This window comes from Rhodococcus sp. YH3-3, from assembly GCF_001653035.1.
In the GTDB taxonomy this organism is placed as follows: Bacteria; Actinomycetota; Actinomycetes; order Mycobacteriales; family Mycobacteriaceae; genus Rhodococcus_F; species Rhodococcus_F qingshengii.
Map to the genome: position 1 here is coordinate 1,548,449 of NZ_BCWH01000002.1, position 57,671 is coordinate 1,606,119.

At 61.2% G+C, this 57,671-nt stretch carries 49 protein-coding genes, 2 tRNA genes and 1 pseudogene (1 of these 52 cut by a window edge); 35 read left to right on the forward strand and 17 right to left on the reverse strand.

Annotation, left to right across the window (positions count from 1 at the left end):
* Positions 1-314, forward strand: a pseudogene (locus YH3_RS36760) (transcriptional regulator); the annotation flags it as partial.
* On the opposite strand, the gene YH3_RS20185 reads toward YH3_RS36760, so the two are convergent.
* Both YH3_RS20185 and YH3_RS20190 read right to left on the reverse strand, forming a co-directional pair.
* Positions 311-1,771 carry an FAD-dependent oxidoreductase gene (locus tag YH3_RS20185; RefSeq protein WP_064443919.1) on the reverse strand — a complete coding sequence of 487 codons (1,461 nt, stop codon included), beginning with the start codon at positions 1,769-1,771 and terminating at the stop codon, positions 311-313. The pseudogene YH3_RS36760 and the gene YH3_RS20185 sit on opposite strands and share 4 nt — an antisense overlap.
* 82 nt (positions 1,772-1,853) lie before the next feature.
* On the reverse strand, positions 1,854-3,035 hold the full coding sequence (locus YH3_RS20190; protein WP_064443920.1) for an aminotransferase class V-fold PLP-dependent enzyme: 1,182 nt from the start codon (positions 3,033-3,035) through the stop codon (positions 1,854-1,856).
* A 14-nt stretch (positions 3,036-3,049) separates the two neighbouring features.
* Between YH3_RS20190 and YH3_RS20195 the strand changes: the two genes are divergently transcribed.
* The 5 genes from YH3_RS20195 (at position 3,050) to egtD (ending at position 8,646) form a co-directional block, all read left to right on the forward strand.
* Positions 3,050-4,324: an APC family permease gene (locus YH3_RS20195; RefSeq protein WP_064443921.1), complete on the forward strand. Its 1,275-nt coding sequence runs from the start codon at positions 3,050-3,052 to the stop codon at positions 4,322-4,324.
* A 78-nt stretch (positions 4,325-4,402) separates the two neighbouring features.
* Positions 4,403-5,626 (forward strand): ergothioneine biosynthesis glutamate--cysteine ligase EgtA, encoded by a 1,224-nt coding sequence (egtA, locus tag YH3_RS20200; RefSeq protein WP_064443922.1) that lies wholly within the window; start codon positions 4,403-4,405, stop codon positions 5,624-5,626.
* Positions 5,623-6,930, forward strand: coding sequence for an ergothioneine biosynthesis protein EgtB (gene egtB / locus YH3_RS20205; protein WP_064443923.1), 1,308 nt, complete (start codon positions 5,623-5,625; stop codon positions 6,928-6,930). The genes egtA and egtB overlap by 4 nt, the downstream gene beginning before the upstream one ends.
* Before the next feature lies 1 nt (position 6,931).
* Entirely contained in the window at positions 6,932-7,678 is a 747-nt protein-coding gene (gene egtC / locus YH3_RS20210; RefSeq protein WP_064443924.1) for an ergothioneine biosynthesis protein EgtC, read from the forward strand.
* Positions 7,675-8,646 carry an L-histidine N(alpha)-methyltransferase gene (gene egtD, locus YH3_RS20215; RefSeq protein ID WP_064443925.1) on the forward strand — a complete coding sequence of 324 codons (972 nt, stop codon included), beginning with the start codon at positions 7,675-7,677 and terminating at the stop codon, positions 8,644-8,646. The genes egtC and egtD overlap by 4 nt, the downstream gene beginning before the upstream one ends.
* Before the next feature lie 12 nt (positions 8,647-8,658).
* Here egtD and YH3_RS36115 read toward each other — a convergent pair whose 3' ends face one another.
* Positions 8,659-9,003 (reverse strand): hypothetical protein, encoded by a 345-nt coding sequence (locus tag YH3_RS36115; RefSeq protein WP_042921056.1) that lies wholly within the window; start codon positions 9,001-9,003, stop codon positions 8,659-8,661.
* Positions 9,004-9,099: 96 nt separating this feature from the next.
* On the opposite strand from YH3_RS36115, the gene YH3_RS20225 reads away from it, so the two are divergent.
* Positions 9,100-10,641 carry an HNH endonuclease signature motif containing protein gene (locus YH3_RS20225; RefSeq protein ID WP_051649520.1) on the forward strand — a complete coding sequence of 514 codons (1,542 nt, stop codon included), beginning with the start codon at positions 9,100-9,102 and terminating at the stop codon, positions 10,639-10,641.
* Positions 10,642-10,749: 108 nt separating this feature from the next.
* Complete coding sequence (locus YH3_RS20230; RefSeq protein ID WP_058037014.1) at positions 10,750-11,955, forward strand: sorbosone dehydrogenase family protein; 1,206 nt, start codon at positions 10,750-10,752, stop codon at positions 11,953-11,955.
* Between the two features lie 3 nt (positions 11,956-11,958).
* Here the strand turns inward: YH3_RS20230 and YH3_RS20235 are convergent, their stop codons facing one another.
* From YH3_RS20235 to YH3_RS20260, 6 genes are all read right to left on the reverse strand, one after another.
* Positions 11,959-12,846 carry a cyclase family protein gene (locus YH3_RS20235; protein WP_030536286.1) on the reverse strand — a complete coding sequence of 296 codons (888 nt, stop codon included), beginning with the start codon at positions 12,844-12,846 and terminating at the stop codon, positions 11,959-11,961.
* Positions 12,846-14,426: an SLC13 family permease gene (locus tag YH3_RS20240; RefSeq protein WP_007728891.1), complete on the reverse strand. Its 1,581-nt coding sequence runs from the start codon at positions 14,424-14,426 to the stop codon at positions 12,846-12,848. Before YH3_RS20240 ends, YH3_RS20235 begins: the two co-directional genes overlap by 1 nt.
* Positions 14,427-14,505: 79 nt before the next feature.
* Positions 14,506-15,162 (reverse strand): hypothetical protein, encoded by a 657-nt coding sequence (locus tag YH3_RS20245; RefSeq protein ID WP_030536285.1) that lies wholly within the window; start codon positions 15,160-15,162, stop codon positions 14,506-14,508.
* Between the two features lie 239 nt (positions 15,163-15,401).
* A complete protein-coding gene (locus YH3_RS20250) occupies positions 15,402-16,382 on the reverse strand; it encodes a ribose-phosphate diphosphokinase (RefSeq protein ID WP_003946284.1) in 981 nt (326 codons plus the stop codon).
* 71 nt (positions 16,383-16,453) lie between these two features.
* On the reverse strand, positions 16,454-17,905 hold the full coding sequence (gene glmU, locus YH3_RS20255) for a bifunctional UDP-N-acetylglucosamine diphosphorylase/glucosamine-1-phosphate N-acetyltransferase GlmU (RefSeq protein WP_003946310.1): 1,452 nt from the start codon (positions 17,903-17,905) through the stop codon (positions 16,454-16,456).
* A gap of 76 nt (positions 17,906-17,981) precedes the next feature.
* A tRNA-Gln gene (locus tag YH3_RS20260) sits at positions 17,982-18,052 on the reverse strand.
* 154 nt (positions 18,053-18,206) lie between these two features.
* On the opposite strand from YH3_RS20260, the gene YH3_RS20265 reads away from it, so the two are divergent.
* The 11 genes from YH3_RS20265 (at position 18,207) to YH3_RS20315 (ending at position 32,134) form a co-directional block, all read left to right on the forward strand.
* Positions 18,207-18,860 carry a TetR/AcrR family transcriptional regulator gene (locus YH3_RS20265; RefSeq protein ID WP_003946303.1) on the forward strand — a complete coding sequence of 218 codons (654 nt, stop codon included), beginning with the start codon at positions 18,207-18,209 and terminating at the stop codon, positions 18,858-18,860.
* 189 nt (positions 18,861-19,049) lie between these two features.
* Positions 19,050-19,691, forward strand: coding sequence for a ScbR family autoregulator-binding transcription factor (locus tag YH3_RS20270; protein WP_003946317.1), 642 nt, complete (start codon positions 19,050-19,052; stop codon positions 19,689-19,691).
* 286 nt (positions 19,692-19,977) lie between these two features.
* On the forward strand, positions 19,978-20,424 hold the full coding sequence (locus YH3_RS20275) for a holo-ACP synthase (RefSeq protein ID WP_064443926.1): 447 nt from the start codon (positions 19,978-19,980) through the stop codon (positions 20,422-20,424).
* Complete coding sequence (locus YH3_RS20280) at positions 20,417-20,659, forward strand: acyl carrier protein (RefSeq protein WP_003946296.1); 243 nt, start codon at positions 20,417-20,419, stop codon at positions 20,657-20,659. The genes YH3_RS20275 and YH3_RS20280 overlap by 8 nt, the downstream gene beginning before the upstream one ends.
* Positions 20,656-21,846, forward strand: a complete 1,191-nt coding sequence (locus YH3_RS20285; protein ID WP_042448906.1) for an acyl-CoA dehydrogenase family protein — start codon at positions 20,656-20,658, stop codon at positions 21,844-21,846. Before YH3_RS20280 ends, YH3_RS20285 begins: the two co-directional genes overlap by 4 nt.
* Entirely contained in the window at positions 21,843-22,799 is a 957-nt protein-coding gene (locus tag YH3_RS20290) for an amino acid--[acyl-carrier-protein] ligase (RefSeq protein ID WP_007728880.1), read from the forward strand. The genes YH3_RS20285 and YH3_RS20290 overlap by 4 nt, the downstream gene beginning before the upstream one ends.
* Positions 22,799-23,785, forward strand: a complete 987-nt coding sequence (locus YH3_RS20295) for a DUF1839 family protein (protein ID WP_003946304.1) — start codon at positions 22,799-22,801, stop codon at positions 23,783-23,785. Before YH3_RS20290 ends, YH3_RS20295 begins: the two co-directional genes overlap by 1 nt.
* 2 nt (positions 23,786-23,787) lie before the next feature.
* Positions 23,788-26,358, forward strand: coding sequence for a hypothetical protein (locus YH3_RS20300; RefSeq protein ID WP_064443927.1), 2,571 nt, complete (start codon positions 23,788-23,790; stop codon positions 26,356-26,358).
* A 128-nt stretch (positions 26,359-26,486) separates the two neighbouring features.
* Positions 26,487-30,113 (forward strand): transcription-repair coupling factor, encoded by a 3,627-nt coding sequence (gene mfd / locus YH3_RS20305; RefSeq protein WP_064444237.1) that lies wholly within the window; start codon positions 26,487-26,489, stop codon positions 30,111-30,113.
* 70 nt (positions 30,114-30,183) lie between these two features.
* Positions 30,184-31,071 carry a MazG family protein gene (locus YH3_RS20310; RefSeq protein ID WP_082920644.1) on the forward strand — a complete coding sequence of 296 codons (888 nt, stop codon included), beginning with the start codon at positions 30,184-30,186 and terminating at the stop codon, positions 31,069-31,071.
* 277 nt (positions 31,072-31,348) lie between these two features.
* On the forward strand, positions 31,349-32,134 hold the full coding sequence (locus YH3_RS20315; RefSeq protein WP_064443929.1) for a glycosyltransferase family 2 protein: 786 nt from the start codon (positions 31,349-31,351) through the stop codon (positions 32,132-32,134).
* 2,215 nt (positions 32,135-34,349) lie between these two features.
* Here YH3_RS20315 and YH3_RS20325 read toward each other — a convergent pair.
* The gene (locus YH3_RS20325) at positions 34,350-35,276 is read right to left on the reverse strand and encodes an endonuclease/exonuclease/phosphatase family protein (RefSeq protein WP_052416977.1); all 927 of its coding nucleotides are present in this window, start codon (positions 35,274-35,276) and stop codon (positions 34,350-34,352) included.
* A gap of 228 nt (positions 35,277-35,504) precedes the next feature.
* Here YH3_RS20325 and YH3_RS20330 point away from each other — a divergent pair, with 228 nt between their 5' ends.
* The 7 genes from YH3_RS20330 (at position 35,505) to YH3_RS35610 (ending at position 44,536) form a co-directional block, all read left to right on the forward strand.
* Positions 35,505-36,458 carry a glycosyltransferase family 2 protein gene (locus YH3_RS20330; RefSeq protein WP_042449210.1) on the forward strand — a complete coding sequence of 318 codons (954 nt, stop codon included), beginning with the start codon at positions 35,505-35,507 and terminating at the stop codon, positions 36,456-36,458.
* Positions 36,458-37,732 carry a hypothetical protein gene (locus YH3_RS20335; RefSeq protein ID WP_064443930.1) on the forward strand — a complete coding sequence of 425 codons (1,275 nt, stop codon included), beginning with the start codon at positions 36,458-36,460 and terminating at the stop codon, positions 37,730-37,732. Before YH3_RS20330 ends, YH3_RS20335 begins: the two co-directional genes overlap by 1 nt.
* Positions 37,722-39,524 carry a glycosyltransferase family 2 protein gene (locus tag YH3_RS20340; RefSeq protein ID WP_064443931.1) on the forward strand — a complete coding sequence of 601 codons (1,803 nt, stop codon included), beginning with the start codon at positions 37,722-37,724 and terminating at the stop codon, positions 39,522-39,524. Before YH3_RS20335 ends, YH3_RS20340 begins: the two co-directional genes overlap by 11 nt.
* Positions 39,525-39,859: 335 nt before the next feature.
* Positions 39,860-41,296 carry a hypothetical protein gene (locus YH3_RS20345; RefSeq protein ID WP_193777173.1) on the forward strand — a complete coding sequence of 479 codons (1,437 nt, stop codon included), beginning with the start codon at positions 39,860-39,862 and terminating at the stop codon, positions 41,294-41,296.
* On the forward strand, positions 41,289-42,446 hold the full coding sequence (locus tag YH3_RS20350) for a glycosyltransferase family 4 protein (protein WP_064443933.1): 1,158 nt from the start codon (positions 41,289-41,291) through the stop codon (positions 42,444-42,446). The genes YH3_RS20345 and YH3_RS20350 overlap by 8 nt, the downstream gene beginning before the upstream one ends.
* 107 nt (positions 42,447-42,553) lie before the next feature.
* Complete coding sequence (locus YH3_RS20355; protein WP_157770437.1) at positions 42,554-43,282, forward strand: glycoside hydrolase family 16 protein; 729 nt, start codon at positions 42,554-42,556, stop codon at positions 43,280-43,282.
* 729 nt (positions 43,283-44,011) lie between these two features.
* Entirely contained in the window at positions 44,012-44,536 is a 525-nt protein-coding gene (locus tag YH3_RS35610) for a hypothetical protein (RefSeq protein WP_144245859.1), read from the forward strand.
* 9 nt (positions 44,537-44,545) lie between these two features.
* Here YH3_RS35610 and YH3_RS20365 read toward each other — a convergent pair whose 3' ends face one another.
* The 4 genes from YH3_RS20365 to efeU all read right to left on the reverse strand — a co-directional run bounded on the left by YH3_RS20365 (position 44,546) and on the right by efeU (position 48,828).
* Positions 44,546-45,373, reverse strand: coding sequence for a glycoside hydrolase family 16 protein (locus YH3_RS20365; protein ID WP_052416980.1), 828 nt, complete (start codon positions 45,371-45,373; stop codon positions 44,546-44,548).
* A 120-nt stretch (positions 45,374-45,493) separates the two neighbouring features.
* A complete protein-coding gene (efeB, locus tag YH3_RS20370; protein WP_064443934.1) occupies positions 45,494-46,780 on the reverse strand; it encodes an iron uptake transporter deferrochelatase/peroxidase subunit in 1,287 nt (428 codons plus the stop codon).
* Positions 46,781-47,911 (reverse strand): iron uptake system protein EfeO, encoded by a 1,131-nt coding sequence (efeO, locus tag YH3_RS20375; RefSeq protein WP_064443935.1) that lies wholly within the window; start codon positions 47,909-47,911, stop codon positions 46,781-46,783. It abuts the gene before it with no gap.
* Positions 47,912-47,925: 14 nt separating this feature from the next.
* The gene (gene efeU, locus YH3_RS20380; protein WP_064444238.1) at positions 47,926-48,828 is read right to left on the reverse strand and encodes an iron uptake transporter permease EfeU; all 903 of its coding nucleotides are present in this window, start codon (positions 48,826-48,828) and stop codon (positions 47,926-47,928) included.
* A 140-nt stretch (positions 48,829-48,968) separates the two neighbouring features.
* Here efeU and YH3_RS20385 point away from each other — a divergent pair, with 140 nt between their 5' ends.
* The 6 genes from YH3_RS20385 to YH3_RS20410 all read left to right on the forward strand — a co-directional run bounded on the left by YH3_RS20385 (position 48,969) and on the right by YH3_RS20410 (position 53,640).
* Positions 48,969-49,781: a lytic transglycosylase domain-containing protein gene (locus tag YH3_RS20385; RefSeq protein ID WP_154100307.1), complete on the forward strand. Its 813-nt coding sequence runs from the start codon at positions 48,969-48,971 to the stop codon at positions 49,779-49,781.
* Positions 49,782-49,995: 214 nt separating this feature from the next.
* Positions 49,996-51,282 carry a phosphopyruvate hydratase gene (gene eno / locus YH3_RS20390; RefSeq protein WP_003946309.1) on the forward strand — a complete coding sequence of 429 codons (1,287 nt, stop codon included), beginning with the start codon at positions 49,996-49,998 and terminating at the stop codon, positions 51,280-51,282.
* Between the two features lie 176 nt (positions 51,283-51,458).
* Positions 51,459-52,028 carry a septum formation initiator family protein gene (locus tag YH3_RS20395; RefSeq protein WP_230691678.1) on the forward strand — a complete coding sequence of 190 codons (570 nt, stop codon included), beginning with the start codon at positions 51,459-51,461 and terminating at the stop codon, positions 52,026-52,028.
* Entirely contained in the window at positions 52,025-52,570 is a 546-nt protein-coding gene (locus YH3_RS20400; RefSeq protein ID WP_003946286.1) for a DUF501 domain-containing protein, read from the forward strand. The genes YH3_RS20395 and YH3_RS20400 overlap by 4 nt, the downstream gene beginning before the upstream one ends.
* The gene (locus YH3_RS20405) at positions 52,567-53,532 is read left to right on the forward strand and encodes a Ppx/GppA phosphatase family protein (RefSeq protein WP_047270310.1); all 966 of its coding nucleotides are present in this window, start codon (positions 52,567-52,569) and stop codon (positions 53,530-53,532) included. Before YH3_RS20400 ends, YH3_RS20405 begins: the two co-directional genes overlap by 4 nt.
* A gap of 34 nt (positions 53,533-53,566) precedes the next feature.
* Positions 53,567-53,640: transfer RNA gene (locus YH3_RS20410), tRNA-Leu, on the forward strand.
* 15 nt (positions 53,641-53,655) lie between these two features.
* Here YH3_RS20410 and YH3_RS20415 read toward each other — a convergent pair.
* The 3 genes from YH3_RS20415 to YH3_RS20425 are packed head-to-tail and all read right to left on the reverse strand — an operon-like array spanning position 53,656 to position 55,839.
* Positions 53,656-54,897 carry a site-specific integrase gene (locus YH3_RS20415; protein WP_082920616.1) on the reverse strand — a complete coding sequence of 414 codons (1,242 nt, stop codon included), beginning with the start codon at positions 54,895-54,897 and terminating at the stop codon, positions 53,656-53,658.
* Between the two features lie 33 nt (positions 54,898-54,930).
* Entirely contained in the window at positions 54,931-55,332 is a 402-nt protein-coding gene (locus tag YH3_RS37350; RefSeq protein ID WP_064443937.1) for an ImmA/IrrE family metallo-endopeptidase, read from the reverse strand.
* Positions 55,333-55,338: 6 nt separating this feature from the next.
* The gene (locus tag YH3_RS20425) at positions 55,339-55,839 is read right to left on the reverse strand and encodes a helix-turn-helix domain-containing protein (RefSeq protein ID WP_064443938.1); all 501 of its coding nucleotides are present in this window, start codon (positions 55,837-55,839) and stop codon (positions 55,339-55,341) included.
* Between the two features lie 126 nt (positions 55,840-55,965).
* Between YH3_RS20425 and YH3_RS20430 the strand changes: the two genes are divergently transcribed.
* From YH3_RS20430 to YH3_RS20445, 3 genes are all read left to right on the forward strand, one after another.
* On the forward strand, positions 55,966-56,208 hold the full coding sequence (locus YH3_RS20430; RefSeq protein ID WP_064443939.1) for a helix-turn-helix transcriptional regulator: 243 nt from the start codon (positions 55,966-55,968) through the stop codon (positions 56,206-56,208).
* A gap of 315 nt (positions 56,209-56,523) precedes the next feature.
* The gene (locus YH3_RS35615) at positions 56,524-57,324 is read left to right on the forward strand and encodes a hypothetical protein (protein ID WP_154100309.1); all 801 of its coding nucleotides are present in this window, start codon (positions 56,524-56,526) and stop codon (positions 57,322-57,324) included.
* Positions 57,321-57,671 carry the beginning of a phage antirepressor KilAC domain-containing protein gene (locus YH3_RS20445; protein WP_064443941.1) on the forward strand. It continues 459 nt past the right edge of the window, so 351 of the gene's 810 nt are visible here — the first part of the coding sequence; it begins with the start codon at positions 57,321-57,323; its stop codon lies off the right edge, out of view. Before YH3_RS35615 ends, YH3_RS20445 begins: the two co-directional genes overlap by 4 nt.

A 57,671-nucleotide genomic window follows, 5' to 3' on the forward strand; every position in this document is an offset into this window, starting at 1 on the left:
TGTTGCGCACCGGCGTCGGCGGGCCGTTGATCGAGCTGGAGCTGGCCCTCGGCGCATCGCCGCAGGTGACGGTGCGTGGTGACGCCAACTGGACGCGCGCGCTTTCGCCGCGTCACGCCCAGATCTTGCGGGCACTGGCAGCCGTCGGTTCGGCAGGTGTGGATGCCGCAGGCCTGAGCGAAGTGCTCTTCGGTGATCGCGAGCATGTCGTGGCAGTGCGCGCCGAGGTGTCCAGACTGAGGAAACACCTCGGCGCGGTCCTGCAGACTCAGCCGTACCGCTTTGCCGAGGGCGTGCGAGTTGTGGTGATCTAGCGCGCCGCGCTGATTCCGGCACGACGTCCGAAGAAGCTGCCGTCGCCGAGACTTGTCCCGCTGGCGTAACCGCCCGCACAGACACCGGACGTGCAGCGACCCGCTGCGAAGAGTCCGGGGATCGGCGCACCCGAGACGTGCAGAACCTCGGAATCGACGGTGGTCTTCAATCCTCCCAGCGTGAATCCGCCTGTGCGGCCACGGAGATCGATTGCCGCGAACGGGCCGACGATCGGCTTCACCCACTCGGACTTTTTGCCGAGCACCGGATCCGAACCTTCAGCCGCGTCCCGGTTGTAGAGGTCGACGGTGGATTGCAGCGATCCGGAGGGCAATCCCATCTCGCCTTCGAGTTCCTCGACGGTCTCCGCCACCCAGCTCGGCTGCGCCCGCAACTGTGCACTGGACGATTCGGCATTCATGCCTTCCTCGTACGCAGCTTCGTCGATCACGAGGAATGCCTGGTTATCCTGCTGGAACAGCGTTGCCTGGCCGATGCGGCCGGGGTAGGTGTCCTCGGGGATGTATCGCTGACCGCGGCCGTTGACAAGAATGCCGCGCACCATCAACTGTGGGTCGCAGAAGAACGCGACCTCGGTGGCGTCCATGTGTGCGGTGTCGGCGCCGAGTGCCTGACCGATCTGGATTGCGCGGCCGTCGTGCGCCTCGATGGAGGCCGCCGGGTGGCCGAAGATACGCGGTGCGTTCGAGCGCACCATCTCGTTGTTGTACGCGAAGCTGCCCATCGCCAGCACGACGCCCTTGCGTGCGCGAATCGCGACGTCTTTGCCGTAACGCTTGGCGACGACGCCGACAACCCGATCGCCGTCTACCACCACAGTTTGGACGCGCAGATCGTATTCTGCTCGGACACCGAGCTTTTCGGCCGTCTCGACGAGTGGCTTCATCAGCATGTAGCCGCCGCCCTTCTCGCCGGTGTTCTTCTCGGACATCTGCGGAACGTGTCCGCGGGGCGCGGGATCGACGAGGGTGTTGAACGGCGCGGCGTTCTCGCCTCCCGAGTACATCAGGCCGTCGTCGTACGGCGGTTCCCAGCCGGGCTGACCCCAGAACGATTCCTTGAACGGGACCCCGGCGTCGACGAGCCAGTTGTAGTGATCGACGCTGCCCTCGCAGTACGCGTCGATCTTCGTATCGTCGGTTCCGGGGCCGAGCGCTGCCTTCATGAACGTCTTCATGTTCTCGACCGAGTCCTCGAACCCGCACGCCTTCTGCAACGGCGTTCCACCGCCCAGGTAGATGAATCCACCAGCCAGTGACGCGGCTCCGCCCCAACCGCCCGTCCGCTCCAGGACGAGCACCTCGGCGCCGGCACGAGCTGCTTCGATCGCAGCGGTGACGCCGGCGATGCCGTATCCCGCGACGACGACGTCGGCCTCGTAGTCCCAGGTGGTGATGTCGGCAGCGGAGATCGGTCTGACGGTGGGGTCGGCCATGCGAATAGTCCTCTCGGAAGGCGAAACTGCTGATCACCCCACAGTTGCAGTTTCGACTTCCGCAGATCAGGCATGGTCCCGGTCAACGGGAGGTTTGTAATCCCCTGACCGCGCCCAGAAATGTGTCCAGGTCGGCTTCGTCGACGAAGTAGTGCGGCGATGCGCGAACCACGGCATCGAGCCCGCGGGCATCCATGTCGAGGAGGGTGGACCCGCGACCACTGACGGTGACGGTGATGTTCTGTGCTGCAAGCTGATCCCGCACCAAGTGCTCGGGGATACCGTCGACGGTGAAGGAAACGATGCCGCTCAGATGGGTTCCTCGATCGCGGACTTCGACTCCGGGAATCGATGCCAGACCTTGCCTCAGCGTGACTGCTCTGGATTCGATCTGCTCCCACACCGTGTCGGTGCCGATCGAGAGCAGATAGTCGGCGGCGACGCCGAGACCCAGGCGCGCAGCGACACTCGTTTCCCAGAGCTCGAATCGTGTTGCGTCCGGTGCGGGTACGAAGCTGTTCTCGCCGGTCCATTCCGCTCCGTGCAGGTCCATCGCAGCGGGTTCGAGTGCGTCGACGAGTCCGGGGCGGACGTACAGGAATCCGGTTCCGCGTGGCCCGCGGAGCCACTTGCGGCCGGTTGCGCTGAGGGCGTCGACGCCGAGTTCGGTGACGTCGATGGGCAATTGGCCGACGGACTGGCATGCGTCGAGCAGAACGAGCGAGCCGTGGGCCCTCGCGAGTTCGACGACCTCGCGGACGGGGTTGATCAGGCCGCCGTTGGTGGGGACGTGGACGACGGAGACGACGCGAACACGATCGTCGAGCATGTTCTCGAGTGCGTCGAGGTCGATGCGTCCGTACTGATCGCTCGGGATGATCTCGACGTGGGCACCGGTCGAACGCGCCCGCCCCAGTGCAGCGATGGCGTTGCTCGCGTATTCGACTCCGCTGATGAGAATTCGATCACCGGGTCCGAGCGGAACGGCAGCGAGGAAGTCGTTCCACGCGCGGGTCGCGCTGTCCGTCAAAGCGATATCGGTTGCCTGAGCACCGATGACCCGGGCCAGCGAATGGGGAACAGCAGCGAGGGCGCCGCTCTGACGAGCAGCTGCGACGTATCCGCCGACGTCGGCTTCACGTCGCAGGTGCTCGATCATCGTGGCCGGCACCGGCTCGGGCGGGAGCGAGGATCCCGCGCTGTCGAGGAACACCTTGTCAAGGCATCCGGGAGTGTCGCGGCGGATCGTGTCGAGATCGAACATGGCACCTTCCGTTCATGTCGGTGTGGTTCAAACTACCTGTGAACGAAGCTGTCCCGATGGAGCGAAGACTGGGCACGGCCGATGCCGTGGTGATAGGCCTCGGCGCGATGATCGGCGCCGGAGTCTTCGTGGTGTTCGCGCCCGCTGCCGCAGTAGCCGGTACCGGGTTGCTTGTGGGCCTGGCGATTGCAGCGTTCATCGCATTCTGCAACGCGACGTCGTCGGCGCAGCTTGCGGCCAGATACCCCACTTCAGGTGGGACCTACGTCTACGGACGTGAGCAGCTCGGACCCTGGTGGGGGTTTGCCGCCGGCTGGTCGTTCGTGATCGGGAAGACCGCGAGCTGCGCGGCAATGGCTCTGACTTTCGCGACGTATGTTGCGCCTACGGCCTGGCGTGTCCCCGTCGCGGTATTGGTGGTGGCAGCGCTGGTTGCAGTCAACTACCGCGGAGTCACGCGGACGGCGCACATGGCCAGGGTGATCGTCGCCGTGTCGACGACGGCGCTGTGTGTAGCGCTGGTGGTTGCCGTCGTCGGTCCTGGTGCGGTGCGCGAGTTCCCGGATCTCGCATTCGGGTCGTGGTACGGAATTCTGCAATCGGCGGGACTGCTGTTCTTTGCCTTCGCCGGGTACGCCAGGATCGCGACGCTGGGGGAGGAAGTGCGTGATCCGCGTCGAACGATTCCGCGGGCGATCCTGATCGCACTCACCGTCGCCGTCATCCTCTATGCGCTGGTAGCGGTGGTGCTGTTGGTGACGCTGGGACCTGATCGGCTGGCGAATTCGGCGCGACCACTGGCAGATGCGGTGGGCGCAGTCGGTTGGAGTTGGGCCGTTCCCGTAGTGGTGATCGGTGCCACGGCGGCGTCGGCGGGGGCGCTGCTGGCTCTGATCGCCGGCGTGAGTCGTACGGCGATGGCGATGGCCCGCGAGCGCGATCTGCCAGTGGCCCTCGCTGCAGTCCATCCACGGTTCGGGGTCCCTCACCATGCGGAACTTGTGGTCGGTGCCGTTGTGATCGCCTTGGTCTCGACAACCGATCTTCGTGGGGTGATCGGCTTTTCGTCGTTCGGAGTGCTGCTCTACTACTTCGTCGCGAACGTGAGTGCGTACAGCCAACGCGGTGTGGACCGGACGTATCCGAAGTGGCTGCAAGCGGTCGGCGCGGCTGGTTGTGTCGTTCTGGTGGTCACACTTCCGTGGATCGCGGTTGTTTCCGGCGCAGGTGTGGTTCTGGCCGGTTGTGGGTACCGGTGGATACGACTGAAGAAATTCAACGACACGTAACACCACAAAGGGTGCATCTCGGACGTTGGCGTTCTATCGTCGGTAGCGACCGCGAAGACCGCCCGAAGGGGAAGTCGAATGGTGACAGCAGCGTTGACAGCAGCACAGACCACGCAGGTGGATTCACGTCCTGCGGCCGAGGCCTACGTCGGTGGTGTGTGCTTCAAACAGGGGCCACCCCGTTTGGTCGGAGCTGAGCTCGAGTGGCTGACCAGCCAGGTTCCCGGTGGGGAGCGGCCGTCAGCAGCGACTCTGGCAAAGGCACTCGGGCGATACGCGCCCACCAGTATCGCCCCGGATTCACCAGCGGTTCCGCTTCCTCGTGGCAGCCTCGTCACCGTAGAACCTGGCGGACAGATCGAACTCTCGTCAGCGCCGCGGACGTCCGCCCGAGAACTGTGTGACTGTCTCGACGAAGACCGTCGTACTCTCGAAACACTCCTCGCGTCGTACTCCATCGAAATCAGTTCTGCCGCGGCCGACGTCGCCCGCCCACCTTCCCGGATTCTCCGGTTGCCACGTTATTGCGCAATGGAATCCCGCTTCGCCGGGATAGGACCGTACGGCACCTTGATGATGTGCAATACAGCAGCAGTGCAGGTCAGTGTCGATGCCGGCGGCAGCCCGGAGTCCATTGCCCAGCGTTGGCGGCTCCTCGGGGACATGGGGCCGGCGCTCATCGCTGCGTTTGCGTGTTCTCCACGCTTGCAAGGGGTTCCGAGAGGGGATTGGGCGTCCCAACGCATGCGGACGTGGCTCGAACTCGATTCCTGGCGAACGGTCGCAGTCCCGGAAGTGCAGGACTACGCCGGCTGGGCGCTCGATGTTCCGCTGATGTGTGTGCGAAACGAGGGCGACGATTGGACGGCTCCGCGGGGTGCCACTTTCGGGGACTGGATAGACGGCGCTGTGGATGCCGAGATCGGACGCCGACCCGTCTGGGCGGACTTGGACTATCACCTGTCCACGCTGTTCCCGCCGGTTCGCGCTGTCGGCCATCTGGAGGTTCGCTACATCGATGCGCAGCCGGGAGATCTGTGGCGAGTACCGGTAGCAGCGATCGACGCGTTGCTGTCCGGGCCTGCCGTGATGCGTGAGGCGAGTGATGCCGCAGCGTCGACGGCCGGGAGATGGCGGGATGCGGCAGAGTACGGTTTGGACGACGTCGAACTGCGTTCGGCGGCAACCTCTCTGATGTCGCTTGCCGCGTCGTACGCGCCGGAGCCGCAGTTTGTCCGTCTTCTCGATGCCGCAGCCGAACGGTGTTGTCGCGCAATTGTGCCCGGTGAGAGCGACACATGAGGGGGGAGATCACCAAGGAAGCGGTCGAGGCCGTACTTCTGCGAGCGCGTGAACGGTCGACGCTGCTCACCGACTGCGTCGACGATACCGAATTGGTCGCTCAGCATTCTCCGTTGATGAGTCCACTCGTGTGGGACCTGGCGCATATCGGCAATCAAGAGGAACTCTGGCTGGTGCGAGATGTCGGTGGCCGCGATCCGGTGCGTAGCGACATAGACGAGCTGTACGACGCGTTCAAGCATTCGAGATCGTCGAGACCCACACTTCCCCTGCTCAACCCGGCCGAGGCGCGCGAATACGTACGTACGGTTCGCGGGAAGGTCTGGGATGTGCTCGAAGCCAGCACCTTCGGACGCACAGAACTCGACATGGACGGTTTTGCCTTCGGGATGATCGCGCAGCACGAGCAGCAACACGCCGAAACCATGCTCGCAACACACCAATTGCGTTCGGGACCCACGGCACTCGTTGCCACACCCGCTCCGCAAGCGGCCCGCATGCCGGAACTCGACGAGGTCACGATCCCCGCCGGCCCCTTCGTCATGGGGACCGACGACGAACCGTGGGCACTCGACAACGAGCGCACTGCGCATCAGGTCTATCTCACCGACTTCGCGATCGACAGATTCCCGGTCACCAATGGGCAGTTCGTCGAATTCATCGAGGACGGCGGCTATTCCCGACCGGAACTGTGGTCTCGAGACGGTTGGCGGCATCGCGTCGACGCGAAGCTCCGTGCACCACTGTTCTGGGAACGCGACAGTTCGGGTTGGTGGCACGAGACTTTCGGCGTCGAGGCTCCGGTCCCACCGGACAAGCCCGTCGTGCATGTGAGCTTCTACGAAGCCGAGGCCTACGCGTGCTGGGCAGGCAAACGGCTTCCCACCGAGGCGGAATGGGAAAAGGCCGCGCGGTGGGATCCGGAATCCGGAAGATCGCGACGATTCCCGTGGGGGGACGTGTCCGCAGACGAGAAACTTGCCAATCTCGGTCAGCGCCATCTCGGTCCCGCCGGCGTCGGCTCGTATCCGGCGGGTGCATCGGCAGCAGGTGTCGAGCAGTTGATCGGTGACGTGTGGGAGTGGACGTCTTCGGGTTTCCATCCGTATCCGGGTTTCCGGGCCTTCCCCTACCGGGAGTACTCGGAGGTGTTCTTCGGCGGCGACTACAAAGTGTTGCGAGGGGGATCGTTCGGGACCGACAGCGTTGCCTGCCGGGGGACGTTCCGCAACTGGGACCACCCGATCAGGCGCCAGATCTTCTCGGGTTTTCGCTGCGCCAGAACGATTTCGGGTAGATCCTGACATGTGTCGGCACCTCGGGTATCTCGGGCCGCCGCGTTCGGTTCGTGAACTCCTCCACGACGGCGAGAACTCACTGATGCGACAGTCGTGGGCACCTCGCGAGATGCGTGGCGGCGGGACCATCAATGCCGACGGATTCGGCGCGGTGTGGTGGAACGGTGGAAGGCAGGGACGGTACCGCAGTATCTCGCCGATCTGGTCGGACCCGACAGTCGACGAGACGTTGTCCCACATCGTTTCCGGATCCGTTCTCGCCGCCGTACGTTCCGCGACGGAGGGGATGGCCGTCGAGATCGGTGCCTGCGCACCGTTCGTCGACGGAACCTACGCTTTCAGCCACAACGGAGCGGTATCCGGTTGGCCTGGCTCACTCGCCGACTTGGCAGCAGAAGTTCCGGCCGTCGAATTGCTGAAGATGCCCGCGCCGACGGATGCTGCCTTGTTGTGGACAGTGCTTCGGCATCGGTTGAAGTCGAAGCCCGCGGAAGCCGCCGTGACGAGCCTGGTTCACGATGTGGCTGCGGCGGCACCGGATTCACGATTGAACCTCCTGTTCGGCGACGGGCAGGAACTGTGGGCCACGGCGTGGTGCCACACGTTGTACACGCGGGTCGACGAGTCGCGGGCACTGATCGTTTCCGAACCGTCCGATCGTTCGCCGGACTGGGAGCAGGTGCCGGACCGGCACATCGTCTGCGCGCGTCCCGGCCATTTGATCATCACGCCGATACCGATGGGAGAACAATGAAAACCCCTACGCTCGAGGTTTATCTGACACCGGCCGAATCGGTCGACGCATTGCGAGCCGAGGCCAGGGAGGGCTTGACCGCTACGCCGAAGTGGCTCTCGCCCAAATGGTTCTACGACGCGCGTGGAAGTGAACTCTTCGAGGAGATCACGGCCTTACCCGAGTATTACCCCACCCGTACCGAACGCGGCCTGCTCGCTCGGTACGCCGACGAGATCGCGGCGTTGACCGAACCCGAGATCCTGATCGAACTGGGTTCAGGTTCCTCTGAGAAGACGCGGTTACTCCTCGACGCGATGACGGCTCGCGGAACTCTGCGAACGTATGTACCACAGGATGTTTCGGTGACGGCCCTCGAAGGTGCGGCGCAGCAAGTCGGTGCCGAGTTTCCCGGAATCGACGTGGTAGGGGTGGTCAGTGACTTCACCGGTTCGCTGCATCATCTACCCGGGGGTGGACGGCGCGCGGTCGCTTTTCTCGGTGGAACTCTCGGCAATCTCGTTCCGGCAGAACGCGCCGAGTTCCTCTCGGGCATTGCAGCGGTGCTCGATCCCGGTGAGAACCTGATCCTGGGCGTGGGGTTGGTGATCGATCCCGCAGTCCTCGTTCCCGCCTACGACGACGCTGCCGGTGTGACTGCTCAGTTCAATCTCAATGTTCTCTCGGTCCTGAACAAGCAACTGGGAGCGAACTTTCCCTTGGAGGACTTCCGTCACGTCGCGCTCTGGGATGCCGAGAACGAGTGGATCGAGATGCGCCTGGAAGCACTTCGTGAAGTCTCGGTGCACATCGACGACCTGGATCTGGAGATCACCTTCGCAGCGGGCGAGCAGCTGCGCACCGAGATCTCGGCGAAGTTCACCGAGGACGGGATTGCCGCGGAACTCGCGTCCGCGGGCTTCGGGGTGCGGAAGGTGTGGACGGATCGGGATCAGCGCTTTGCGCTGTTGTGTGCGCAGCGGGCGTGAAGTGGGCGCTTGTCAGAGGATGCTGTCTCCCCCTAGAAGTGTCTCAAAAGTTCTGTAGGCGGCAATATTTGAGAAGTGTCGAGAGTAGAGATCTGCGGTGCCAGTATGGACAGCGTCCGACACCGGCGCAAGATCCACGAGATGCGCGAGTTTTACATAGGACTGGTCATCGCTCGCGCCGAGCGGATACTCCTGCTCGCCGGCCTTGCGCTCGAATTTTGACTGCGCCTCAGCGGGGTCGCCAGCCCAGATGAGATAACAGTCCTCTCGGTGGAAGCACCCGACCCCGTCATTCTTCCCCAACTCGAATATCGCTATGCCGAAGTACGGTTGATCTCGTGTCGGATGCTGAGTCATGCGATTGAACGTAGTGACATCGGAGCGCAAAAGGTATCGGTGAATACCCCGGGATTTCGCAAAAACTTGTCGGTGGGCGCCCGTAGAATCGCTCATATGTTCGAATCGAAGACTTCCGCGGACGCGCTGTTTCGGCAGCATGCGGAAATCGCGCGCGCCCACTTCCTCGAGATCGACGCGGTCACTGCGCTGTACTTGGACCGTTGTGAGGAGGATGCCGCGGTTGGAGTCAATGAGGCTTTTCGGGGTCAATTCGCGCACGTGGAGATCGCGTCGATACTGAGCATTACGGAGTACGCCGCGCAGAAAATGATTGCACTGGGATGTGACCTGCGCTGGCGACTTCCGCGGGTGGCGGCCGCTTTTGCTTGCGGTGACATCGATCTGGCCAAAGCGATGGCACTGTCCGAAGCTCTCGCCAACGTCTCCGAGCACGCGCTCGATGACATCGAGCGACTCCTCGTGGACGGTGCCTGCCGTGTAACCGGTAACAAGTTGAAGGCGCGCGCACGAGGTCTCATTGCTCGGCACGACCCTGATGGGGTGCGTGCCAGGCGAGTTCGTGCGGAGGCGGATCGGGACGTTCGGACGTGCGCGTCGCACGACGGTATGTCGACTCTGGACGGAATGCTTCCAGCGGTCGGCGCTCAGACTTTGGCCACGAGGCTCCGTGCGATGTCGATGCAGGTCTGTGGTTCCGATCCGAGAACTTTCGGGCAACGGCGTGCCGATGCACTGATCGCATTGGCGGAAGGAAAGACGTCGTTGGATTGTCAGTGCGACGGCGATTGCACCCGTAGGGATGATACGAAGACCTCCGCGCTCCCGATTGCGACAATTCTTGTGGGTGTCAACGCTTCCACCCTGCTCGGATTCGACGACCTGCCAGGCTATTTGCAGGGGTACGGCCACATCGATGCCGACCTTGCGCGCGCGATCGCCGCGGACGCCACGTGGCAGAGAGTCCTCACCCTTGCACCGTCCGAGGTGCAACATTGTTCGACTGCGGGGGCAGCCGGACCGGTGCTCGGCGTGGGTCGGTCGATGCGCTCACCGGAGATATTGCCCGCTGCGGCAAGGGATAATCGCTCGCGAAGGAACAGTGGTTCGCGGCGCGGTGAATCCACGTACCAGCCGTCCGCGGCGTTGGTGACGATTGTAAGGACGCGAGACGGTACGTGCCGCTTTCCGAATTGTGTTGTGCGTTCTGATAGTTGCGATATCGATCACACGGTGCCGTTCGATCACGGCAACCCCGCTCAGGGAGGGCCTACTGCAGAACGGAACTTGGCCTGTCTGTGTCGAAAACATCACCGACTGAAGACGTTTGGCAGGTGGACAGTGAAGCAAATCGGAGGTGGTCTTCTGGAGTGGAAAGATCCGTCAGGACGACGAACGGTTACCGCGCCCGTAGGCCCATTCTGTGACCCCGAACTGAGAGTGCCCGACGCGGCGAGACTGCATTTGACGGACGGCGATGCGCTGGAACGACGTTTCGGACTTCGGGACAGGGGAGTGGAAGCGGATCTCGAATACCTCCTGGACTGGAGTGTGCCCGGCTGGCGGAAGGCACGATCTGCATCAAGACGTAACGCATCCCCACTGGCGAACGCTTTGCCGGAGTTTGCCGACTTCTGAAGGGGTTTCGTTTCTCCTGTGGCCTGCGGGTATAGCGAGAGGGCCCGAAAAATGGTGTTTGTCTGTTTATAGTGAGGCGCAGAACGGTTTCCGACCCGAGGAGAACGCGTGCGTCATCCGAAGCTCGCCGCATTGACCGTGGCCCTGACTGCAGTACTGGTGATGCCGGTAACGCAGAGCGTGGCTCAACCATTCCCCTTCGACCCCGGCAGTTTCGGCAACGGAAGCACCGGATCGTTGGGGAGCGACGACCCGGACATACCCATCGAGGACACCCTCCCGCAGTTGTCGGTCACCACACTGGTCGACGGACTCGACCACCCTTGGGACGTGGTGGCGGCCCCGGACGGTGCAATCCTGACCGGACAACGATCCGGCGGATTCTTCGTTCGCCGAGGCGACAACACGACAGGTCCAGTCGCTGCTGACCTTTCGGATCTCTACGCGCAGTCCGAAACCGGTCTCATGGGTATCGCGCTTGCCCGCGACTTCGCTCAGTCGCGCACCCTCTACACCTGCCAGGGATTCAGCGCTGGGGGAGTCACGGACGTTCGAGTGATCTCGTGGACCGTCGACGCCGGATGGACCGCACTCACGCGAACCGGAACTGTACTGCCAGGAATCCCGGTCTCGTCCGGGCGTCACGGGGGTTGCCGAATTCTTGCGGCGCAGGACGGAACGCTGTTCGTCGGGACGGGTGACACCGCGACGCCGAGCGTCCCCCAGGATCCGAATTCGCTGGGCGGCAAGGTCTTGCACATCAACGCCGACGGAACTCCGGCGGCGGGGAATCCGAATGCTTCCAGCCCGGTCTACACGCTCGGGCACCGCAACGTCCAAGGCTTGGCCGTGCAACCCGGAACCGGCCGGGTGTACTCGGTTGAACAGGGCACAAGCGTCGACGACGAAGTCAACCTGCTTACCCCCGGCGGAAATTACGGCTACCGCCCGGATCGGCTTCCCGGAACGTACGACGAATCCGTGCCGATGACCGATCCCGTGCGAGTGCCGGGAGCGATTGCGGCGGTGTGGCGTTCGGGTAGCTCGACGTTGGCTACCGCCAGCGCTGCCTTCACCGGTGGAGCTGCATGGGGTGCCTGGGACGGTGCGCTCGTAATGGGTGGCCTCAAGAGCAAGGAACTGATCTTCCTCCGCCTGAGTGCCGACGGACGCTCGGTCGACGCGCAGACCTTCGGGTTGGAGAACCAGTTCGGTCGCTTGCGGTCGGTGACCCCGACGCCCGACGGCTCGCTCCTGGTGACCACCGACAACGGCGCCGGCGACAAGGTGCTGCGGGTGACGCCTACGCCCTGATCTTCAGTACCAGGCGATGACCCGGCACGGACCACCCGAACCACCCGCATGCGTCGGCGCTCCCACCATCACCGTGGCGCCGACGGCCGGAAGTGCGGACAGATTTGCGAGGGCTTCGACTGCGTACTTTCCTGAGCCCAAAGCGCTTCGGTGAGCCCCGTGGGTGGTGCTTCGGCCCGCGTCGATGCTGAGGGTGTCCGAGCCCACGGCGACGATGTTGCGCTCGCGGACGAGAAAGTCGATCGCCTCGGGGTTGAATCCCGGTGTGTGTTGCACGCCGAGTGCATCTCGATTCGTGAAGGCGCCACCGGCACCGGCCCGGGTATCCCAACCCGAGTTCATCGCAACCAGGCTGCGGGGAGCGATGGTCCCGTGGAGGGACTCCCAATCGAGGATGTCCTGGCGGGTGAGCAGTGTGTCGGGGTCGACGGAGGCTCGGGCACTGATGTCGACGACCGCAATCGGCACGACGAGGTCGGCGACGGGAATCTTCTCGACGGTGATTCCGTCCGCACTGGCGTGTGCGGGAGCGTCGATGTGAGTACCAGTGTGTTCTTCGAGGCGGAGTTCGTTGAGGTAGAAGTTTCCACCTGACCCGGCGGAGCCGAGCGAGCCCAGAGATCCGGCGGCGTCGGCGATCTTCGCCAGGTTCCTCATCTCGAACGAGCGCGCGCCCGGCCACACCGGGAACTCCGGCGTCAGTACGTGGGTCAGATCGACGATGGTCTGACCTGTTGGTGCTGCCGACGCAGTGGGCTGTACAGCGCCGGCCATGACGGTCGCGCCGAGGGCACCGGTGCCCAGCGCCGCGAACATCGATCGACGGCTGATCTTCCTGCCTTCGCGTCCTATCGATTCGTAGACCTCCGACAAGACCTTCGGTGAGCACATCAGAAACTCCAGATCACTGGGATCAACACCGTTGCAACTATCAGGAACCACAACAACATCGGGAGTCCGAGCTTCCAGTAGTCGCCGAACTTGTAACCACCAGGGCCCATCACCATCATGTTCGCGGGAGTGGCTACGGGCGTCAGGAAGGAGGCCGCGGCAGCGACGGTGACCGTCATCAGAAGGGGCAGCACCGAGATGTCGAGTTCGATGGCGACCGAGATCGCGATCGGCGTGATGATCAACGCGGTTGCAGTGTTGCTGATCAGCTGGCCCAGAGTCGCCGTCACGACGAAGAGTCCAGCGACGACGACATACGGGCTTGCCCCACCGACGACGTCGACAAACGCATGCGCGAGCTTTTCGGCCGCGCCGGTCTGCTGGATTGCGGTCGACAGCGGGATCATTCCGCCGACGAGAATCAACGTGGTCCACGAGATGGACCGATGCGCCTGCTCGACGCTGATGACTCGTAGCAGCACCATCGCACATGCCGCGAGGAGTCCGGCTATCGCGGACGGCACCAATCCGAACGTCAGCATCACTACCATCGCCGCAACGACGACGAGAGCGATGACCGCGCGGGTTCCCAACGGGGCTGCCTGCTTACGGATCTGGGCAGGTGCGTCGACCACGAGGACGTTCGGATCGACGGCGGTGTGGGTGTCGAGATCGTCCCAGCTTCCTTGCAGGAGAAGCGTGTCACCGGCCGCCAACTTGACGCCCTTGGGGCCGCAGTCCTCACCGGCGCGCTGGACTGCGAGTATCACCAGATCTCCACTGTCGGTCACCATGCCCGGAAAAGCCCTGTCGCCGATCATTTCCGAGCGCGGCGGGATGATCACTTCGACCACGCCGTCGTGCTTGGTGATCAAGGGCTCTGCGGACGGCGCATCCTTTCCCATGAGCTGATACTGCTTCGCGAGGGTCTTGGCATGCCGGCTCAGGTCAGGCGACATCGACGTCCCCGCACGATGGGGGAGGACGTGAGGACCGAGAAGTACGGCGATCGCAATCGTTCCCAATACGAGCGGCGCACCGACCAAGGTGAAACTGAAGAACCCGAAAGCACCGGCCCCGGATTCCTCGGCGGCTTCGGAAACGATGATGTTGACCGGTGTTCCGGTCAAGGTGAGCATCGATCCGGCATGGGCGGCAAATGCCAACGGCAGAAGCAGTTGTGACGTCGATTTACCGAGACGTACCGCCAAGACGACCACCATCGGTACCAACGCGGCTACGGCCCCGTTGACGCTGATCAATGCGGTCAACGCGGCAACCAGCAACATGATCGCACTCACGAGACGGACTCGGGATTCGCCGACTTTCGCCAGCAGTTTCTCGCCCGCCCATGTGGTGACACCGGTGGCGTCGAGGGCTTCGCTGACGACAAAAAGCGCGGCGATGAACACCACCGTGGGATCGCCGAATCCGGCGAGCGCCTGCTCCATCGTGATCACACCGGTGGCGTACAGCGCCAGGGCAGTGCCGATCGCGATGATGCCGACCGGGATTCGGCCGATCACGAACAGCGCCACGACCAGTGCAAGCACGACGAAAGTGATGGTGATGTCATTCACGATTCGTAAAGGTACCTGCTCATACAGAACGGCCCCGTCTCGCAAGTGAGACGGGGCCGTGGGACGGACGCGAGGGGAATTAGTTGGAGGCGGCGATGCGGGCCTTCTCGAGAGCGGCCAGCGTGCGAAGAACCGTGGCCTTCTGCTTGTTCAGATCGCTCAGTCGTGCGCGAGCCGGCAACCCTTGTGCGAGTTCGGCGACCTTGATCTGCTCGTCGATCGAACCGAGCTGATCGAGAAGCCCTAGGACGCGCGTCTGGAGCGTGTCGATGTCCACGGTGTCGGTCTTGACCGGAGCGGCAACACGCGTCGCTGTGCCCGTGCTGGCGGGGCGGGAAGCGCGTGCGGGTGACGTGTCGGCGACAACCGTTGCGGCGCGGGGCCGAATTGCCTTGCGAACAGCGGCCGCATCAGGAAGGACGTCCATACGGATCTCGTTCAGGACTCGGCGTGCCTCGCGTGCGTTGACGCGGTACTCGCGCTCTTCGTCGTCGTCGGACTGCAGCGTGCCGCCGAGCGGGCGCAGACCGTACATGCCGAGGAAGCGCTTGGCGTCGTCGATGATGCCTTCGTTTTCACGGCATTTTCCGCAGCGGGGTTCGTTGCGGAACATGTCCACGGAGTTGTCGTCTCCGCACCAGACACAAGATCCTGGGCGCCACCGCCGGATCGTCGGAACTGATGAATTCAGGGAATGAGATTCGGGCCGGGATTCCAGGGTTTGCGCGTCGATCACGACGAGCCACACTAGGCGAAGATTGCGGCGCGGTGAACACCGCCCCAACATCGACCTGGGTTTCTCGACGGGAGCGTGATCAAGATCATGTCAATCGCCGCATTCGGCGGTATTCGTGTGTCCCACAGGTGGTTTCATGATGACCGGGTGGTCTGTTTCTGAGACCTTCACGAAGACGACGACGGGCGCGTACCGGTGACCGTGAAGTCACAGGTACGCGCCCGTAGTGCGGCGCGAGACTAGGCGCTGCCGTTGAACAGCGAAGTCACAGAACCGTTCTCGAAAACTTCCTTGATGGTGCGAGCGAGCAGCGGTGCGATGGACAGCACCGTCAGCGTCGGGAACTTCTTCGACTCGTCGATCGGAAGTGTGTTGGTGACAACAACTTCCTTCGCGCCACACGTCGACAGACGCTCGGCCGCAGGGTCGGAGAGGACGCCGTGGGTTGCAGCGATGACGACGTCACCTGCACCGGCCTCCTTGAGCACCTTGACCGCGCCGGCGATGGTTCCGCCGGTGTCGATCATGTCGTCGATCAGGATGCAGGTGCGACCTTCGACCTCACCGACGACGCGGTTGGACTTGACCTGGTTGGGTACCAACGGGTCGCGCGTCTTGTGAATGAATGCCAGCGGTGCTCCGCCGAGCGAGTCGGCCCACTTCTCGGCGACACGAACGCGCCCCGAGTCGGGGGACACCACCGTGATGTTCTCGAGGTTGTAGCCCGCGCGAATGTGGTTGGCCAACTGGCTGTGTGCGTGCATGTGATCGACGGGGCCGTCGAAAAAGCCCTGGATCTGATCGGTATGCAGGTCGACCGTGATGATGCGATCGGCGCCGGCGGTCTTGAGCAGGTCGGCAATCAGGCGAGCGGAGATCGGCTCGCGTCCGCGATGCTTCTTGTCCTGGCGGGCGTACGGGTAGAACGGAAGAACGGCGGTGATGCGCTTTGCCGATCCACGCTTGAGAGCGTCGATCATGATGAGCTGCTCCATCACCCACGTGTTCAGCGGTGCCGGATGACTCTGCAGGACGAACGCATCGGAGCCGCGAACCGACTCTTCGAATCGAACGAAGATCTCACCGTTCGCGAAGTCGCGCGCGGTCTGCGGGGTGACGCGGATGTCGAGTTCCTTCGCCACCTGCTCCGCCAACTCGGGATGTGCGCGACCCGAGAACAACATCAGGTTCTTCTGGTTGTCGATCCAATTCGCAGTCACTGGTTCATGCCGTCCTTTTGTACTTGCCGGTCGATCTGGTGGTGATCTGTGCTGTCTGTTGTGCAGGGCTGTCAGGTTGTTGCAGGGCCGTCAGGTTGTGCAGCTGCTGCAGCGGCATCGGCCGCGGGTGTGCCGGGACGATTCTTCTGGACCCAGCCCTCGATGTTGCGCTGCACCCCACCCGAGACGGCGAGCGCCCCAGGCGGTACGTCGTTCTTCAAGACCGTGCCCGCACCCGTGTATGCGCCGTCTCCCACGACGAGAGGGGCGACGAACATGGTGTCGGAGCCTGTTCGGACATGCGACCCCACCACAGTACGGCTCTTGTTCACCCCGTCGTAATTGACGAAGACGCTCGAAGCTCCGATATTGCTGTGATGGCCGATGGTGGCGTCGCCGACGTAGGTAAGATGCGGAATCTTCGAATGCTCGCCGATATCCGCGTTCTTGGTTTCCACGTAGGCGCCGATCTTGCCGTGTGCCCCGAGGCGGGTACCAGGCCGGAGATAGGCGAAGGGGCCGACAGTCGCGTCCGCGCCGACAACGGAGTCGGTCCCGTGCGAGCGGACGACGACTGCGCGCTCGCCGACTCTCACGTTGTCCAAGGTGGTATCCGGGCCGATCACGGCGTCTTCGCCCACCGAGGTCGTGCCGGTCAACTGAACTCCTGGCAGGAGCGTCACGTCCTGTGCGATGTGCACGTCGCAATCTATCCATGTGCTCGCAGGATCGACGACGGTGACGCCGGCACGCATCCACTTCTCAAGGATCCGACGGTTCATCTCGCGGGCGAGCGTCGAGAGCTGCACGCGATCGTTGGCGCCCGCGACGAGAACCGAATCCGCGATGTGCTGAGCACGAACACGCTTGCCCGCGCGACGGGCGATCATGATCACATCGGTGAGATAGAACTCGTGTTGTGCGTTGTTGGAGTCGAGGGACGCCAGCGCGTCGCGCAGAGTTTCGAAGTCGAAGGCGTAGACCCCTGAATTGACCTCGGTGATCGAGCGCTGCGAATCGGTGGCTTCCTTCTCCTCGACTATGGCGTTCACCTCGCCGTCCGTCGTACGAAGGATTCGCCCGTAGCCGGTGGGGTCGACGGCCGTCGACGTCAACACCGTCACCGCGGCCGCGGGAGCAGCCGTGTGCTGGGCGAGGAGGTCTGCGATGGTCTTTCCGTCGAGCAGAGGCACGTCGGCGGCTGTGACGAGTACGGTCCCGGAGAAGTCGGCCGGCAACCCCTCGAGCCCACAACTGACAGCGTGCCCGGTGCCCTTCTGCTCGTCCTGAACAGCGACGGTGACGGAACGGTCCAGTTCCCCGGCGACTGCGTTCACGGCTTCGGTGACACGCTCACGATCGTGACCGACGACGGTCACCAGGTGCGTGGGATTCAGTGAGGTTGCCGCGTGAAGCGAATGTGCCAGCATGCTGCGTCCGGCGAGAGTGTGGAGGACCTTGGGAGTCTTCGACTTCATTCGTGTACCGGCACCCGCTGCGAGAACGATCACGGCGGTCTGCACTGGTTTGAGCTCCCTCTGTCGATCAAACTGTCGATCAAGACATACATTCCGCTCGGGAAAGCATGTTGTTCACCAGCTCCGCCGCCAGGACTCGAACCTGAACTATCTGAACCAAAATCAGAGGTGCTGCCATTACACCACGGCGGATTGCCACGCATTGCCGAGCCTTGCGGCCGAACGCGCGAAAGAATAATCGCATGCCGACCCGCCGTAGGTCGAACCGCTCCTCCGATCGGGCCCCTGAAGTCCCGATAGGCTGAGCGTCCACAGCAGTAATTTGTGTGTCGGTGAGAGGAAGACAATGGCGACGGTGTCCGGTTCGGGTGGCGGGGATCCAGTTCCCGAACGAGTGACACGGATCCGGATGACCGGTACCCAACGTCGGCAACAGCTGATCGAGATCGGGCGGGCATTGTTCGCCGAACGGGGATACGAAGCGACCTCGATCGAGGAGATCGCCCAGCGCGCGAACGTGTCCAAGCCTGTCGTGTACGAGCACTTCGGCGGCAAGGAGGGGCTGTACGCCGTCGTAGTGGACCGGGAGATGTCGCGACTCCTCGAGATGATCACGTCTTCGCTCTCACAAAATCGCTCGAGAGTTCGAGTCGAGCGGGTTGCGTTGGCTTTGCTCACCTACGTGGAAGAGCACACCGACGGATTTCGGATACTCGTGCGCGATTCGTCCGTTGTCGCGCCCAGTGGGACATATTCGAGCCTCCTCAACGACGCGATCAGTCAGGTGGGCTACCTGTTGGCGGGGGACTTCTCCAGACGCGGTTTCGACCCCGGACTAGCAACGATGTACGCACAGGCGCTTGTCGGCATGGTGTCCACTACGGCTACTTGGTGGCTCGACGAACGGACTCCGTCGAAGGAAGTTGTCGCCGCTCACCTCGTGAATTTGTGTTGGAATGGGCTGACGAATCTGGAAGCCGATCCACAATTGGAGGGTTAACCAGGCGCGCCTGCCGCGCAGAGATGGATCGCGGTCTAAGCTGTGTTCGCTGTATCACGATCGTTTGATGGGCAAATGTCTCATTTGTTTGCAGGGTGGGTTGAATGCCGAACCGTGCCATCCATTTTGACGCTGTGAACGGGTAAGACCAAGAATTCGTTCGATGTGTGGTGATTGGAGGCCGGATCGATGGTGAGGCAAGAGCGGGCAGAAGCCACCCGTGATTCGGTGCTGCGCGGAGCAGCGGGTGTGTTCTTGCGCCTGGGCTATGCCAATGCCAGCTTGAGCGAGATCATCGCCGAGTCGCAGGTGACCAAAGGCGCCCTGTACTTCCATTTCGGGTCCAAGGAAGAACTCGCGCGGGCAGTGATCGACGAAGGTTCGGCACGTTTCGACGCAAAATGTGAGCTCTGGTTGGACCGTCGAACTCCCGCGCTCGAGTCACTGATCGGTATTTCGTCGGTCATCGTCGACATCGGTGCGCATGACGCCATGGTTAGAGCTACGTTCCGCTTGTTGGTCGAGATCGGGGACTATCGGGGCTCCGGGCCGGCGACTCTGGACGTGTGGCTCGACATTTACCGTGAACTTGCCAGCCGTGCGGCAGACGAAGGTGATCTGCGTTCGGACGCGGATTCTGCTGACATTGCTCGTTTCCTGTTGGAAGTTGCGTCGGGAGTTCGGCTGATGGCAGCCGCGACCGGGACCGTTCGTGAGCTTTCGGACTCCATGAAGGCATCGTGGAACCTGATACTTCCGATCGTGGTCCCGGAATCGAAAGTGGAGTACTTCAGGCAATTCGCGGCCCGTCGCCTTGCCAGTGATCACTGAAATCACTGGCTCTCCGCACTGCTCCTTTGGTCAATTTGCTGCAAATGTCCTGGTAGGGACATTGTTCTCTTTGTTCTGCATTCGAAACAAACTAAGAGTATGTTTATAGTGTTGATGGGAATCTGGAAGTCCGATCTTGCCGTCGATCTTCGGATTGCGGTATGTTCTATCAGTAGCTGAAGAATTGCTGAGAATGAAGGTTTGTCAGGGCAGGGTGACGGCGTCGGCGCACCGGGCAGCATAGGGGGCTGCCCGGCGTGTACGACCCCAGATGGGGAGTCGACAGATGGGTGACACTGCGCCGACGCCGATGCTCGACATCGGCCCGCGGATCGGCTGTGACGTAGTGAACGTCGTGGATGTCACTCGAAGTATCGAACTCTTCGGGCGGAGGTATCTCGATCGGACCTTCACCCCGCACGAATTGCAGACGTGCGCCGGGCCGGCGCGGGATCAACGATTGGCTGCACGTTTCGCCGCCAAAGAGGCTGTGGTGAAGGTACTGCGGCCTGGTGACGTTTCCGTTCCGTGGAGTTCCATCGAAATCACTCGGGCCGAGTGGGGTGGCTGTGGGGTGACGCTGTCCGGTAATGCCGCGGAACTCGCGCGGACCCAGGATCTGCACGATTTTCAAGTATCTATCTCGCACGAAGCGGACGTGGCCATCGCAATGGTGATCGCAACACGCTCGGGCGCTCGCATCGAAAAGAAGGACGACATCGCTGATGATTGATCAGGCAATTCGGAAAGTGCTCGTCGAGCACGGTCGGCTGGCAGTCGACGTGAGCACGATCGACGGAGAGGCCGATCTTTACGAGTTGGGTTTGACGTCGCACGCGAGCGTGAATGTCATGTTGGCACTGGAGGATTCGTTCGACATCGAGTTCCCTGACGAGTTGTTGCGGAAGAGTACTTTCGCAAGCGTCAAGGCGATCGAGGGTGCGTTGACGGAGTTGGGTGCTGCATGAACGCTCCGCAATCGCAGTGCTCCACCGGAACGGCCCTCGAGCGGGCCGCACGGTTGGCCGACGAAGTTGCAGCGGTGTGGGCCGACGAAGTCGATGCAGAAGCAAGGTTTCCGCGTGAAGCTGTCGACGCCATGCGAAGCGAACGGCTGCTGTCCGTAGCTGTGCCGAGGGAACTAGGCGGCGAAGGGCTCTCGCTGCAGGAAGTGTCGCAGATCGCCCGTGTGATCGGAACACGCTGTGCAGCAAGCGGAATGATTTTCGCGATGCATCAGACGCAGATATACTCGTTGGTCAAGCACGGCAACACCGAAGCACTACGCGAGTTTGTCGAAGAAACGGTCGACAAGCAATTGCTGTTGGCATCGGCAACCACTGAGCTGGGAATCGGTGGTGACGTCAGCCGGAGTTACTGCGCGGTGGAAGACTTGGGCGGTCACCTGCTGTTGATCAAGAACGCGCCTGTCATTTCGTACGGTGAACACTCCGACGCGATAGTCGTGACGGCTCGGCGAACACCGGAGAGTCAGCCGAACGATCAGGTTCTCGTGGTGTGTCGTACCCCAGACCTGACGCTCGAACGCACCACCGAGTGGAACACGCTGGGGCTGAGGGGAACTTGCAGTCTCGGTTACATCCTTCGGGCCACCTCGACGCCGGAGATGGTCGCCGACGTACCGTATTCCGATATCTCCACCCACACGATGCTTCCGGTCTCGCACGTCGTCTGGAGTTCGGTGTGGTTGGGAATTGCCGACGCTGCAGTCGAGAAGGCGCGCAAGTACGTGCGTGCCGCCGCCCGCAAGCAGCCCGGGGTCACTTCCCCCGGAGCGCTGCGGCTCGCCGAAGTTGCCGCTTCGGCACAACAATTCGCCGATCTCGTCGGCGCCTCTGCGCGCAGGTACGACCGCGCAGTCCACGCGGAGGAAGGCGTTGCCGATTTCGAGGCGACGGGAGCGGTGGGATTTTCGCTCGCGATGAACAACCTGAAAGTCACAGCGTCGACAGCGGTGGTGGAAATCGTGGGGCAGACAATGTTGATCTGTGGAATCTCGGGATATCGCGAGGACACCGAATTTTCGCTCGGTCGGCACCTTCGTGACGCGCACGGCGCAGCGGTGATGGTGAACAACGATCGAATCATGGCAGGTTCAGCGCACATGGCCATCGGATACCGGGGAACGCTATGACGAACGAGACTGTGACGACCGAGACTGTGACAGGCGAGACCGATCTGGATCGGGCCCGGGCTGCATTTCAACGTGAACTGCTCGTCGAAGGACTTCTCGTCGAGACGGAGGTGCCGGGACTCTACGGGCGTTCCGGCGTGTTCGAGGACATCGTCGACGGTATCGACCGAGTGGTGATTGCAGCGGGGCCAGGCGACGCCGCGACTCGGCTGCGGTTCCCGCCGGTGTTCCCGCGGAGCAGTTTCGAGCGCACCGACTACATCGCTTCGTTTCCCAACCTCACCGGCGCCATCAACACCTTCGCCGGTTCCAATCGCGATCACGCGCGACTGCTGGCCGATCGCGCCGAGGGACAATCGTGGGACCGCCACCTCGAGCCGACCGAGACCATGCTCGTGTCCGCAGCGTGCCATCCTGCCTATGCGCGGTACACCGGAGTTCTGCCCGAAGGCGGCGTGCTGCTGGACATCTACGGTTTTTGCTTCCGGCACGAACCGGCCATCGATCCGGCTCGCATGCAAGCGTTTCGGATGCACGAGTTCGTGACGATCGGTGACGCCGCGGCAGCGCGAGCGCATCGCGAGCACTGGATCGAGCGGGGGCTCGAGGTGCTCGGCCGGCTCGAACTCGACGCTACCCCGGTGATCGCCAATGATCCTTTCTTCGGGCGCGCCGGAAAGATGCTTGCAGCCAACCAGCGTGAAGAGAATCTCAAGACGGAACTGACAGTTCGGCTCTACGGAGATCTCGACGAGGGCACGGCGATCGTGTCCTCGAACAACCATCTCGACCATTTCGGTGTCAACTTCGACATCCGAACGGCGGAGGGGGAGGTGGCACACAGCTCGTGCGTCGGCTTCGGGATGGAGCGAATCGCGTTGTCCTTGTTGCGGACTCATGGTCTTGACGTGGCTGCATGGCCAACCTCCGTTCGTGAACGAATGGGCATCTGATGTCACGGCTGATCGACATTTCACCTGATCGCTACCGGCCCCATTCGTTGCACCAGGACGACCGCGTGTGGGCGCAGACCAACTGCTACACGGATCTGTGGATCGAAGTGTTGCATTCGCTGGGATTGGACCCCGTCCCGGCATTGGCATGTGCCTTCTCATCGCGGTTCGACGGGACTCAGTGGACGTTCCTCAAGCTCAAGGCCGAGGACATCTACGCGCTGTACGGAATCGAAGTCGCCGAGATGAACGTCTGGCGGGCACCGCTGATCCATGTCGAGGACAACCTCGCGGTTGGGATGCTGTCGACGGTTGAAGTGGACGGATACTGGCTTCCCGACACTCTTGGAACGAGCTATCACGAGGGGCACACCAAGACCACGATCGTGCCCAATCGGATCGATCGCGTTGCCGGCGAGCTCGAGTACTTTCACAACAGCGGCTACTACTTGCTGCGAGGCGACGATTTCTCCGGCGTCTTCGATCTCGATCGTTCCTCACTTCCTTCGTTCGTGCCCTATGTCGAACAGATCAGGTTGAATCCGGTTCACGCGACCAACGCCGGAAACATCGCCGAAGTGGCTCGGCGGAATGTAGCGGTTCGAGCGGTGGGTAATCCGGTGCGAGAGCTGGGACGCAAGGTGATCGACGACCTCGAATGGGTGCAGGGGGCGGGTATGGATGCGTTTCACCTCTGGTCCTTCGGGCTACTTCGTCAGTGCGGGGCCAGCGCGGAGCTGGCTGCCGACGCCAGCGAGTTCTTGGACACTGCAGGTTTCTCCGGGACAGGCGAAGCTGCGCCAGATTTCCGCAAAGTGGCATCCGGTGCCAAGAGCGTGCAGTTTCAGATGGCGCGTGCCTCCAGGGGCCGCGCGGTGGACCCGCGTGAGCAACTCGACGAGATGGCCGTGTCGTGGAAGAGGGCGATGGAAATCGTTGCCGACACAGTCGGCGTCGACTCGCATCGACACTTGAGGTTGGTCTAACAGTGCCTCGTTCGTCAGCAGACCTGCTGGCCGGCGCGATATGGCGATGCGCTGCAACCGAACCCGGATCCATATCCGACCCGGATGCCCTCGAAGCCGTGACCGAGTGGGTCGCAGCGTCCGTGCCTGGAACAGTCGTCGGTGCGTTACGTGCGGAGCAGACGGACGCCGGACGCACGAAGTCCGTTTCGTCGTCGTCTGTTTCATCATCGGACTGGTGGTTCGTGACTACCGTGGCCACGACCGGTGAGGGGTCGTGGCTGCTCCAGTTCGACGGTATGACGGCGTTTGCGGATGTCTGGATCGGCGGTGTCCGTGTCGCGTCCACTGAATCCATGTTCGCACCTGGGGAAGTGAGCATTCCGGCCGGAGTCGGCGCTGGTAAACGTGTCCAGGTGGCTGTTCATTTTCATTCTCTCTCCGCGATTTTGAGATCGAGGCGTCCTCGAGGACGTTGGCGCTCGTCGATGGTCCGTGAACAGGGCCTTCGGTGGATCCGAACCACGATGCTCGGTATGGCTCCCGTGTTCAGTGGTGTACCGGTACCGGTGGGTCCGTGGCGGGGTATCCGCTTGTTGGACAAGGGGATTGCCGCCGTAGTCTCTGCTGTCAAGCATGCGAGTGTTGACGGCACAACCGGTCGCGTTGCCGTCAGTGCTCGGCTCACCGGATTGCCGGCCTCGCTGGAGTACGTGACCGTGCGCGTCGGCGAACACTCGCGGCAATTGGCTGTATCCGCCGGACCGGATGGATTTCTCGAGGTGTCCGGCGTCGTCGAAGTGCCGGAAGCGAAGTTGTGGTGGCCGCACACTCATGGCACCCCGCGCACTTATCCGGTGACGATGGAAGCGGTCGGAGTCTCCGAGCATCTCGGTTCAGTTGGCTTCCGGACGGTGGAGGTCGACAGATCCGATGGTGGATTCCGTTTGTATGTCAACGGCATCCGGGTGTACTGCCGTGGTTCGGTGTGGGTGCCGACCGACCCGATCTCGCTTCAAGGCGACGCCGGCACCACTCGCGTCTTGGAACGCCTGGCAGAGGCCGGCCTGAACATGATTCGAATCCCGGGGACGATGGTCTACGAGAGCGACCACTTCTGGGAGGAATGCGCGCGACTGGGCATTCTCGTGTGGCAGGACATGATGTTGGCGACGCTCGATCCGCCCGACACCGACGAATTCTTCGAACTCGTTGCCTCCGAGGTCACCGAGTTCTTGCACAGAGTGCGCGGAAATCCCGCTTTGGCAGTCTTCTGCGGCGGCAGCGAGACCGAACAGCAGCCGACCATGCTGGGCTTGGTCGATCAACACATCCCGCTCATTCATTCGAGACTGCCGGAGTTGATCTCGACGGTGGCACCCGAACTCGAGTACGTGACGTCGTCCCCCTCGGCGCCTCGCGGGGGCGAGCAATTGGCAACGCATGTCGGAAGCGGGGTCGCTCACTACTTCGGGGTGGGTGCCTATCGTCGTCCACTGGCCGACGTGCTCAGCGCGCGAGTACGTTTTGCGACCGAATCATTGGCATTTTCGATTCCACCGTCGAATGCCGTGATCGAGAACGAATTCGGTTCACTCGCCGTCGCGGGGCACCACCCGGCATGGAAAGCCGCGGTGCCTAGGGACAACGGATCGTCGTGGGATTTCGAGGATGTTCGGGACCACTACGTCTACGCGCTTTTCGGCGAAGACGCTCGTGAAGTCCGGTGGTCCGACCCGGAACGCTATCTCGACCTGGGGCGAGCAGCTGTATGTGAGGCGTTCGCATCGACGCTCGGATACTGGCGTCGCCCGGACTCTCGGTGCGACGGCGCCTTGACACTCGCACTGCGAGACATGGAGCCCGGACCGGGATGGGGGGTCCTCGATTGGAGCGGCAGCCCCAAAGCTCCGTGGTTCGTGCTCCGTAGGAGCGCCAAACCGATCGCGCTCCTCGTCACGGACGACGGTATGGACGGATTGAGGCTCGACGCGATCAACGAGACCGCCGAACCTGTCGTCGGCGAGATCAGGTTTCGAGCGCACAGTCGGTCAGGCGTCGTCCCGGTCGACGTCGCGCTACCGGTCAAGGTGGAAGCGCATTCAAGTCTGACCTGGTCCGTGGACAGCCTTGTCGGCCGTTTCACCGACCTCACTCACGTGTTTCGGTTCGGGGCGCGGACATACGACGCCGTCACCGTCACACTCGAAGACGAAGACGGCGAGATGGTGGACGAAGTGGTCCACCTCCTGGGTGGCTCGGCGCGGCCTCGCGAGCGATCGGTCGGACTTGTTGCCGCAGCGCGCAACGTCGGTGACGAAGAGTGGGTAGTCGACGTCTCGACGGATGCTTCCGCCCAATACGTTGCCCTCGAACTGCAGGGCTTCGAGCCCGAAGACTCCTGGTTCCACCTCGCGCCGAACGGTCGCAGGACTGTACGCCTACGGAGAACCGGTCAGGCGACGAAGGTGATCGGTCGCGTTCGGGCGCTCAACTCGCACGTGAGTGTGGCCGTGGCGCCGCCGATCACTCCGGTCACACAATCCTCGCCGTCCAAGCGGACGTCGAAGAAGACGAGTGCTACGGGAAACTGAACGGATCGGACTGCGCTGCGAGATCGCACACCGATAGAATCGAACCGGCGCACAACTCTGCCTCGGTGGGGATATTGCGCTCGGGCTGTGCGTCCGCAACCCGTCATCACTGTTCAGGAGCGCGTTCGTTGACTTCCTTGTCCTCTGCCCAGACTGCGCTCGCTGGACTCGCCGAGGTCGCCCTCGCAGATGCCGCGTTCACTCCGGTGATCGAATCCATCGGATCGGCCGCCTTGGACATCGTGGCTCCGAAGCCGGCTCGGCCGTTCATCGCCGCTGCACTCGCCGCTCGCACGCCGGTGCTGCTGGTGACAGCCACCGGTCGTGAAGCCGACGATCTGACTTCGGAACTCACCGAGATGCTCGGTGGAGGAGTGGCGCAGTTTCCGTCGTGGGAAACATTGCCGCACGAGCGACTGTCGCCGAGCGCGGATACCGTTGGGCGACGGGTGGAGGTACTGCGCAGACTCGCCAGGCCAGACGACGCCTCGTACGGATCGCCTCTTCGGGTGATCGTCACCACGGTGCGTTCCCTCGTTCAGCCGATGGCGCCAGGCCTGGGCGAGATAGAACCGATCACGTTGCGCGTCGGCACCGAGATCGATTTCGATTCCGTTCTGGTTCGTCTGGTGGAGATGGCGTACAGCCGCGTCGACATGGTGGGAAAGCGTGGTGAGTTCGCGGTCCGTGGTGGCATTCTCGACTTGTTCTCGCCCACGGCGGATCATCCGGTCCGTATCGAATTCTGGGGTGACGAGGTATCCGAGCTTCGGTACTTCTCAGTTGCCGATCAGCGTTCGCTAGCGGACGTCGACGTCGATTCCGTGATCGCGCCGCCGTGTCGTGAACTGATTCTGACAGCTGATGTTCGTGATCGAGCTGCCGCACTCGCTGCTGAGAACCAGGCTGACGCGTCGTTGGTCGAGATGCTGGACAAGATCTCGGCAGGTATCCCCGTCGAGGGGATGGAAGCTCTGCTCCCGGTTCTCAAACCCGGTGAACTGCAGCTACTTTCCGATGTACTTCCTGAAGGGGCGCACATTCTTCTGTGTGATCCGGAAAAGGTGCGCACCCGCGCCACCGACCTGGTGCGCACCGGCCAGGAATTCTTGGAAGCATCGTGGACGGCGGCGTCGATCGGCGGCGCTGCACCGCTCGACACGTCGATCCTCAACGGCGGAGGAGTCGATCTCGGTGCCTCCGCGTACCGGTCGCTTCGTCATGTTCGCGAATCTGCCGAAGCTGCCGGCAGACCCTGGTGGACAGTCAGCCCGCTGGCGTCGGGAAACGGTGAAGAACTCGAACTCCCGGTGCATGCGGCACCGCAGGTGCGCGGTTCCGACGACCTGTTGGCCGAGCTGTTCGTCAGCCTTCGGGCGCACGTGAGCACGGGCGGTCGCGCGGCGATCGTGGTGGCAGGTGCCGGAACCGCAAGCCGCGTCGTGGAGCGACTCGGTGAAGCCGAAGTGCCCGCCAAGATGCTCGATGCCGGCGTTACCCCCGCCCGTGGACAGGTCGCGGTGCTCCGCGGATCACTGCACGACGGACTGGTACTCGCCGGCGACGACTCGACGCCTGGGATGGTGATCGTCACCGAGTCCGATCTGACCGGCAACCGCGTTGCCGCGGTCGGCGACGGAAAGCGCTTGCCGGCCAAGCGCCGCAATCAGGTTGATCCCCTCGCGCTGTCGGCAGGGGACATGGTCGTGCATGATCAGCACGGTATCGGCCGGTTCGTCGAAATGGTCGAACGCACCATCGGTGGGGCGCGTCGTGAATACCTGGTCATCGAATACGCGCCGAGCAAGCGCGGTCACCCGGGCGATCGTCTGTTCGTCCCGATGGAATCGCTCGATCAACTCTCCCGATACGTCGGTGGAGAGTTGCCGGCGCTGAGCAAGCTCGGTGGATCCGACTGGGCAAACACAAAGCGTAAGGCCCGCAAGGCAGTTCGTGAGATCGCGGGCGAGCTGGTTCAGCTCTACGCAGCGCGTCAGGCTGCTCCCGGGCATGCGTTCGGCCCGGACACACCGTGGCAGAAGGAACTCGAAGACGCATTCGCGTTCACCGAGACGATCGACCAGTTGACCGTTATCAGTGAGGTCAAGGCCGACATGGAGAAGCCGGTTCCGATGGACCGGGTGGTCATCGGTGACGTCGGGTACGGCAAGACGGAGATCGCCGTCCGCGCCGCGTTCAAGGCAGTGCAGGACGGCAAGCAGGTGGCGGTGCTGGTGCCGACGACTCTGCTTGCACAGCAACATCTTCAGACCTTCACCGAACGAATGTCGTCGTTCCCGGTGAAGGTGCGAGGGCTGTCCCGGTTCACCGACGCCAAGGACTCGAAGGAAATCATCGCCGGCATGGCGGAAGGTGAGATCGACATCGTCGTCGGTACTCACCGGTTGCTGCAGACCGGTATTCGCTGGAAGGACCTCGGGCTTGTGATCGTCGACGAGGAACAGCGATTCGGAGTCGAGCACAAGGAACACATCAAGGCGCTACGCACCCACGTCGACGTCCTGACGATGTCGGCTACCCCGATTCCTCGTACTCTCGAGATGAGCATGGCCGGGATCCGTGAAATGTCCACGATCCTCACACCGCCGGAAGAACGTCATCCTATCCTCACGTACGTCGGCGCGTATGCGGACAAGCAGGTTGCCGCGGCCATCCGGCGTGAACTTCTGCGCGACGGTCAGGTCTTCTACGTTCACAACCGTGTCAGCTCGATCGACAAGGCAGCCAAGAAGATCCGCGAACTCGTCCCGGAGGCTCGCGTCGTCGTCGCGCACGGTCAGATGAACGAGGACACTCTCGAAAAGACTGTGCAAGGATTCTGGGAACGCGACTTCGACGTGTTGGTCTGTACCACGATCATCGAAACCGGTCTGGACATCTCGAACGCGAACACACTGATCGTCGAACGCGCGGATTCGCTGGGCCTCTCGCAGTTGCATCAGCTTCGCGGACGCGTCGGGCGTAGTCGTGAACGTGGATACGCCTATTTCCTGTACCCGGCCGAAAAGCCTTTGACGGAAACGGCATACGACCGACTGGCAACGATTTCGCAGAATTCGGACCTCGGCGCGGGTATGGCCGTCGCGATGAAGGACCTCGAAATCCGTGGAGCCGGAAACGTTCTGGGCGCAGAGCAGTCCGGCCACGTCGCGGGGGTCGGGTTCGATCTGTACGTCAGGCTGGTCGGTGAGGCGGTCGAAGCCTTCCGGGCTGCAGCCGACGGCAAACCGATCACAATGGACGAGGGCACGAAGGAAGTCCGGATCGACCTACCGGTGGACGCGCACATCCCGCCCGACTACGTCACCAGTGACAGGCTCAGGTTGGAGGGGTACCGCAAGCTCGCTGCGGCAACTGATTCCGACGGCATCGCTGCCGTAGTCGAAGAACTGGTCGATCGCTACGGCCCACTGCCCGAAGAGGTTCGACGGCTGATCTCGGTGGCCAAGCTTCGACTGCTCTGCCGCGAGTATCAACTGGAGGAAGTCGCCGTCACCGGAACTCAGCTCAAGATCTCGCCTATGTCACTGCCCGATTCCAAACAGATCAGGCTCAAGAGGATCTATCCGAGCGCGCAGTACCGGGCAACGACCGGGCTCGTGCAACTCCCGCTGCCTCGCACCGGCGGAGTCGGCTCGGATCGCCTGCGGGACGTCGAACTACTTCAATACATCGCGGACTTCATCCTGGCGATTGACGGGCGCGCCGCCGGTGCCGTCCTGGTCGAGGCGTGAGCACACGGTGAACGAGATATCAGATGGCGACCACCTGCCGACTGTGGTCGTGCTCGACCCGTTTCGCCCCATGTCCGTTCCAATTGATGCCTTGACTGCCCTCGCCGGTCCTGTCGAGATTGCCGAAGATGTGCCATCGCAGGTTCGGGACCGATTTGCCGAGTCTGTACCCGGCGCCCGGGTATTGGTGACGACCGACCGCGAGTGTGAGGCGGCGCGCAGCAGGCTCAAGGATGGTGCACGTTTGATTGCCGCTGAACGCGTGAAGGGCGACGGACTTGTCGCAGCGAGTGCGTTGATGGACCGGATGTGGAGTTTTGGCGGCTGGGAGGTTGCTCAGACTCACGAGAGCTTGTCGAACTACCTCCTGGAAGAGACGTATGAGGTGCTCGATGCGATTCTGGCCGGCGACCGCGAGGCGCTGAACGAGGAACTCGGTGACCTTTTGTTGCAGGTGTTGTTTCATGCACGGATAGCGGAGTGCGAGCCAACTGCACCGCCAGTCGACATAGACACGATTGCCGGCGCATTGGTGGCGAAACTCTGCCACCGGAGCCCACACCTGGCCGGCGAACCGTCGGAGTCGGTCGACATTGCGGCGCAGGAGCGAGCATGGGATCAGCGAAAGGCGGAGGAGAAGTCGCGTGCCTCAGAACTCGACGGCATTGCACAAAGCCAACCCGCAGCGATGCTGGCTGAGCAGTATGTGAAGAGGGCTGTCCGTGGAGGGTTCCCCGAGGACCTGGTACCGGTTGAGTTGCGGGACGCGGTTGCGCGGTCCCTTGACGCCGACGAGGCTCTTCGCCTCGAGGCTCAGCGCTTTGCTGAACACTTTCGTGATGCGGAGTCGATGATTCAGTCGTCGGCGAGAAATTCGGTGAATGTGCAGGGCGAGGAGCCTTCTGCTCGTTCGACCGCACGGTGGGCTGATGCTTGGCGAATTCGGCGGCTCCCGTGATTTGATTGCCGTTCTGTAGCTGAGTGGAAGGTCACCTGAGTTCGAGGCTGCGAAATAAACAAACTCAAGGTATGTTTATCTCCAGACAAGCAAACCGTGCCGCTCTACGTGCAGGGTTGGGGGTACCAACCGTTGGTTCGGTACAGGTCAAGCGAGAGGCGAGCCAGTCTTCGTCGGACGGTGGAGCGTTCGGCGGTTGGCCAACTATTTGCTTGAAGCCAAAGGTTCACCGTTTTTGATATCTGGCGGGGGACGCAACCGGGGAGACAGAGGACCAATGAGCGTGGACACAACTGACCGCATCCAGATATCCGAGCAGGAGCATGCACCGGCTTCACAGCGTCCCTCTGTGACGGTGGTGGTGCCGGCGATGAATGAGGCGAAAAATCTGCCTTACGTTGCAGAACGGATGCCTGACGGAATCGATGAGATCGTTTTCGTCGATGGCCATTCGGTCGATGATTCGGTGGATGTTGCCAAGCGGTTGTGGCCGAAGGCGACGATCGTAACGCAGACGAGACGAGGGAAAGGCAACGCACTCGCATGTGGATTTCGGGCGGCAACGAGTGACATTGTCGTCATGATCGACGCTGACGGTTCGACGGACCCTGCGGAGATTCCTTTGTTCGTCGATGCGCTTGTGCAGGGGGCCGACTTTGCCAAGGGGACACGGTTTGCGCAAGGAGGGGGGAGCGATGACATCACTTTTTCTCGTAAACTTGGAAACAAAGCACTGAATGGAATCGTAAACATCAAGTTCCGTGCGTCTTTCAGCGACCTATGCTATGGCTACAACGCGTTCTGGCGTCGCCACATACCTGTCATGAACCTGCCGGAGACTGGTACCGCGGAGGCGCAATGGGGCGACGGTTTCGAGATCGAAACCTTGATCAATGTTCGGGTAGCCAATGCAGGACTGAAGATATCCGAAGTGCCGAGCTACGAGCGCGACCGTATCTATGGCGAGAGCAATCTCAACGCAGTACGTGACGGATTTCGAGTACTGCGAACCATCCGGAGTGAGCGTCGGGTTCCGCTACGGGAAGCGGCTCGCGCAAAGTAGTCGGTGACTGGCGAAGGCCCTCCCACCTGTCCGGCGGGAGGGCCTTCCTACGTTCAATCCCCGCACGAGACGATCTCGATGTGCCAACATTGTTGGATGTCGACATTTCGCCTCACCGGTTCGAATCTGCAGTGTCGCTGCGGACATGCAAATGACGCCCACCGGCACTTGCGGTCGGGGAGTGATTGTGGCTTATGTGAATGCACTCGATTTCGCCGCAGCAGTGGTCTCCTGAGCCGAATCACTCAAAGCCTCCGGCGGCACTGAGAGTAGTCGTGAACTCGGGATTCCAAACGTCGTCAAGATTGAATTCTTCATTTCCTTGTGAACCGAGGCGCGAATCCTTGGTCCGATCAACGCGTGATCACCCTGCGAAAGCTGTCGAATCTCGATGGTGCCGAACGCTTTCCGTAGGCGTTGGACTCCGCTGCGACCGCGATTCTCGTTAAACCATTCCTCGTCGGTTGGTGATACAAGCACTGTCGTTGCGACGCCTGCTTGGACCAACGGCGCGAGAAGCACCTCTGGGACCTGCACGAGACCAATCCGACCCAATGCGAGCCAGACGCGATACGGCAATCGGTCACGAAGCTTGTCCTTGAACCTGACGGCCCAGTTGTGTGCTCGAAGCGCGAAGGTTCCTCGCGAGCATTCTGCAGGCGCGAGAGACTGGCTTCGCGTGAACTCTAATTGTCGCGTAGTCCACCGAAGGGGGTTGACTAGTATTGCGCGATTTGCTCCGAGTTCTGCGGCAGCGATTGCGGCACTCCACGATCCGGAGCACAAGCCGGCAACTACCAGGTTTTCTGGGCACACGCCAGCGTTTCTGGCTGCCTCTACGCCATCAGCGCGTTGCTCGGGTGTGTAGATGGTGCTGATTTCTCGATCCTGCGCAGCGGTCGTTTCGCCGGTTGAAGTGCGGTCGAAGCGGATAGTCGTGATTCCGTAGCCTGCCAACTCTCTTGCCAACTCAACCCAAAGGCGACTGGGACCGATCCGGTGTTCGGACGCGGTGCCATATAGAACTAGAGTCGGGCCGCCGGGGATGCTCGAGGCCGGCGCTGTGCGGATAGTCAGCATACGGTTCGTGCCGGCGTAGGAGATGTATTCGGTGATCGGGATTTCGAACTGAGAGTTCAACAAGGTCGTGGAATGACGAAGATGTGCGGTGACACTTGTGCGTGGCGAGCGCGTCGAATCGCCAATCCATTGCGCCAGAGAAGACACTGTATGCCAGGGTATTTGGACCGCGAAGTCGGCTGGCTCGATGAAGGGGGCCTGGCCGTCGATGTTCATGTGGTCAGCTGACAGTGATTCTACGAGTTGTCTTACTCGTGCAGTGTCGGCGTGCTCTGGCCGCGACGCAACTAGGACCTTAATTGAAGGGTCGATGGGGAGCGCAGTGAGATTCATACCCGAAAGACGTTGTGCAGCAAGTGGGTGCACCGACATCCCGACGAGCGGGATGAGTGGATCGTCGGCATCGGGGGCCGCTGTGAGCCGATTCAATGCCTTCTGCTGCTGAACGAACGTGCGCCCACGGATGACGGGGTCCCAAAGTACCAGCGTCGTCATATCTCGTATCCTCGACGCCGCGGAAGTTGCGACCAACGCGCCTACTCGCAGCCCGACCAGTGTGATCTCGCGAACTCCGCAGGACTGGAGAAACTCAGCAGCCTCCACGACGCTCGACTCCCATATCTGGACAGCGTCTTCTCGGGTCTGTTCACCGGACGAGTCACCTGTGCCTAGATAGTCGAACCGAAGGACTAACATGCCCTGCGCGCAAAGTTTTTGAGCCAGGAGCATCAGGCCGCGATAAGAATCGACATGCTCCTTTCCGATCGGAGGGCACAGCACGACCCCTCCGCGTGCTGTGCCCCCAGCCGGAACGTGCAGTGTGCCGAACAGTGGCGAAGCCTCGTTGCCGAACCAAGTCGTGAACTTTCCGCCATCGGTGGCCACATGCGTTGAGGATGCGCTCTTGTTTATCTCGATGGTGTTCCCAGCAGTGCTCGGTGACGCTCCGAAATGACATGTCGAGCTTGCCGGTTCGACGTGACCGCGCGCTAACCGCATCTGAATCCTTCGACATCCGATTGGACTGAGAGGATGTCCTCAGTCGAGAACGTACTCATCGACAGCTGATCTGCCACAAAACAATCTACAGGTTTGTTTTGGAAATTGCCAGACAGTTGCGGAAAGTTGACTTTCGTCAGCGCTGAACGAGTGTGCTCACGATTGCGAGGTGGTCGGAGCCAGCGATCTCGACGGTATCGAACGTTGTCGCCGTCAGTTCGGGCGGGACGAGAATATGGTCGAGAGCGGCGAATGGCGGCCACGACCAGTTCGCGGGAAAGGTGTTCACGTAGAACCGACCAGCCTGCCTCGCGGCATCCTGTGTTCCACCATGCAGTAAACCTCGAAACTGTCTGTGATCGACGGTTGCGTTGAAGTCGCCGGCGATAACGAGTGGGTTGAGATTCGTGTCCAATAGTGCGCGGATTTGTGCGAGTTCATTGATCCAGTTCGTGGAATCCTGATCTTGTATCGGGGCTGTGATGTGTGTCGCCACCAGGTCGTATTTTCCGCCTTTGAATTCGATTGTTCCTGCGACGCAGGCAAACCCGAACCCTTCCATTTGACGGGGTTCGCTGATCGGGAATCGGCTCCACAGTCCGGTTCCTCGTGCGTCATTGTCTGGCCGGATGACGCTGAACGGGAAGATCCCGGGCATTCCTGCAACTTCCAGTGCGGCCGCAAAGGCCGGGGTCAATTCCTGTACCGCGACAGCGTCGACGTTGTGAAGTCTCGCTGCATCGACGACTGCGTCCACGTCGGCCGCACCCTTTGCGACATTGATCGACATGATTCGCATGGCCTCGCCTGTCCGAGGCGGGGTGACGGGCACCGCGACCTGTGTGCCGATTGCAAACATGATCATCGCCAGCCCGATGATCGAGCCGACCCACTCGCGAGTGGCGAGCAATGTCAGCGTTGCAGGCACCATTGCGAGCGGTAGGTATGGCACTGCGATCACCAGTGAAAGCAGTGCGGGGTTGCGTAGCGGCAAGTATCGAAGGACGAGCAGTCCTGCGCCCACGACGAGGGTGGTCCAGCATGCCCATTTCAGAAACGTCACAACCTCGGTTGTACCGCATCGGTGAAATGATCGCTGGGACGTTACTGGGGTACATTGGTCCACGACAGTCGGCGGGGGAACCGTCAAGTAAATAGCCAAAGAACAGACCGATAGTCTGTCAATCTGGGCTTTTGTGGCGACTGAGATGTTTTGGTCTGTGTGTCCAGGCGGTGGTCCGGACGCGAGCGGGACGGGAAATCGGCCGGCACGATGATTGGAGACGTGACCATGGTCACACGACATGGCCTCAATTCGAATAGCGGTGCGGTAAGCGTCGTCATGGCTTGTTATTCGATGGAGCGGTTGCGGGGGATAGTTGCTGCTGTTCATTCGATTGCAGCGCAGACCTTGCAGCCTGCCGAGATCATCGTTGCGGTCGACCACAATCGCTCGCTCGCGCACACCTTGCGCCGCGAAATGCCGGGCATCTGTGTGATCTCCTACGAGGACGGGCCTCGAGGTGCGTCTGGCGCTCGCAACGCTGGAGTTGCTGTCGTGTCGACGCCCTACACTGCCTTCATCGATGACGACGAGATTGCTGACAGCAGCTGGTTGTCGGAGCTGATCAAACCGTTCGCGGACGAGCGGGTCGTCGGGACGGGCGGACGGTACAGGGCAGTATGGCGATCACCCAAGCCTGATTGGTTTCCGGACGAATTCGGGTGGGTCGTCGGAGAATCGTTTCACGGAATGCCGATCGAGACCTCCCGTGTTCGCAACGTCTGGAGTGGCAGCATGGCCGTTCGTACAGCGGCTTTCCGCGCGGTCGGAGGATTTCGAGTCGGGTTCGGCAAGAGCGGCGAGCGATCGCAACCCGAGGATACCGACCTGTGTATCCGAATGGCGGAACTTGGCAACGACTTTCATTGGATGTACGTGCCGACATCGGTGATCGATCACGATATTCCTTTGGAACGCAGCACGTTTCGCTTCTTCCTGGCCCGCTGCTATTCCGAGGGGAAGGGAAAGATCGAACTGCGAGACGACCGGAACGGCTCGGAGGAACTCGACGATGAGCGTGACTACGTGCGCAGTGTTCTCACCAGCGGGCTTCGGCGATACGTCTTGGGGGGTCGGGTGTCCCTGTCGAGGGCAGGGGCCGTAGTTGCCGGAATCGTTTCGGCGGGTATGGGCGCCCTGTCCGCTATCGTGTGCAGGCGTCGGCACTTTGTAGGCCCGTGATGACGAACAAGGGACCGCGAATCTACGCGGATGCAGCGTCGATGGCGTCGTCCCAGGTCATCAATGCCGCACTAGGCATGGGATTTTGGGCAGTCGCGGCTGTAGTTTTACCGCCGGCACAGCTGGGCGTCATGACAGCGCTGCTTGCGCTCGTTACCGCTCCGGCAATGGTAATCGGTACCGGAGTCGGCGATGTCTTCAATTCGATGATGCCCGCAGCAGGTGCAAGCCTCGGCGCCGTGCACCGGCGAGGTCTGCGGGTGTTCTACATGTTGTCGGTTCCTGTGGGCGTCATTGCAGCAGTCGCGGCGGTTTGGTTCATTCCGGAAGTGAGGGGCTCGATTCCGGTTGCCTGCCTAGTGTTTGTGGGTGTTGTCGTCTGGGGCATGTTCATTCTGCAGAACAGCACTTTGACCAGTTTGGACGAGTCCCGGAAGCTGCCCTTGATCAACGGGATCGTCAGCGCTGGTCGCATTGGTGTTCTTCTCGCGTTGGTGTGGTTAGCGAATTGGCAACCGGTGGTCATGTCGACGGTCGTGGTAGGCGGAGCGTCGGTTGTGTTCATGCGGTTGATGATCGGCCGTATCGTCGAACGGCGATCGGCTACCTCGCCCCCTGGCCTGTGGACTGAAGGCAACGCGTCGGCTGAGGTCGTGAGAATGTGCAGGCAAGCTGTCCCGACCCAAGCCATGGGTGTCGGGGTGATCCTTCTGATGCCATTTCTCGTCACCGCCTATTCCGGTCCAGTTCAGGGCGCAGTTTTCTCTCTTTCGATGAGCATCGCACAGACTCTCGAATTCGTCGGCTCTGCCATGGGGACTTCCCTCGTGGTTCACGCCTCGAAGAACCCGAAAGATGGTTCCAAGATGGCGTTGGTTTTGTTTGTGAGGGTTTCTGTTCTGGTCGCGGTGGGCGGGGTATTGGTCTCGCTGGGTGCACCGATTATCTTCGGAATACTCGATCCCGAGTATCTGGATTTGGATGCCGAACTTGTCGTGATCATCCTTGCGATCGGGTCGTTGATGAGAACGATGTTCGTGGTGTGGTCTGCGTTGCAGCGAGCGAGGCGCGAGATCGGACCATTGGTGGTCATCAACGGTCTGTTCGCCGGACTTCTCATGGTGGTCTTGCCTTTCGCATGCTTTCTCTGGGGAGCTGTGGGTGCTGCGGTTGCTGTCGGTGTGGCCCAGACGGCGGCTAGCATCGCCGCAGTCTTCGGGATAGCTCGGCGTCGAGATGCAATAAGAAGGCGGGTGTTTCAGTATGAGGTTTGAAGAAGATGTCAGAAATCAGGACGCCGGTGAGCCAGCCGCACAGGGCCTTCGGCGTGATGGACTCACGAATCTCGATCCGGTGATGACGCCGACGGCCGGAATCGAATTGTGGGCAGGGGCCATTTGGATAGGTCAGGTGGACGAGTGGGAGCTACTTGCATCGAGTGTCATCGAATTGACCGGGGGAACAGCGTACGGACGTGCTCGCCTGCTGGTCGCCCGACTCAACGGATCATTTGCCTTTGTCGAGGTTCAAGTCGCGAACGGAATGATCAGATCGAAGGAAGTACTGGCCTACTTGCCGGATTCCGAGCCTGTAACCACTTCACCGGCTCCCGAAGTGCCTGTCACATTGATCATTTGCACGATGAATCGACCGGACATGCTCCGTGAAGTTTTGACTTCACTCGCCGATCTCGACTACCGAAACTACGACGTGCTTGTCGTGGACAACGATCCTTCGTCCGGGTTGACACCGCCGATAGTGGACGCTTTTGCCGGAGTTCGGATCGTTGATGCGCCGGAACGTGGCCTGTCCAAGGCACGAAACATAGGCCTAGTTGCGGCCACTGAAGAGTTCGTGGCATTTACGGATGACGATGTCGTGATTGACAAGAACTGGCTCCGTGAGTTGGTCGGCGGATTCGCAGTCGCGGAGGACGTCCACATCGTCACAGGTCTCGTGCCGACAGGTGAGGTATCGACTCCTGCTCAAGCCTTTTTCGATCGTCGCGTGAGTTGGTCGAAGAATCTTGTGCGAACGACGTACCGCTTGTCAGCTCCGCCTGAGAACGACGCTCTGTTCCCTTTCCGTGTGGGCGATTTCGGGACGGGTGCCAATTTCGCGGTAAGACGATCCGTGATGCTCGAACTCGGCGGATTCGACGAGGGGCTAGGGGTGGGATCGCCGTCAGGCGGCGGTGAAGATATCGACATGTTCGTCAGGGTCATTCTCGACGGGGGTGCGCTGGTCTACGCGCCTGCTGCGCGAGTCTGGCACCGCCATCGCATCGATTCAGCGGGATTGAGTAAACAGATGGCCGACTACGGCCTCGGCTTGGGAGCCTGGTTGACGAAACTCGCTATGGATCCGCGAATAGCGATGATGTTGGCGACGCGTATGGTCAAGGGACTTTCGCACTTCGGGAGCGTCTCCCAACCTGAAGAAGGTCAGATTCGACTTACACCCGATCTTGACAAATTGCCTTGGATCGAGCGGCGCGCATTGTTGCGAGGCCCGGCAGCGTTGGTGCGCTCGCGTTTGGGGGGATTGCGGGGGCGACCACTTCTCCCGAAGGGAACGCGCCCGGTGCGCAGTTCGATAGCCGTCGAATTTCCCGGCGCTAGGTCGATTCGTCGGGCGACTGCGATGGTTGACGCGCGGTGGCCGACCGACGAGCACAGACTGGCAATTCTGGGATTGGTCGGTGGAGTTTGTGGTCTGGTCGGCGCCGGCCTGGGCGCGATCGGCGCTCTCACCGGTGTAGCCGTGATCGTTTTTGTCGCGGTCGGCCCGGGTGCGGCAATTATGTCGTACATGCCTGATCAACCTGGCTACGTACGGGTCGCAGCTGTTCCGGCCCTGGGGATCTCGATCGTCGTGCTGATGACATTCCTGATGACCACAATCGAGGAGTACTATCCCTTTTCGCAGCTCGTGATTCCCAGTCTCGCTACCATCGGAGCATCTCTAGTTCGACTTCTCACCCTCGATAATCGCCCGGAAGTTTCCGGTCGCGAAAACCTCAAGCGACGTATCGGGGCTGTCCTGTCGGGGTTCCGGCGGTCATGACGAGATTGAAGGAGCGTAACGAGCTGTCGTCGACGAAGTCATATGATGCTCCGACTGACCGGCTGACGATTGCTGTCGTATCCGACAGAAAGAGGCGCGATTGGATTTCGTGGGGGATTCTCGTTGCAGCACTGGTGAGTTGGTGGATCGCTGCCCCTTCGCTGTCGACTGCACAGGCGTCGGATTTCGGCCTGCTGTTCGCGGCGTCACCGTTCTTCGCCGGTGCAATCACTTTGTCGGTGATCGGCTTCGCAGTCGCAATGTCACGAAGGAACGACCGTGCAGCGTTCGGCGCGGTGGTGACTGTTGCGCTCGTGCAGAGGACCGCGACACTCATGGCGTCCGATGTGCCGCTGTATACCTGGACGTACAAGCATCTCGGGGTCACGGATCTGATCCAGCGAAGCCATTTCCTGGCACGAGGTGTCGATGTGTACAACGGGTGGCCTGGCCTCTTCACGGCAACGGCTTGGTTCTCTCGCGTTACCGGCGTGCCGGACATAACCGTTGCGAACTGGTTCGCGATCGCTGCGCATCTCCTCATGGTGATTCTGTTCTACTGCATGGCGAGGGCGTGGAGGCTGGATGTCCCGACCGCTATTTCCGCCACGTTTCTCTTCGAGGTGCTCAATTGGGTGGCGCAGGATTACTTCGCCCCTCAATCGCTGGCTCTGATCCTAGTTCTTGCGTTCTTAACCCTGGTTGGATCCTCGCGAGACCGACCTAACCTTGTCGTCGTCATGATCGTGGTCTTCTGCGCGATAGTAGTCACTCACCAACTCACTCCGTATTGGATGGGATTGATCCTGTTGGCGCTCATGATCTTTCGAATGCTTCGGCCGTGGTGGTTGACATTCGTGTTCGCTGCAATAGCCATTGGTTTCCTCATCTACAACTGGGACAGTGCAGGTGACTTTGCGAAATTCTCTTTCGACGTGACGTCGAACGCGAAGTCCAACCTCGCCGGAGCGAATCTCACGCCGACTGCAGGACAGGCATTTGCAAGTAGGACGATGCGTTTCTTGACTGTCGGACTGTTGGTTTCCTCCGCGGTCACGGCAATTATCATGTGGCGCAAGAAGATGCCGGTACTTGCTCTCGCGATTGTCGCGTTTTCTCCCCTCGCCATTCTGGCCGGGCAAGGCTATGGTGGTGAAGCGATCTTTCGTGTCTATCTTTACTGTTTGGTGGGTTGTTCCCTGCTGCTTGCATTTCCGGTCACTGCGATGCTCCGCGCGTGCCGAGCCTCGAGGATGAAGCTAATAGCGGCGGGCATCCTGCTCATCGGTGTCACGCTGTCTTCATCAGAAGCGTATTTTGGTGCGTGGTTCGCCTACTTGACGAAACCTGCAGTAGTCAAGGGCGCTTCCGAGGTGTTGGAGTCGGCGGATCCCTATGGTGTACTGAGGGTTCCGTCCCCGGCGTGGCCTGATCGGCCAACTCAGGCTTATCTGCGGTTGGCCGGCCTCGATCCGAAGTTCGATGTGCAACCGGAGGCCGCGACTCTTTTCTACGGTGCAGACTTTGCGACTGACGAAGAGTACGCGAAGTTCAATGAATACTTCGTCGCTGACCACCGGACAACGTACTTCGCGATTTCCGATCAAATGGTTTTCTACAATTGGTACTTCGGGCTCTCCCCACGGGAAGCATTGCCGAATCTGGAGGCACGAATGCGTTTGGACCCGATGTGGAAAGTCTTCCTCGAAGGTAGTGGATTCGTAGTCTTCGAGCGAGTGGCCGTTAAGGATGAAAGTGGTAACGATGGCTGATCGCAGGCTGCGAATTCTTGCGTCGACGCTGACTCGCGATGTCACGGGTATCGAGCACAGTGTTATTCGGTTGCTCCCACGTCTCGGTGAGCAAGGTGTGAACGTTGTCATGGCCGCGCCCTCTGGTGGTGAGCTCGAACAGACGTGGAACGAGATGGGACTCGAATTCATACCGATGCCAGACGGGGCGCGTGTCGGTCTGCGTGATTCCTCTGGCGCTTCTCAGACTCCGGCGAAGTTGTTGTCGCAGATCCCGCGGTCTGCGACGTGGGTTTCAAAGCTTTTGGTACATGCTCGGCGTGCTGATGTCGTCCACTCGAATTCGCTCTTGTCACATCTGGATTGCGTTGCGGCTGGCAGGTTGGCGCGAACACCTGTTGTGCTCGAGATTCACGACATACTCGACCCGGGGCGAGGTCGGAGTCTGCTGAGTTCGGCCGTTCGTGGGGCCTCAGCCGCGATCGCAGTGAGTAATGCTGCACGGCAGCAGCTTTCGAAGGCGGCTCAGGGAAAGACGACAGTAGTTCCTCAGGGCGTCGATTCGGCGGTGTTTGCGCCAGGACCAGCTACGGTGCGAGCTGAGCTCACCGATGCCCCCGATTCTGCATTGGTCGCAGTCATTGGACGGGTCGACCCTGTCAAAGGAATCGACACCTTGATCGAGGCAGTATCCCAGATCCGTTCCTGCGGCAAGGACTTACATCTGGTCATCGTTGGCAGGTCGAGCCCGGGGAACGAGCGCTACGGCGAGAATCTTCGCCGAAAAGCTGCGGAATTGGCTCCTGGTGCTGTCAGATTTGTCGGACAACGGAACGATGTTGCGGCCATTTTGCGGTCGGTTGACATCCTGTGTGTTCCCTCCGTGCGAGAACCTTTCGGGCTCATAGCGATCGAAGCGATGTCAGTTGGTACTCCGGTGGTGGCCAGTCGGACCGACGGTTTCCTCGATTACGTCGTCGATGGTGAAAACGGACTGCTGTCCGTACCGGGTGATTCCGCAGACGTGGCCGGGAGAATTCTGTCCCTTCTGGATGACAGGCAGCTTCGCGCTCGGTTGGTGACCGGTGCACGCAGGTCGGTATTGGAGGACCACGCGGTCTCAGCGCGAGCTGATCGACTGATTGACGTCTATCGAAGGGTTGCGAAATGAGTGGGAGTACGCGTGTCGTGGTGCGGGCTGGGATGATTCTCTCGGTGGCCTCACTACTATTGGCTACTTCGTGCACCACCGGTGAACCCCCGAGTCCAATGATGCGAATGGTCTCAAGCGATTTCGGCACAGACGAATTCGATGGTGCTGCAGGGGATTCTCCTGACGCGGCGATGTGGGGATTCGATGTCGGGGGCGGAGGTTGGGGAAATCAGGAGAAGCAGATCTATACCGACAACGCCGAAAACGCGCGTTTGGATGGAAACGGTAATCTCGTGCTCGAAGCTCGTCGGGTCCTGGGGGGATTCACTTCAGCGAGGATCGTGACAAGGGACAAGTTTTCGTTCACCGAGGGCACGATTTCTGCCCGCATAAAGTTCCCGATGGCGCAGGGAATCCATCCGGCATTCTGGTTACTCGGCGAGAATTTGGCGACGGTGGGCTATCCGGAGAGCGGCGAGATCGATGTAATGGAGTTGGTGCACAATGCCACTGAGTATCACAACGCAATCCACGGTCCGTGGTCCGATCCTTCTGCACACACAGAAGGCAAGTGGAAGATGTCGTCGGATGGTTATCTCGGCGGTGATGCCTCGGACACCTTCCATGTCTACGAGGTGACGAGAAGATCTGACTCCATCTCGATCTTCATCGACGGTGTAATGGTGGGCGAGTATTTGCGCAGCGAGTCGCCGGACGGCTCCAAATGGGTATTCGACAAGCCGTTCTATGTCGTAATGAACATAGCGGTGGGCGGAGAATGGCCCGGGCCGACGGATGCAACCACCCCGGAGGTGTCGACCTTGACCGTCGACTGGATTCGATTCACGCCTTGAAAGTGAATAATGTCTAGGTACAAAATTTCTGCAGTTGATCAGATGCGGGTTCGTGATCGTGCGCTCGTCATCGGCGGACCAGTTGGTGTCATCTCGTCGAGTGATCTGCGGAGCGCGCTGATCGAGATTGCTCGGATCGGTCCGCAGACGAGGTTCGGATTGCGCGCGGATTCCTCTCGCCGTCGTTGGCTGTTCGATCCGGATGCTGTTGGCGCGGCAGTCGAAGAAGTTCCGCCCACCGACGCGGCGGACATTTCGAGATTTGCGACCGCCGTATTCAATTCGGATTTGACGCACTCGTCGATCCGAATCGTTGCGTCGGGGGAGTATGTTGCATGTTTGGGTTCGCACGGCATCTCCGACGGGATCGGTGGTTCGCGATTGTGGGCTGCCCTTGTCAGCACCGCTCAATCAGGGCAACTACCCTCATCTCTGCATACAGCGGAGTCGAGACTTCCTTTGTCGCGCACAATTATTCGGTCTTTTGCAGCTGATCCTCGGCGGCTCGGAGCGGCCGTTCGATGGCATTCGCACGTGCGTGGAACACGGATTGAGGCGGTTTCGGCGACTCGCCGAACGCCCTGGCGGCCCAACCCGGTCAGTCTTTCGCTCCCGATGGATCCGCAAGTTGCACGTCGACTAGTGTGCTGGCGCGACGAGCACGCACCGTCGGCGTCTCTGCGCGCGATAACACTGTTTGTTTTTCTTGCTGCCTTGCGAGGTCATGGAGTGGAAACCGCGTCCAATGCGCTCGTGTTGATGGACGCGCGCAGATATGCGCATCCGTCGACCGTGGTCAATGGTAATTTTGCTGTGGGGCAATATGTTCCGGTGGGTGAATCCGTGACTTTGTCGGAGGTCAGTCGGGGTATCGCGGGGGCACTCGTTTCGGGTCACCCGTTGCTGACCCTTTCAGCGATCAGTGCGAAGGCGACTGTAGCTTCGGTCCTCGGGAGGTCCCACGCCACGGTCGCCGAGGCGAGCGTGAGCATCAAGCCTCACGCCTTGGTTTCATACTCGGACATAGGTCGTCTTCCCAATTCGGATGAAATCAGATGGACAGGCGATCCGCTGTGTGTGGCGGCCACCGATCCATATGGAGCGGAAGGAATCGCGTTCCTCGGTGCAGAGATCGATGGGCGACGTCACTTTTCAGTTACCTTCCACAGCAACGTATTCGATACCGAAATGATCAGGAGGGTGCTTCGAGCGGTCGCTTGCGATCCCACCGCACTGCTGGATGAATGTCGGTAACTCCGCGTATCAGTTCTCGTGGAACCAACGTACGTAGTCGACAGTCATCGTGGATGGCCAAGGTGTGGTGGAATCGGTTAAACCTGGCCAGGTTCCACCAACGGCAATATTCAGTAAGGTGTATGCGGGAGCGTCGAACACCCATGCCTCCGCTCCGGATACCTGTGACCGATCGAGGTACAGCATTCGAACGCCGTCGATGTAGGTCTCGATTCGTCCGGGCCGCTTGAGTATCCCGTAGGTGTGGAATGCGGTGAAGTCGGTGCCGGGTCGTGCGCCGCCGACACTGCGGTCCCAAACTCCGGTCACTCGTGTTCCTGATTTGGTAGGGCCGTGCACGGCGCTCGTGTATGTCTTCGCATCGTTGATGGTTTCGATTGCGTCGATTTCGCCACAGCCGGGCCAACCGGCTGTATATAGATTCGTGCCGAGCGTCCAGAATGCCGGATGCATGCCCTTTCCTGCTGGCAGTTTTATTCGCGCCTCGACTAGTCCGTAAGTGAAGTCGACCTTGCCGAAAGTTCCAAGTCGTGCGGAAGTGATTGTGTTGCCTACTTTTTGGGCCTGAATGAGGAGATTTCCTTGCCCATCCAGTCTCGAGTTGGACCGCGAGTCGGTGTACACCTGCTTTTCGTTGTTCCCCCAACCTCCGCCGGTTTCGTAGCGCCAGATGGCTGGGTTGGGGGCTGAATTTGCAGGGCCATTGAACTCGTCGTATGCATAGACCGTAAAACGATCTGCTGCGCGTGCTGGCGACATAAGAGGAGGCAAGCTAATCGTTGCCGTCGCCAGAGTCGTTGAAAGAAGGGCAATTCGAAGAAGTGCTGAAATTCTCATGCGCAGATCGTATGGGCGAGATATCACCTTCGGGACCATTGATCCCAAGATTGTTATCAGTTCGATATATAAAATTACTCGAAGTTTGTTAGCAAGTGTGGTATCCAACCAATTGATCGACTATTTGGGGTTGAACAGTGTTTCGCCCCAGTAGCTCCCGTCGGCGAGACCGCCGGGGCAAGCGAAGACCGCAGAACCGACGTGCTGGATGTATTCGTTCAGCGCATCGTGTCGTGAAAGGTTTTGCTGCATCGGAACAAACTGCTCGACCGGATTCCGGCAGTACGCAACGAAAAACAGTCCCGCGTCCAGGTGGCCGAAGCCATCGGAGCCGTCCGTGAAGTTGTATCCGCGGCGCAAGATCTGAATCCCACCGAGTTCCTCGGCAGAGGCCAGGCGCACGTGTGAATCCTCCGGGATGACGAAGTCGTGTCCCATTTTGGAATCGAGATCGAGCTCGTCGAACTCGTCCTTGCCACCGAGCGGCGCTCCGCTGCGTTTGGAGCGGCCGATGACAGCTTCCTGTTCCTTGAGTACTGCGCGATCCCACTGCTCGATCAGCATGCGGATTCGTCTGGCGACGAGGAATGATCCGCCCGCCATCCAGGCCTGATCGTCAGTGGGATCAACCCAGACGTGCTGGGCGAGTGCGTTTGGATCTTCCGCCTTGATGTTGGCTGTTCCGTCCTTGAACCCGAACAGATTTCGTGGTGTCGCCTGCGTCGTCGAGGTCGAGGATGTTCGTCCGAACCCGAGTTGCGACCATTTGACCGACGCGGTCCCGAACGCGACTCGCGCGAGGTTGCGGATCGCATGGACGGCAACCTGGGGATCGTTGGCGCACGCTTGGATGGCGATGTCGCCCCCGCTGCGATTCGGATCGAGGTTGTCCGCACGGAAGTGGGGGAGATCGAGCAGGGCAGCAGGTTTCTTGACTGCGAGCCCGAAACGGTCGTCGAAAAGTGACGGTCCGAATCCGATGGTCAGGGTGAGTTGCGACGGCGCGAGATCGAGTGCCTCACCCGTATCGCTCGGTGGTGCATACGGACCGTCGCCGGTCGCTCCGTCTTCGGTTGCTTCCTGACCCGCCGTCATTCGTTCGGCCATCGCCGTCCACGTCTGCAGCAGCGTGATCAGTTCGTCGCGCGACTTCGTCGTCACATCGAAAGCGACGAAGTGCATACGATCCTGGGCCGGCGTCGTGATGCCTGCCTGATGCTCGCCGCGAAAGGCGACCACGTCTGCGTGATCGGCGCCGGAACTCTCGTCGGCGGTCACCCGCCCGATGACGGCACCGGCACCGGCCAGGACGGCGCCGGCCCCCACGGCGCCGAACAGTCGGCGCCGTGAGACTGCGTGCGGTGCTGCGTTTTCCGCAGCGGGTGTGCCTTCTGGTGAATCAGTCATCTACTGTCCCGCGACTACTTCCTGGACCTGGCTGACCTCGGCGGACAGTGCATCGATTTTACGCGAGAGTTCCTGACGCTGCGCCTCGGTGACGGTGTCGTAGTACACGAATCCGTCGCCGACCCGGAACTGCGCCAGCGCAGCGTCGAGGTCGGCGAATCGGTCAGCGATGCGCTGGGCGAGCTCGGGATTACGTTCCTGCAGGATCGGGTTCAGTGCCGCGATCGCCGCTTGCGAGCCGTCGACGTTGGCCTGGAAATCCCACAGGTCGGTGTGCGAGAAGATGTCTTCCTCACCGGTGATCTTGGAAGTCGAGATCTCGTCGAGCAGTCCTTGGGCGTCGCCGGCGATCTTGGTTGGATCGATCGTGTAATCCTCGGCATTCAGCTGATCGGTAAGATACTGAATGTCTTCGAGCAGTTGATCGGCGACCGCGTTGGTATCCGGCTGAAGCCCGGTCACCCACAAATCTTTCTCGAGGCGGTGGAATCCCGTCCAGACCTGACCGGGCTCCAGATCCGCTTCGCGCAGGTCCAGCTTGGGATCGAGTTCGCCGAAGCTCTCGGCTTCGGGTTCGATGCGCTCGTAGTAGGTACGTGCGATCGGGAAGAGTGCCTTCGCCTGGTCGACGTTGCCGGACTGGACGGCGGCGACGAACTGAGCTGCGGTGTCCTGCAGCGCGACGATCTGGCTGCGGATGTACCTCCGGTAGCCGTCGGCAGCTTCGGCGAGTTGGCCGCTCCCGTCGGTGGCCGCCTGCGAATCGCCCGTGACGACGAAGCCCTGACGGATGCCGGTTCCGACCATGCCCGGCTTGCACGCGAGTTGATAGGTCGCAGCCTCGGGGAGGGAGACGATCAGCTGCCGGGTAAGGCCGGGGCCGATGTTCTCGACTTCGCCCATCGCTCGATCGCCCTCGGCGAAGACGTAGAACTCGGTGACCTTCGAGCCGTTGTTCGTCACCTGGAACGTCGAACTGCCAGTGGTTCCAGTGGTGGCACTGACGTCACACGAATCGTCGGTGGCCGTGACGACGATGTCGCCGTCGCTCGCGGTCGTCTTCTCGGTGCATGCGGCGAGGGAGAAGGGAAGTACCGCGGCCGTGGCCAGTACGAGGGTGGATTTACGCATGTCGGCAATGCCTCTCAGGATTTTTCGGGAACGTGTGTGTCGTGCGCAGGCGGGGTTGTCGGTTCCGATGGGCTCGACGGAAGGGGACGTAGGAAGAGCGCGAGGACGACTACGAGGTAGACGACCCATGCGACGGTTTGCAGGACGGTCGGGTCCGGGCGGAAGTTGAAGATTCCGGCGAGGACGGTGCCGTACCAGGTCGACGGGTCGTAGCCGGGTGTCAGGTTGAACGCGAGATTCGAACCGCCCGGCAGGACGTTTCCGGTCTGCAGAGCGCGAACACCGTACGAGAGGATTCCGGCGGCTACGACGATGAGGAAGATCGCCGTGTACCGGAAGAACGTCGTCAGGTTGAGACGGAGGGCGCCGAAGTACATGGCGACGGTCAAGACGGCGGCCAGGAGAATTCCGAGGAGCAGTCCGACCAACGGCCAGGAGCTGCCTGCGGTGTTCTCGGCGTAACCGACCATGAGCAACGCAGTCTCGACGCCTTCACGACCGACCGCGAAGAACGACAGCGACAAGATGGCGACGGGTCCGGCGATCAACGCCTTCTCCATCCCCGCTTTCAGATCTCCGGAAATGTTTTTGGCGGCCGTGCGCATCCACAGGACCATGATCGTGACGATGACGACGGCGATCAGGGAGGCAACGCCCGCGATGATCTCCGCGGTCAGGCCGTCGACCGTCGACGTTCCGTAGTGGATCGCGAAGAAGATGATCGCCACCATCGCGACGGCGATCGCGACGCCGAGCCACACCCATTTCAGTGCGTCCTTGCGCTGGGCCTTCACGAGGTAGGCGGCGAGAATCATCACCACGATGCCCGCTTCGAGGCCTTCGCGCAGACCGATCAGGCCACTGCCGAATAACTGGGTGGCAACTGATGGTGTGCTCGCGGCAGCGAGTACCGACACGGGCACGGGCGACTCCTGACTGAGTGAGTGCAACAGCTTCTGACGAACGCATGAGGCTAGGCCAGCCTTAACTCAGAAGAAGATACTCCATCATCGACGGCGAACCATGCTCTCACCTGTACTTTTGCTGTTCTTTACCAATGGATTCGGGAGTAGTTCACTCGCATGTGGATGATGGAGGGGTGTACCGAACTCCCGCAGCCCGCAGAAGTCCCCGGCGTCTCTCGCGAGCCGTAGCAGCAGTAGCTGCCGGAACAGCTTTGCTGGGCGCAGGCGTCGTGGCTTGCGGATCGAACGAACCGAAAGTAGCCATTCCGGAGGGCATACCCCCAGGTACCGGCTCTCCGACGCCGCCGATCGACATCAATGCTCCCGGCCGCAGTGCTGATCAACTCGCCGACTGGGCAGCGGGATTGTCGGACGACATCGGGATCGGGACGACGGCAATCGAGGCCTACGGGTACGCCGCCGCGGTGATGGCCGAGACGCTTCCCGGCTGCGGAATCGGGTGGACAACTTTGGCCGGTATCGGCAGCGTCGAGAGCCGCCACGGGACCTACGACGGCTCGTCGGTCGACGCGTTCGGCCAGGTTGCTCCGATCATTCGGGGAATCCCTCTCGACGGTGGCCCGGGAGTTGCCGAGATCCCCGACACCGACGGCGGGGCGATGGACGGCGATCCAGTGCACGACCGTGCGATGGGGCCCATGCAGTTCATCCCCGAGACGTGGCTCAAATGGGGAGTCGACGCCAACGGCGACGGCCGGGTGGACCCCGACAACATCGACGACGCTGCCCTCGCGGCCGCCCGCTACCTGTGTGCCCGCGGGGGAGACCTCACTTCCGCTGCCGGATGGCAGCAGGCACTGATGGCGTACAACCTCTCGGGCGACTATCTCGCGCTCGTTCGTGATCGTGCGTCGGCGTATTCAGTCGGGGTACGGCCGGACTGACGGTGATCGATCCGCAGGTCGGACCCGTGACCGCGCGTCGATAAAGAAGCCTTCGGCCCGTGCGGTTAGGCTGTGTGCTGGCACTACAGAGGTGCTGGCACTGCAGAGGCCCAGCCGCGATCGTGGTCCTCTTTCGACCGGAGGGGTCGGAGCCCAAGTGTCAAGCACGCAGAGCGTGCCCCAATGCGAAGCCCATTCGAAGGAGAACCACACAGTGGCCAGTATTGAGCAGGTCGGAGCTCGCGAGATCCTTGATTCCCGTGGTAACCCCACGGTTGAGGTCGAGGTTCTGCTCGAAGACGGAAGTTTCGCCAGGGCTGCGGTGCCGTCCGGCGCTTCGACCGGTGAGCACGAAGCCGTCGAACTGCGCGACGGTGGCGCACGCTACGGCGGAAAGGGCGTCGAGAAGGCCGTGGAGGCTGTGCTCGGCGAGATCGCTCCTGCCATCATCGGCATCGACGCAACCGAGCAGCGCACGGTCGACCAGGCGCTGCTCGACGCGGACGGCACCCCGGACAAGTCGCGTCTCGGCGCAAACGCTCTGCTCGGTGCCTCGCTTGCCGTGGCTCGCGCCGCCGCCGAGTCCTCGGGCCTCGAGCTGTTCCGCTACGTCGGTGGCCCCAACGCTCACGTTCTCCCTGTCCCGATGATGAACATCCTCAACGGTGGCGCGCACGCAGACACCGGCGTCGACGTCCAGGAGTTCATGGTTGCTCCCATCGGCGCACCGAGCTTCAAGGAATCGCTGCGCTGGGGCGCCGAGGTCTACCACTCCCTGAAGTCGGTTCTCAAGGAGAAGGGCCTCTCCACCGGTCTCGGCGACGAAGGCGGATTCGCGCCCGACGTCGCAGGCACCAAGGAAGCACTCGACCTCATCACGATCGCCGTGAACAAGACCGGCCTCAAGCTGGGTACCGACGTCGCGCTCGCTCTCGACGTCGCTGCCACCGAGTTCTACACCGACGGCACCGGCTACAAGTTCGAGGGCAAGAACCGCACCGCGGCCGAGATGGCGGCGTTCTACGCCGAGCTCATCGACGCCTACCCGCTCGTTTCCATCGAGGATCCGCTCGACGAAGACGACTGGGACGGCTGGGTCGCACTCACCGATCAGATCGGCAACAAGATCCAGCTCGTCGGCGACGACCTCTTCGTCACCAACCCCGAGCGCCTCGAAGAAGGCATCGTCAAGGGTGCGGCCAACGCACTCCTGGTGAAGGTCAACCAGATCGGCACCCTGACCGAGACCCTCGATGCCGTCGATCTCGCTCACCGCAACGGCTACAAGACGATGATGAGCCACCGTTCCGGCGAGACCGAGGACACCACCATCGCCGACCTCGCGGTTGCCGTCGGCAGCGGCCAGATCAAGACCGGTGCTCCGGCACGCAGCGAGCGCGTTGCCAAGTACAACCAGCTGCTGCGCATCGAGGAGAACCTCGGCGACGCAGCACGTTACGCCGGCGAGGTTGCGTTCCCGCGCTTCGCTTTCGAGGCCTGACGGAAATCTAAGATTCAGTAGTGTCTGCACAGCGCGGTAAGCCACGATCCCCCGGCGGAAGTCCGGGGGGTCGTGGTTCCCGTCGTGGGGACACACCGTCGCGTGCGCGTCGACACAGTGCCCGACGCCCACGCGTGTCGGAACCTTCGGTAGATCCGGAAGCAGTCGATTCCGCTGTGACAGACCCCGCGCAACCGGGGGTCTCCGCCGAGAAAGCGTCGGCGCGAGGGTCGAAGTCGGCCCGGGGGAAGAGCGGAACCAACAAGTTCTGGTCTCGGCTTCCGAAGTCGGACAACACCATTTTCGGCTTGTCCACCAGTCGGGCAGTTGTGCTCGCGATGGTTGTGCTCATGCTGGCGCTGACACTGGCAGTGCCGCTCCGTACTTACATCAGCCAGCGTTCGGATGCCGCGCAGGTGGCGGCGGAACGTCAGGTACTCGAGGAAGAACTGCGAAAGCTGCAAGGGCAGAACGCGCGCTTCGGCGACCCTGCGTACATCGAAGCTCTTGCACGAGAACGCCTTCGGTACGTCAAACCGGGCGAGACCCCGTTCCAGGTTCAGCTTCCCGGTGACTACAAGGAACCCGAGAAGAAGCAGGAAAAGGAAACACCGCTCACAGGTCCGTGGTATCGCGATCTGTGGCAAACGATTTCGGAACCGCCAGTGGTTCCCGAGACGACGACACCGGCCCCGATGCCGTTGGCGCCGATAGAGCCAGAAGAACAAGGAGTACCCACCGGGTGAGCAACACGTCCGAAAATTCCCCACAGGTTTCACAAGCGGATCTCGACGCCGTTGCCGCTCAATTGGGCCGTGAGCCACGCGGAGTGATCGAGATCGCGTACCGCAGCCCGGACGGTCAGCCGGGCGTGGTCAAGACCGCCCCCAAACTTCCGGACGGAACACCGTTCCCGACGTTGTACTACCTCACGGACCCGCGACTGACTGCCGAAGCGAGCCGTCAGGAATCCGCCGGCGTCATGCGTGAAATGACCGAACGCCTGACCCAGGATCCGGAACTTGCCGCGGCCTACCGACGGGCATACGAGTCGTACCTTGCCGAGCGGGACGCGATCGAATCTCTGGGAACCGACTTTGCCGGCGGTGGGATGCCGGATCGTGTCAAGTGCCTGCACGTGCTGATGGCACATTCGCTTGCCAAGGGACCCGGCGTCAACCCGCTCGGTGACGAGTCCGTCGCGTTGGCCGGTCACGGAAAGCTGCGCGGCACTGCAATTCCCGCGGACTGGCCTGGCATCGACGATGCCGACAACACCGACCGGTGACTCGCCGTGTCGCCGCAGTCGATTGCGGTACCAACTCCGTTCGACTGCTGATCGCCGACGTCGGCGCCGACGGTCGTCTGGTGGATGTCCGGCGCGAGATGCGCGTCGTGCGACTCGGTCAAGGTGTTGATGCGACAGGGACATTCGCGCCCGAGGCCATCGAACGCACCCGGATCGCGCTGGTCGAGTACGCGTCGATGATCGCCGATGCCGGAGCAACCGCCGTTCGCATGGTCGCCACCTCGGCTACTCGCGACGCTGCGAATCGGGAAGAATTCTTCACGATGACGCGGGACGTGCTCGGCGCGGTGATTCCCGGATCCGGAGCAGAGGTCATCACCGGCGACGAAGAGGCGCGCCTCTCGTTCAGCGGTGCTGTGGGAGAACTCGATCCGTCCGAGGGCCCCTTCGTGGTGGTCGATCTCGGCGGCGGATCCACCGAAGTTGTCCTCGGCGACACGTCGGGCGTCCAGGCTGCGTACTCCACCGACATCGGCTGTGTGCGCGTCACGGAGCGTTGCTTACCGTCGGATCCGCCTACAGCAGAGCAGGTTTCCGAGGCGACGGCTTTCGCGACCGCGAAACTTGCCGAGGCGTTCGAGGCCGTACCCGTCGAGAAGGCGCACACGTGGGTGGGTGTCGCTGGAACCATGACGACGCTGGCCGCGATCGCGCAGGATCTTCCGGAGTACGATGCCGAGAAGGTGCACCTGTCGAGGATTTCGTTCAATCAACTGTTCGACGTGTGCGAGCGTCTCATTGCTATGCCTCGGGTTGATCGTGCTGCCTTCGGCCCGATGCATCCGGGGCGGGTGGACGTCATCGGCGGCGGAGCGATCATCACCACGGTGCTGGCTCAAGCGTTCGAAGCCAAAGCCGGGATCACCGAACTGGTTGTCAGCGAACACGACATACTCGACGGCATCGCGATGTCGGTAGCTCAGACCGACCCGATAGTCTGATCCCTGCCGCACCCGACCCGTCGGGTGCGGCAAGGCCCCCATAGCCCAATTGGCAGAGGCAACGGACTTAAAATCCGTCAAGTGTCGGTTCGAGTCCGACTGGGGGCACAAGATCGGTGCAGCTCAACGCACTACGCGCAGGGTGGGTCGACCTTCGAAACCATCTCGGGTACGCAGAGGGTACGCAGGAGATTTACTCGAAGCCTCCGCGGCCGCATCGAGAGCGGCCGCAACGGTGTCGAGATCGTCCGCGAACAGGTGCCCGTAGCGGTCCAGGGTGAGGGTCGCAGTCTTGTGTCCGAGGAGCTGCTGGACGACCTTCACGTTGGCGCCGGCCGCGATCGCCAACGATGCTGCAGTGTGACGCAACTCGTGAGGGACGAGCCCGTCCAAACTGACCTTCTTGGCGGCGGTGTCGAATACCCATCGGAACTCTCCGAGTGGAAGCCATCCGCCCTTGTGGCTCGGGAAGACGAGATCGTCGGGATCGGATCCGTCAAGGCGATCGCGAAGTTCGTCGACGACAAACTTGGGGATGGGTACCGATCTCGCAGCATGATTCTTCGTCGGGCCCTCGACGAGTCCGACGCCGGTGACGCGCGTGACGGACGTTTGCACACGGATCCGGGATGTCTTCAGGTCGACGTTCTTTCCTCGTAGTGCGATCGCTTCGCCGTATCGCAACCCGCAGTATGCGAGCACGAGAACCATCGTGTGGAATCTGCCGCATTCGGCCGCAAGGCGTCGGATCTGTTCGTGCGACAAGTAACGCTTGTCCGGGTCCGCTTTGCGTGGCAATTCGATGTCCGATGCGGGATTGAAGGCCAGCCGTTTGGCGCGAATCGAGTAGCGGAGCACTTGGTCGAGAACTTGGTAGGCCTGGATGGTTCGCGAGGGCGAGAGTGGCTTGGTTCCGTCCTTCGTAACCTTGCCGGACTTGCTGAGCCCAGTCACCCAGATCTGCACATCCTCGTAGGTAATATCCGCCAGGGCCGTATCACCCCATCGGGGGAGGACCTGTGTATCGAGCAGTGATCGGTATCCGGCGATTGTTGTTGGGGCCTTCGTCGCCTTCGTGGCGTACCACTGCTCGGCGACGACGCTGAATGCGGTTGCTTTACGTTTCGGGTCTACCCAAGTCCCAGTCGCATGCTCGACGGTGAATTCCTCGACCCAGTCGTTGGCGTCAACCTTGCGGGCAAACCTTTTCGTATGTTCGTCCCCATGTGCGTCAACGTACCTACCTCGCCATCGCTTCCCCTTGCCATGCAGCTTTGTTTCCACCTTCTCCGTCTCGCCGTTGACTGTGACGGATTTCCACCAAAGATCCTCGACCCCGGCGCGGCGGTTTCGTCTAATGGCCATGGATAATCCTTTGAGATTTTGTTGGATGAGAAGCTACCGAGAGCGATGGGCATTTCGCCGTTGCAATGATTGCCAGGCGTAGATCATTGGCGCGGTGACTCCGAGCTGAACTGCGAGAGTTGGGACGTGTGGCCCGTACATCCGTTCAGCCACTTCATAGTCGTAAGAATCAATCAGCAGTTTCGCTGCAAATTCATCAGCCTTACGCTCCTGGCGGATAGCAATGATTGAACCGGGCTCGTCGTCGTGTTCGTGGCCGTAGTGCGCGTGCCCGAGTTCGTGGCCGAATGTATGCGCCTTTTGTCGAGACTGAAGTCGAGTACTTAGAACAATTCGCCTTTTGGAATGGATGTACCGTCCCCACTGGTGACCGGGTAGGAATCGCTCAACCACGGTAATCCCCATGGATTTTGCAGCGGTGTATAGCTGATCCATGGGTACCTATATATCGTACTTCGACTCGTCGTCGTCCTCGCCTATGTCTTGGCCTGGCTCGTGCGCCACATAGGGGAGATCCAGGTCGTCTGCTTCTTCATCAATGTCTGACGGTTGATCTGCGGGAGTCAATCGAAAAACATTGACGTCTTCCATGCCGGCGAGCGGTTCTGTCCCTCCGCCGCCAATAGGCGCGTCATACGCTCGAGAGCCGCCCTTCATCCGGCGGAGAACTTCGTCCATAAGCTGCTCATCTTCGGCACGTTCGAGGGCATCCTCGATTGACACCTCAGCGATATCGCTGTCGACCAGCAGTCCATAGGCGACGAGACCAGGTACCGCGGACTCGCCGTAGCCGCGCGCGATCTTCACGATCACCTCGGGAGTCAGCGCCGAATCTGCCAATTGTCGATTCAAGGTCGCTGGATGCACGCCCGCAGCCTTAGCGATTTTTCTACCCGAATCGCCTCTCGTAACTCGGCGTACCCACTGGTCAATGTCCGTCATGACTCAAGTATGAGACACATGGTGTCTCGAAGTCAAGACATTGTGAATCAAATCGTTGTTGCATGAGTGACACGTGTGTGATTCACTATGGATCGTAAGCAAGACACCGCCAGGCAGGAGGCAGCTATGCAAGAGCTGGAAGCTCGAATGAAGCCCGGATTATTGGATCGCCTCAAGCGGAATGCGGGCATCAATTCCGACTCTGCGTTCGCCGCGACGATCGGATCAAGTCGCGCCACGCTCGATGAGGTGCGCCGGGGAAGTCGAGCGCCGTCGATGGGATTTGCAATTGGAGTCTGCAAGGCATTCGGACTTGGCCTCGGCGAAGTTGTCGAATTTGATCGTGACGACATGAGGGCGTCGGCATGACCGTCACCATCGCAGCCGTTCCGGACGGCGACGAATTCTGGCAAGCGACTCAGTGCCAAGCGGCTACGGGCGTTCCGAAGGGAACTTGGCTCTACTGGGCGCATATCGGAAAGGGTCCAGCAAGTTTCAAGCTTGGGCGCCGCAGGGTCTGGCGAAAGAGCGTAATTCTCGCCTGGATAGCAGAACAGGAAGCTGCAGCTTCATAAAAAGCCGCCATCTGCAGCAACAGATGACGGCCAACCGAATCCCAAGCAAAGGAATCTGATGACTGAGACTACCGCACAACCACTTACCCGTGAAGACATCACAGCGGCAGTGATCGCAGCACTCCGAACCAACACAGTAAATGTGGTTAACACCAAGTCCGAAAGACTGCGCAACATTGGAGAATCCGAACAAGCCGCGCGCGACCGCCATCCTGCCAGGAAGGGATTGACCAGCCCCTTTACCTGCGACAGCGCAAATGCCGACGCAGGTAAAGGAGCTGACGACTTACTTGTCGGCCTCGAGTGCAGCCTTGGCGTTGGCCTCCTCGAAGGAGTAAGGGAGGGGTTCTCCCCCAATCGACACTCCTCCAGGAAGCTTCGCGGAATCGAGGTAGACCTCAAACATCTCGCCGTTGAGTTGGACAATGTCGGTGGAGTCGTACCTGTATTGAACCGGAATCGACGGGTGCATCCAGATGATGTTTCGAGCGGGGTCTCCGTTGTCCTTGGTTCCGAAGAGAGCCAAATGGAAGCCCTTTCCGTCACGAAAGAGGCTGTCAGCGACCGCATTTATATAGGCAAGGGTCGAGTTGTCACTGTTGTACATGGATCCGTCATAGGCGAGCGTAGCCACGATTCTTCTCCTGCTGTTGATGGTTGTGGTGACCCAACTGTAGGAGACGGGCCCGTCGCCGGGGCTGCGTCGACAACCCCGGCGGCCGAGGCCGCGATCGCGTCGATCATCGAAGCGATCCGTGACGCACGTGTCGACGAGGTTGCAGCACTGCGCCTTCAGCGCGCTGCGGAGTCGAATCTCGCGGAGATGAACGACAACCTCGCATACGCAAAGAATCAAACCCGAACGGCCGAGCTGGCATTGCTCGACCACATCAACGGAGGTGCAGCATGAGCGACCTGAACCTCTTCAACCCCGACGAGTCCCCGTTCGACTCGATTCGGCAAGTCCATCCGGATGGATCGGAGTTCTGGTCGGCCCGCGATCTCATGCCGCTACTCGGGTATGAGAAGTGGGAACGGTTCGAGGACGCCATCGATCGGGCCGTTGACAGTATGCGAAACAGTGGGCAAGACCCCATGCGCAACGCTTCCCGGCGCCGGGAAGCGATCGCAAAGACCGCCCGCACAAACTGGCATCTCTCCCGCTTCGCTTGCTACCTCGTCGCAATGAACGGTGATCCCCGCAAGTCGGAGGTTGCCGCAGCCCAGGCGTATTTCGCGATCCGAACTCGTGAGGCG

What these genes read in the sequence shown, in the direction of transcription:
- YH3_RS20385 (WP_154100307.1), top strand. Translation starts at nt 48,969, where the DNA reads ATGGATTCGGGAGTAGTTCACTCGCATGTGGATGATGGAGGGGTGTAC.
- YH3_RS20185 (WP_064443919.1), bottom strand. Translation starts at nt 1,771, where the DNA reads ATGGCCGACCCCACCGTCAGACCGATCTCCGCTGCCGACATCACCACC.
- egtD (WP_064443925.1), top strand. Translation starts at nt 7,675, where the DNA reads ATGAAAACCCCTACGCTCGAGGTTTATCTGACACCGGCCGAATCGGTC.
- YH3_RS20265 (WP_003946303.1), top strand. Translation starts at nt 18,207, where the DNA reads ATGGCGACGGTGTCCGGTTCGGGTGGCGGGGATCCAGTTCCCGAACGA.
- YH3_RS20425 (WP_064443938.1), bottom strand. Translation starts at nt 55,839, where the DNA reads ATGACGGACATTGACCAGTGGGTACGCCGAGTTACGAGAGGCGATTCG.
- YH3_RS20345 (WP_193777173.1), top strand. Translation starts at nt 39,860, where the DNA reads ATGGCGTCCGATGTGCCGCTGTATACCTGGACGTACAAGCATCTCGGG.
- efeO (WP_064443935.1), bottom strand. Translation starts at nt 47,911, where the DNA reads ATGCGTAAATCCACCCTCGTACTGGCCACGGCCGCGGTACTTCCCTTC.
- YH3_RS20335 (WP_064443930.1), top strand. Translation starts at nt 36,458, where the DNA reads ATGACGAACAAGGGACCGCGAATCTACGCGGATGCAGCGTCGATGGCG.
- YH3_RS20365 (WP_052416980.1), bottom strand. Translation starts at nt 45,373, where the DNA reads ATGAGAATTTCAGCACTTCTTCGAATTGCCCTTCTTTCAACGACTCTG.
- efeB (WP_064443934.1), bottom strand. Translation starts at nt 46,780, where the DNA reads ATGACTGATTCACCAGAAGGCACACCCGCTGCGGAAAACGCAGCACCG.
- YH3_RS20190 (WP_064443920.1), bottom strand. Translation starts at nt 3,035, where the DNA reads ATGTTCGATCTCGACACGATCCGCCGCGACACTCCCGGATGCCTTGAC.
- YH3_RS20270 (WP_003946317.1), top strand. Translation starts at nt 19,050, where the DNA reads ATGGTGAGGCAAGAGCGGGCAGAAGCCACCCGTGATTCGGTGCTGCGC.
- YH3_RS20350 (WP_064443933.1), top strand. Translation starts at nt 41,289, where the DNA reads ATGGCTGATCGCAGGCTGCGAATTCTTGCGTCGACGCTGACTCGCGAT.
- YH3_RS20225 (WP_051649520.1), top strand. Translation starts at nt 9,100, where the DNA reads ATGTTCGAATCGAAGACTTCCGCGGACGCGCTGTTTCGGCAGCATGCG.
- YH3_RS20280 (WP_003946296.1), top strand. Translation starts at nt 20,417, where the DNA reads ATGATTGATCAGGCAATTCGGAAAGTGCTCGTCGAGCACGGTCGGCTG.
- YH3_RS20310 (WP_082920644.1), top strand. Translation starts at nt 30,184, where the DNA reads ATGTCCGTTCCAATTGATGCCTTGACTGCCCTCGCCGGTCCTGTCGAG.
- YH3_RS20195 (WP_064443921.1), top strand. Translation starts at nt 3,050, where the DNA reads ATGTCGGTGTGGTTCAAACTACCTGTGAACGAAGCTGTCCCGATGGAG.
- YH3_RS20340 (WP_064443931.1), top strand. Translation starts at nt 37,722, where the DNA reads ATGAGGTTTGAAGAAGATGTCAGAAATCAGGACGCCGGTGAGCCAGCC.
- YH3_RS20415 (WP_082920616.1), bottom strand. Translation starts at nt 54,897, where the DNA reads ATGGCCATTAGACGAAACCGCCGCGCCGGGGTCGAGGATCTTTGGTGG.
- egtB (WP_064443923.1), top strand. Translation starts at nt 5,623, where the DNA reads ATGAGGGGGGAGATCACCAAGGAAGCGGTCGAGGCCGTACTTCTGCGA.
- YH3_RS20275 (WP_064443926.1), top strand. Translation starts at nt 19,978, where the DNA reads ATGGGTGACACTGCGCCGACGCCGATGCTCGACATCGGCCCGCGGATC.
- egtC (WP_064443924.1), top strand. Translation starts at nt 6,932, where the DNA reads ATGTGTCGGCACCTCGGGTATCTCGGGCCGCCGCGTTCGGTTCGTGAA.
- YH3_RS36115 (WP_042921056.1), bottom strand. Translation starts at nt 9,003, where the DNA reads ATGACTCAGCATCCGACACGAGATCAACCGTACTTCGGCATAGCGATA.
- YH3_RS20235 (WP_030536286.1), bottom strand. Translation starts at nt 12,846, where the DNA reads ATGTGCTCACCGAAGGTCTTGTCGGAGGTCTACGAATCGATAGGACGC.
- YH3_RS20285 (WP_042448906.1), top strand. Translation starts at nt 20,656, where the DNA reads ATGAACGCTCCGCAATCGCAGTGCTCCACCGGAACGGCCCTCGAGCGG.
- YH3_RS20295 (WP_003946304.1), top strand. Translation starts at nt 22,799, where the DNA reads ATGTCACGGCTGATCGACATTTCACCTGATCGCTACCGGCCCCATTCG.
- egtA (WP_064443922.1), top strand. Translation starts at nt 4,403, where the DNA reads ATGGTGACAGCAGCGTTGACAGCAGCACAGACCACGCAGGTGGATTCA.
- YH3_RS20330 (WP_042449210.1), top strand. Translation starts at nt 35,505, where the DNA reads ATGGTCACACGACATGGCCTCAATTCGAATAGCGGTGCGGTAAGCGTC.
- YH3_RS37350 (WP_064443937.1), bottom strand. Translation starts at nt 55,332, where the DNA reads ATGGATCAGCTATACACCGCTGCAAAATCCATGGGGATTACCGTGGTT.
- YH3_RS20315 (WP_064443929.1), top strand. Translation starts at nt 31,349, where the DNA reads ATGAGCGTGGACACAACTGACCGCATCCAGATATCCGAGCAGGAGCAT.
- YH3_RS20355 (WP_157770437.1), top strand. Translation starts at nt 42,554, where the DNA reads ATGGTCTCAAGCGATTTCGGCACAGACGAATTCGATGGTGCTGCAGGG.
- YH3_RS20430 (WP_064443939.1), top strand. Translation starts at nt 55,966, where the DNA reads ATGCAAGAGCTGGAAGCTCGAATGAAGCCCGGATTATTGGATCGCCTC.
- YH3_RS20290 (WP_007728880.1), top strand. Translation starts at nt 21,843, where the DNA reads ATGACGAACGAGACTGTGACGACCGAGACTGTGACAGGCGAGACCGAT.